Annotated in this window: 48 protein-coding genes (1 of these 48 only partly in view); 28 read left to right on the top strand and 20 right to left on the bottom strand. The window is 73.7% G+C overall.

Annotated features, from left to right (window positions below; genetic code table 11):
- Positions 1 to 67: 67 nt before the first annotated feature.
- A complete protein-coding gene (locus ACZ7BZ_RS01785) occupies positions 68 to 946 on the bottom strand; it encodes a geranyl diphosphate 2-C-methyltransferase (RefSeq protein WP_470356624.1) in 879 nt (292 codons plus the stop codon).
- A 63-nt stretch (positions 947 to 1,009) separates the two neighbouring features.
- Positions 1,010 to 2,392, bottom strand: coding sequence for a family 2 encapsulin nanocompartment cargo protein terpene cyclase (locus ACZ7BZ_RS01780; protein WP_470356623.1), 1,383 nt, complete (start codon positions 2,390 to 2,392; stop codon positions 1,010 to 1,012).
- A gap of 436 nt (positions 2,393 to 2,828) precedes the next feature.
- Here ACZ7BZ_RS01780 and ACZ7BZ_RS01775 point away from each other — a divergent pair, with 436 nt between their 5' ends.
- Positions 2,829 to 4,154 carry a radical SAM protein gene (locus ACZ7BZ_RS01775; protein WP_470356622.1) on the top strand — a complete coding sequence of 442 codons (1,326 nt, stop codon included), beginning with the start codon at positions 2,829 to 2,831 and terminating at the stop codon, positions 4,152 to 4,154.
- Positions 4,155 to 4,202: 48 nt separating this feature from the next.
- Here the strand turns inward: ACZ7BZ_RS01775 and ACZ7BZ_RS01770 are convergent, their stop codons facing one another.
- Together ACZ7BZ_RS01770 and sph are read right to left on the bottom strand one after the other, a co-directional pair.
- Entirely contained in the window at positions 4,203 to 5,006 is an 804-nt protein-coding gene (locus ACZ7BZ_RS01770) for a thioesterase family protein (RefSeq protein WP_470356621.1), read from the bottom strand.
- Between the two features lie 293 nt (positions 5,007 to 5,299).
- Complete coding sequence (gene sph / locus ACZ7BZ_RS01765; RefSeq protein ID WP_470356620.1) at positions 5,300 to 6,277, bottom strand: sphingomyelin phosphodiesterase; 978 nt, start codon at positions 6,275 to 6,277, stop codon at positions 5,300 to 5,302.
- A 319-nt stretch (positions 6,278 to 6,596) separates the two neighbouring features.
- Between sph and ACZ7BZ_RS01760 the strand changes: the two genes are divergently transcribed.
- Positions 6,597 to 8,144: a Na+/H+ antiporter gene (locus tag ACZ7BZ_RS01760; protein WP_470356619.1), complete on the top strand. Its 1,548-nt coding sequence runs from the start codon at positions 6,597 to 6,599 to the stop codon at positions 8,142 to 8,144.
- A gap of 40 nt (positions 8,145 to 8,184) precedes the next feature.
- Here the strand turns inward: ACZ7BZ_RS01760 and ACZ7BZ_RS01755 are convergent, their stop codons facing one another.
- Entirely contained in the window at positions 8,185 to 8,613 is a 429-nt protein-coding gene (locus ACZ7BZ_RS01755; protein ID WP_470356618.1) for a DUF3592 domain-containing protein, read from the bottom strand.
- A 142-nt stretch (positions 8,614 to 8,755) separates the two neighbouring features.
- On the opposite strand from ACZ7BZ_RS01755, the gene ACZ7BZ_RS01750 reads away from it, so the two are divergent.
- Both ACZ7BZ_RS01750 and ACZ7BZ_RS01745 read left to right on the top strand, forming a co-directional pair.
- Positions 8,756 to 9,442 carry a hypothetical protein gene (locus tag ACZ7BZ_RS01750; protein WP_470356617.1) on the top strand — a complete coding sequence of 229 codons (687 nt, stop codon included), beginning with the start codon at positions 8,756 to 8,758 and terminating at the stop codon, positions 9,440 to 9,442.
- Positions 9,443 to 9,553: 111 nt separating this feature from the next.
- Positions 9,554 to 10,138: a hypothetical protein gene (locus ACZ7BZ_RS01745; protein ID WP_470356616.1), complete on the top strand. Its 585-nt coding sequence runs from the start codon at positions 9,554 to 9,556 to the stop codon at positions 10,136 to 10,138.
- A 78-nt stretch (positions 10,139 to 10,216) separates the two neighbouring features.
- Here the strand turns inward: ACZ7BZ_RS01745 and ACZ7BZ_RS01740 are convergent, their stop codons facing one another.
- Positions 10,217 to 11,098 (bottom strand): winged helix-turn-helix transcriptional regulator, encoded by an 882-nt coding sequence (locus tag ACZ7BZ_RS01740; RefSeq protein ID WP_470356615.1) that lies wholly within the window; start codon positions 11,096 to 11,098, stop codon positions 10,217 to 10,219.
- A gap of 71 nt (positions 11,099 to 11,169) precedes the next feature.
- On the opposite strand from ACZ7BZ_RS01740, the gene ACZ7BZ_RS01735 reads away from it, so the two are divergent.
- Positions 11,170 to 12,459, top strand: a complete 1,290-nt coding sequence (locus ACZ7BZ_RS01735; protein ID WP_470356614.1) for an MFS transporter — start codon at positions 11,170 to 11,172, stop codon at positions 12,457 to 12,459.
- A 220-nt stretch (positions 12,460 to 12,679) separates the two neighbouring features.
- On the opposite strand, the gene ACZ7BZ_RS01730 is transcribed toward ACZ7BZ_RS01735, so the two are convergent.
- Positions 12,680 to 13,390, bottom strand: coding sequence for a YrzE family protein (locus ACZ7BZ_RS01730; protein WP_470356613.1), 711 nt, complete (start codon positions 13,388 to 13,390; stop codon positions 12,680 to 12,682).
- Between the two features lie 262 nt (positions 13,391 to 13,652).
- Positions 13,653 to 14,447 (bottom strand): hypothetical protein, encoded by a 795-nt coding sequence (locus tag ACZ7BZ_RS01725; protein WP_470356612.1) that lies wholly within the window; start codon positions 14,445 to 14,447, stop codon positions 13,653 to 13,655.
- 438 nt (positions 14,448 to 14,885) lie between these two features.
- On the opposite strand from ACZ7BZ_RS01725, the gene ACZ7BZ_RS01720 reads away from it, so the two are divergent.
- The gene (locus ACZ7BZ_RS01720) at positions 14,886 to 15,191 is read left to right on the top strand and encodes a hypothetical protein (protein ID WP_470356611.1); all 306 of its coding nucleotides are present in this window, start codon (positions 14,886 to 14,888) and stop codon (positions 15,189 to 15,191) included.
- A gap of 32 nt (positions 15,192 to 15,223) precedes the next feature.
- Here ACZ7BZ_RS01720 and ACZ7BZ_RS01715 read toward each other — a convergent pair whose 3' ends face one another.
- The 6 genes from ACZ7BZ_RS01715 to ACZ7BZ_RS01690 form a co-directional block, all read right to left on the bottom strand.
- The gene (locus ACZ7BZ_RS01715; RefSeq protein ID WP_470356610.1) at positions 15,224 to 15,937 is read right to left on the bottom strand and encodes a ribonuclease H family protein; all 714 of its coding nucleotides are present in this window, start codon (positions 15,935 to 15,937) and stop codon (positions 15,224 to 15,226) included.
- A gap of 74 nt (positions 15,938 to 16,011) precedes the next feature.
- Positions 16,012 to 18,225, bottom strand: a complete 2,214-nt coding sequence (locus ACZ7BZ_RS01710; RefSeq protein WP_470356609.1) for an MGH1-like glycoside hydrolase domain-containing protein — start codon at positions 18,223 to 18,225, stop codon at positions 16,012 to 16,014.
- A complete protein-coding gene (locus tag ACZ7BZ_RS01705) occupies positions 18,222 to 20,243 on the bottom strand; it encodes a beta-galactosidase (RefSeq protein WP_470356608.1) in 2,022 nt (673 codons plus the stop codon). The genes ACZ7BZ_RS01710 and ACZ7BZ_RS01705 overlap by 4 nt, the downstream gene beginning before the upstream one ends.
- 10 nt (positions 20,244 to 20,253) lie before the next feature.
- Entirely contained in the window at positions 20,254 to 21,078 is an 825-nt protein-coding gene (locus ACZ7BZ_RS01700) for a carbohydrate ABC transporter permease (RefSeq protein ID WP_470356607.1), read from the bottom strand.
- Positions 21,075 to 22,001, bottom strand: coding sequence for a carbohydrate ABC transporter permease (locus ACZ7BZ_RS01695; RefSeq protein ID WP_470356606.1), 927 nt, complete (start codon positions 21,999 to 22,001; stop codon positions 21,075 to 21,077). The genes ACZ7BZ_RS01700 and ACZ7BZ_RS01695 overlap by 4 nt, the downstream gene beginning before the upstream one ends.
- Positions 22,002 to 22,012: 11 nt before the next feature.
- Positions 22,013 to 23,404, bottom strand: coding sequence for an ABC transporter substrate-binding protein (locus ACZ7BZ_RS01690; RefSeq protein WP_470356605.1), 1,392 nt, complete (start codon positions 23,402 to 23,404; stop codon positions 22,013 to 22,015).
- Between the two features lie 96 nt (positions 23,405 to 23,500).
- On the opposite strand from ACZ7BZ_RS01690, the gene gcvPA reads away from it, so the two are divergent.
- The 8 genes from gcvPA (at position 23,501) to ACZ7BZ_RS01650 (ending at position 31,353) form a co-directional block, all read left to right on the top strand.
- Complete coding sequence (gene gcvPA, locus ACZ7BZ_RS01685) at positions 23,501 to 24,859, top strand: aminomethyl-transferring glycine dehydrogenase subunit GcvPA (protein WP_470356604.1); 1,359 nt, start codon at positions 23,501 to 23,503, stop codon at positions 24,857 to 24,859.
- Entirely contained in the window at positions 24,856 to 26,448 is a 1,593-nt protein-coding gene (gcvPB, locus tag ACZ7BZ_RS01680) for an aminomethyl-transferring glycine dehydrogenase subunit GcvPB (protein ID WP_470356603.1), read from the top strand. Before gcvPA ends, gcvPB begins: the two co-directional genes overlap by 4 nt.
- Positions 26,445 to 27,569, top strand: coding sequence for an ATP-NAD kinase family protein (locus tag ACZ7BZ_RS01675; RefSeq protein WP_470356602.1), 1,125 nt, complete (start codon positions 26,445 to 26,447; stop codon positions 27,567 to 27,569). The genes gcvPB and ACZ7BZ_RS01675 overlap by 4 nt, the downstream gene beginning before the upstream one ends.
- 114 nt (positions 27,570 to 27,683) lie before the next feature.
- Positions 27,684 to 28,430, top strand: a complete 747-nt coding sequence (locus tag ACZ7BZ_RS01670; RefSeq protein WP_470356601.1) for an SDR family NAD(P)-dependent oxidoreductase — start codon at positions 27,684 to 27,686, stop codon at positions 28,428 to 28,430.
- Between the two features lie 94 nt (positions 28,431 to 28,524).
- Positions 28,525 to 29,178, top strand: coding sequence for a GntR family transcriptional regulator (locus tag ACZ7BZ_RS01665; RefSeq protein ID WP_470356600.1), 654 nt, complete (start codon positions 28,525 to 28,527; stop codon positions 29,176 to 29,178).
- 106 nt (positions 29,179 to 29,284) lie between these two features.
- A complete protein-coding gene (locus ACZ7BZ_RS01660; protein WP_470356599.1) occupies positions 29,285 to 29,578 on the top strand; it encodes a DUF4937 domain-containing protein in 294 nt (97 codons plus the stop codon).
- Between the two features lie 42 nt (positions 29,579 to 29,620).
- Entirely contained in the window at positions 29,621 to 30,184 is a 564-nt protein-coding gene (locus ACZ7BZ_RS01655) for a class I SAM-dependent methyltransferase (RefSeq protein ID WP_470356598.1), read from the top strand.
- Positions 30,181 to 31,353: a macrolide family glycosyltransferase gene (locus tag ACZ7BZ_RS01650; protein WP_470356597.1), complete on the top strand. Its 1,173-nt coding sequence runs from the start codon at positions 30,181 to 30,183 to the stop codon at positions 31,351 to 31,353. The genes ACZ7BZ_RS01655 and ACZ7BZ_RS01650 overlap by 4 nt, the downstream gene beginning before the upstream one ends.
- A 184-nt stretch (positions 31,354 to 31,537) precedes the next feature.
- Here ACZ7BZ_RS01650 and ACZ7BZ_RS01645 read toward each other — a convergent pair whose 3' ends face one another.
- Positions 31,538 to 32,257, bottom strand: a complete 720-nt coding sequence (locus tag ACZ7BZ_RS01645; protein ID WP_470356596.1) for a dienelactone hydrolase family protein — start codon at positions 32,255 to 32,257, stop codon at positions 31,538 to 31,540.
- A 304-nt stretch (positions 32,258 to 32,561) separates the two neighbouring features.
- On the opposite strand from ACZ7BZ_RS01645, the gene ACZ7BZ_RS01640 reads away from it, so the two are divergent.
- Positions 32,562 to 32,834: a hypothetical protein gene (locus ACZ7BZ_RS01640; protein ID WP_470356595.1), complete on the top strand. Its 273-nt coding sequence runs from the start codon at positions 32,562 to 32,564 to the stop codon at positions 32,832 to 32,834.
- Between the two features lie 33 nt (positions 32,835 to 32,867).
- On the opposite strand, the gene ACZ7BZ_RS01635 is transcribed toward ACZ7BZ_RS01640, so the two are convergent.
- Complete coding sequence (locus ACZ7BZ_RS01635; RefSeq protein WP_470356594.1) at positions 32,868 to 33,512, bottom strand: TetR-like C-terminal domain-containing protein; 645 nt, start codon at positions 33,510 to 33,512, stop codon at positions 32,868 to 32,870.
- A 127-nt stretch (positions 33,513 to 33,639) separates the two neighbouring features.
- Between ACZ7BZ_RS01635 and ACZ7BZ_RS01630 the strand changes: the two genes are divergently transcribed.
- The gene (locus tag ACZ7BZ_RS01630; protein WP_470356593.1) at positions 33,640 to 34,857 is read left to right on the top strand and encodes an alpha/beta hydrolase; all 1,218 of its coding nucleotides are present in this window, start codon (positions 33,640 to 33,642) and stop codon (positions 34,855 to 34,857) included.
- A 117-nt stretch (positions 34,858 to 34,974) separates the two neighbouring features.
- Here the strand turns inward: ACZ7BZ_RS01630 and ACZ7BZ_RS01625 are convergent, their stop codons facing one another.
- Both ACZ7BZ_RS01625 and ACZ7BZ_RS01620 read right to left on the bottom strand, forming a co-directional pair.
- Positions 34,975 to 35,580: a helix-turn-helix transcriptional regulator gene (locus ACZ7BZ_RS01625; RefSeq protein ID WP_470356592.1), complete on the bottom strand. Its 606-nt coding sequence runs from the start codon at positions 35,578 to 35,580 to the stop codon at positions 34,975 to 34,977.
- A 382-nt stretch (positions 35,581 to 35,962) separates the two neighbouring features.
- Complete coding sequence (locus ACZ7BZ_RS01620) at positions 35,963 to 37,537, bottom strand: AAA family ATPase (RefSeq protein ID WP_470356591.1); 1,575 nt, start codon at positions 37,535 to 37,537, stop codon at positions 35,963 to 35,965.
- A 494-nt stretch (positions 37,538 to 38,031) separates the two neighbouring features.
- Here ACZ7BZ_RS01620 and ACZ7BZ_RS01615 point away from each other — a divergent pair, with 494 nt between their 5' ends.
- The 5 genes from ACZ7BZ_RS01615 to ACZ7BZ_RS01595 all read left to right on the top strand — a co-directional run bounded on the left by ACZ7BZ_RS01615 (position 38,032) and on the right by ACZ7BZ_RS01595 (position 43,762).
- Entirely contained in the window at positions 38,032 to 38,790 is a 759-nt protein-coding gene (locus ACZ7BZ_RS01615; RefSeq protein WP_470356590.1) for a hypothetical protein, read from the top strand.
- Positions 38,777 to 39,319 carry a GNAT family N-acetyltransferase gene (locus tag ACZ7BZ_RS01610; protein WP_470356589.1) on the top strand — a complete coding sequence of 181 codons (543 nt, stop codon included), beginning with the start codon at positions 38,777 to 38,779 and terminating at the stop codon, positions 39,317 to 39,319. Before ACZ7BZ_RS01615 ends, ACZ7BZ_RS01610 begins: the two co-directional genes overlap by 14 nt.
- Positions 39,320 to 39,733: 414 nt before the next feature.
- Positions 39,734 to 40,897: a damage-control phosphatase ARMT1 family protein gene (locus ACZ7BZ_RS01605; RefSeq protein ID WP_470356588.1), complete on the top strand. Its 1,164-nt coding sequence runs from the start codon at positions 39,734 to 39,736 to the stop codon at positions 40,895 to 40,897.
- A 247-nt stretch (positions 40,898 to 41,144) separates the two neighbouring features.
- On the top strand, positions 41,145 to 42,497 hold the full coding sequence (locus tag ACZ7BZ_RS01600; RefSeq protein WP_470356587.1) for an amidase family protein: 1,353 nt from the start codon (positions 41,145 to 41,147) through the stop codon (positions 42,495 to 42,497).
- Between the two features lie 344 nt (positions 42,498 to 42,841).
- The gene (locus tag ACZ7BZ_RS01595; protein ID WP_470356586.1) at positions 42,842 to 43,762 is read left to right on the top strand and encodes a S1 family peptidase; all 921 of its coding nucleotides are present in this window, start codon (positions 42,842 to 42,844) and stop codon (positions 43,760 to 43,762) included.
- Between the two features lie 107 nt (positions 43,763 to 43,869).
- Here ACZ7BZ_RS01595 and ACZ7BZ_RS01590 read toward each other — a convergent pair whose 3' ends face one another.
- Positions 43,870 to 47,163, bottom strand: coding sequence for a cytochrome P450 (locus tag ACZ7BZ_RS01590; protein ID WP_470356585.1), 3,294 nt, complete (start codon positions 47,161 to 47,163; stop codon positions 43,870 to 43,872).
- Positions 47,164 to 47,331: 168 nt separating this feature from the next.
- On the opposite strand from ACZ7BZ_RS01590, the gene ACZ7BZ_RS01585 reads away from it, so the two are divergent.
- From ACZ7BZ_RS01585 to ACZ7BZ_RS01575, 3 genes are all read left to right on the top strand, one after another.
- Complete coding sequence (locus ACZ7BZ_RS01585; RefSeq protein ID WP_470356584.1) at positions 47,332 to 48,012, top strand: PAS domain-containing protein; 681 nt, start codon at positions 47,332 to 47,334, stop codon at positions 48,010 to 48,012.
- A 75-nt stretch (positions 48,013 to 48,087) separates the two neighbouring features.
- Positions 48,088 to 48,312, top strand: a complete 225-nt coding sequence (locus tag ACZ7BZ_RS01580; RefSeq protein ID WP_465741376.1) for a hypothetical protein — start codon at positions 48,088 to 48,090, stop codon at positions 48,310 to 48,312.
- 214 nt (positions 48,313 to 48,526) lie between these two features.
- The gene (locus tag ACZ7BZ_RS01575; RefSeq protein ID WP_470356583.1) at positions 48,527 to 49,030 is read left to right on the top strand and encodes an LURP-one-related/scramblase family protein; all 504 of its coding nucleotides are present in this window, start codon (positions 48,527 to 48,529) and stop codon (positions 49,028 to 49,030) included.
- 6 nt (positions 49,031 to 49,036) lie between these two features.
- Here ACZ7BZ_RS01575 and ACZ7BZ_RS01570 read toward each other — a convergent pair whose 3' ends face one another.
- The gene (locus tag ACZ7BZ_RS01570) at positions 49,037 to 50,689 is read right to left on the bottom strand and encodes a PLP-dependent aminotransferase family protein (protein ID WP_470356582.1); all 1,653 of its coding nucleotides are present in this window, start codon (positions 50,687 to 50,689) and stop codon (positions 49,037 to 49,039) included.
- A 177-nt stretch (positions 50,690 to 50,866) separates the two neighbouring features.
- On the opposite strand from ACZ7BZ_RS01570, the gene ACZ7BZ_RS01565 reads away from it, so the two are divergent.
- The 4 genes from ACZ7BZ_RS01565 to ACZ7BZ_RS01550 form a co-directional block, all read left to right on the top strand.
- Positions 50,867 to 51,358, top strand: a complete 492-nt coding sequence (locus ACZ7BZ_RS01565) for an Lrp/AsnC family transcriptional regulator (protein ID WP_465741382.1) — start codon at positions 50,867 to 50,869, stop codon at positions 51,356 to 51,358.
- A gap of 460 nt (positions 51,359 to 51,818) precedes the next feature.
- Positions 51,819 to 51,986 (top strand): SflA family class IV lanthipeptide, encoded by a 168-nt coding sequence (locus ACZ7BZ_RS01560; RefSeq protein WP_470356581.1) that lies wholly within the window; start codon positions 51,819 to 51,821, stop codon positions 51,984 to 51,986.
- Between the two features lie 2 nt (positions 51,987 to 51,988).
- The gene (gene lanL / locus ACZ7BZ_RS01555; RefSeq protein WP_470356580.1) at positions 51,989 to 54,616 is read left to right on the top strand and encodes a class IV lanthionine synthetase LanL; all 2,628 of its coding nucleotides are present in this window, start codon (positions 51,989 to 51,991) and stop codon (positions 54,614 to 54,616) included.
- A gap of 177 nt (positions 54,617 to 54,793) precedes the next feature.
- Positions 54,794 to 56,114, top strand: the 5' portion of a protein-coding gene (locus ACZ7BZ_RS01550; protein ID WP_470356579.1) for a purine-cytosine permease family protein. It continues 179 nt past the right edge of the window; only the first 1,321 of its 1,500 coding nucleotides appear in the window; the start codon lies at positions 54,794 to 54,796; the stop codon falls past the right edge of the window.

The following is a 56,114-nucleotide window of genomic DNA, read 5'->3' as shown; positions in this document are numbered from 1 at the left end:
GGCCGACGGCCGACGGGCGGCCTCCCCGCAGCAGTTCGGGGAGGCCGCCCGTCGGTCCGGCGCCGGGTCAGACCCGGTCGGCCGCGATCAGCACGTACTGGAAGGAACCGTCCTTGTAGGACTCGATGAACGCCTCCTCGATGCCGGTGACCAGCGAGGTGGTGTTCCGCAGCTCCCAGTAGGGCAGGGTGTCCGGGGTGAGGTCGATGACGGCCTGGGGCACCAGGCGGTTGTCGGCCATCGCCCGCAGGTACTCGCGGCGGGAGTGGATGTTGCACTCGAAGTGGGCGTTGATCTGCGAGACCCACTTCGACGGCTGGCCGTACTTCGGGTTCCAGCAGCCGGTGATGGTGACGTAGCGGCCGCCGACCGCGAGCACCCGGGAGTGCTCGGCGAACAGGTCGTGCAGGTCGACGTACATGCTGGACTCGTTGTTCCAGGAGCCCATCACCGAGCCGTTCTCCAGCGGCATGTCCAGCATGTTGGCGACCCGGGAGCGGACGAAGTCCCCGATGCCCAGCTCGGCGGCGCGCTTGTTGCCGAAGTCGGCCTGCTGGGTGGAGAGGGTCAGGCCCTCGACCCGGCAGCCGAAGCGCTGGTGGGCCATGACCATCGAGCCGCCGCGGCCGCAGCCGGCGTCGAGCAGGGTGTGTCCGGCCTCGATGTCGCCGAGGTGGTCGAGCAGGACGTCGGCCTGGGCGGACTCCAGGCGGTGCAGCTCGGCGATGACCTTCTTCTCGCGCTCGCTGTCGGCCGCGTCGCCGATCGCCGCCTGGTCGATCTCGCCGATGCCGTAGTGGTGGTGGTACAGGCCGTCGACGTCGCCCAGGCGCAGGTTCACCGGGCGGGCCTCGTTGTTCCAGTAACGCGCGATGTCGCTCTGGTACGGAGTCGCCGGGCCGGGGATGGCGGTGCCGGGGGTGGTGAGGTCGTCGGTCAGGGACATGGGGTCAACTCCAGTGTTGTCAGCGTTGGTTATCGGAAAAAGGGGTGACTGCCGACCGGCGCGCTACCAGAAGTCAGGCAGGCTGTAGCGGTGGGTGTTGGTCTGGTGCCAGTAGTGGTTGCCGTCGAGCCAGGCGGCCACCCCGCGCAGGAACCTCACGAGCGTCGGCACCGGGCAGGCGACGGCCAGCGCGGCGGACTCGGCCTCGAAGGCGTGCATCAGCTCGTTGTGCACCTCGACGGCCTTCAGGTAGCCCTCCTGGCGCGAGACGCCCTCGCGTTCGGAGATCACCACCGGCAGGTTCAGGTGGAGCCCCGGGCCGGCCAGCTCCTTGGTGTACGAGTACAGGTCGTTGACGATCGTGGTGGCGTTGCCGGCCAGCGCGATGATCCGCTGCATGGCGGGCAGCGCGTGCAGTTCGACGGGCAGTTCGTAGCCGCCGACGGTGTCGGTGATCGTCGGGCAGGGGCGGAAGTTGTTGAACTGCCGCATCGCCAGGTACTCCCACACCTCCGGGACGGTCTCGGTCTCGGCCCACGCAGCCTCGGCCAGGTACCCCAGGTGCAGCCGCGCCATGTCGTGCCGGAAGCGGTCGGCCTGGGAGGGCGTGGAGGCACGGACGAAGTAGTCCATCGCCGAGCGGTACGAGCGCCGGGGCGCGTCCTCCGAGAGCGAGGCCTCCCAGGCCGGCTGGTACTCGGCGGTGGTGTGCAGCGGGTCCAGCGCGGTGTGCGCGAGCAGCAGGCGGCTGCCCAGGCCGACCGGCGAGCCGCCGAGGTCCTCGCAGTAGCAGTCGTCCACCGCGTTCTCGGCGACCATCAGCCGGGCCGCGAGCATCAAGTGGTCGACGCTCGGCGCGTCCGGGTGGCAGGCCACCATGTAGCGGCCGGTGGAGAAGCCGTCGAAGTCCTTCTCCCACTCCGGCGGGTAGAGCTCGATCTCGTCGATCGCCCAGGCCTTGATCTTGAGGCTGAGCGTCTCCACCCGGACGGGGTCGGGCTCGGCGATCGGGTGGTGGTACAGGCCGGGGATGGGGTCGCCGAGCTTCGGCTTCCCGCCGCTCGGCGCCGCGGCCGGTGCCCCGAAGGCCCGGCCGGGGCCGGACGGCAGGGTGGGGACGGACGGCAGGGTGGGGACGGACGGCAGGGTGGGGACGGACGGCAGGGTGGGGACGGACGGCAGGGTGGGGACGGACGGCAGGCGGACGTCGGGGAGCACGGCTTCGAGCGCCTCGGCCACGGCCTCCACCGCGACGGCCGACACCGCGCCGACCAGTGCCGCCTCGGCCGCCGGGGCTTCGGCGGCCGAGGCCTCGGCCGGAGCCGTGACCTCGGGGGCCGCGACCTCCGATGCCACGGCCTCCGTCGTCGGCGGCCTCAACTGCAGCCCGGCGGTGCCCAGTCCGGTGGGTCCGCCGAGGATCCGCTCGATCGCCGGGGAGCTCATGAGCCCACCGCCGGGGCGTGGACGGGCCCGGGTGGTGTGTCCATTCGGGTGCGCAGGGGCATGGAGCCTCCTCTGAGAGGGATCGCATGATGTGACGGGTCGTCATCCCGCCTGCCGCGAAGGGGAACTCCACGCCGCGGGCCCCGTCTCGCTCGCTGACCAACGGTAGGCGCGAAAGCCCGTTCCGGATCGCAACGGACGATCTTCTACACCCGATAGGGTGAACGTTCCGGCTGTCGGCGTTTGGCCGCGCCCCTGTCACGTATCGATCCGGCCCCCACCGGCGTCAACCTGTCGACCACCGCCCGTGTCCCGCTCCACCCGGCGGCCGGACCGCCCGGCCATCGAGCGGGCCGGTGTCCGGCCGTCCGCGTAAGAGGGAGAAGAATGGGCCGGGCGCCGTGAGAGGAACGCGGCCAGGAAGGAAGACCAGCGCATGGAGAGCCAGGCCCGCAGCCGTACCGCCCTCGTCGAGGACCTCATGGAGCGCTTCCCCGACGTGCCCCGGGAGGCGGTGATCAAGGAGGACCTGCTGCGCGGCGGCATGGCCTTCGACGATTCCGCCCTCAGTGGCAGCACCGGCGTCGACGGGGGCGGCGAGGTCAAGCCGAAGTCCTACTTCATCTTCTCCTTCGACCACCGCACCCTGCCCGAGCTGGGCGCGGCCGCACTGAACCGGCCGCCGGAGGAGGTGGTGCTGACCGGCGGGCCGTACGGGCTGCGCCGCACGGTGGTGTCGGTGCGGGTCAACCCGGACTCGCCGTACCGCGTCGGCGCGAGCGAGGACGGCGCGCTCGGGCTCTACCTGGACGGTGCGCGGATCGCCGACGTCGGCCTGCCGCCGATGCCGGACTACTACCGGCACACCCTGGCCAACGGGAAGTCGGTGATGGAGGTCGCCCCGACCATCCAGTGGGGTTACCTGATCTACCTCACGGTGTTCCGGGTCTGCCAGTACTTCGGCGCCAAGGAGGAGTGCCAGTACTGCGACATCAACCACAACTGGCGCCAGCACAAAGCCGCCGGCCGCCCGTACACCGGGGTCAAGCCGGTCGAGGAGGTGCTGGAGGCGCTGGAGATCATCGACCGCCACGACACCGCCCGCGCCTCCCGGGCGTACACCCTCACCGGTGGCGCGATCACCTCGCAGGTCGGCGGCCGGGACGAAGCCGACTTCTACGGCCAGTACGCCAAGGCCATCGAGGAGCGCTTCCCGGACCGCTGGATCGGCAAGGTGGTCGCCCAGGCGCTGCCGCGCGACGACGTACAGCGCTTCCGCGACTACGGCGTGAAGATCTACCACCCCAACTTCGAGGTGTGGGACAAGCGGCTGTTCGAGCTCTACTGCCCCGGCAAGGAGCGCTACGTCGGCCGGGACGAGTGGCACCGCCGGATCCTGGACTCCACCGAGGTGTTCGGCGCCGAGAACGTGATCCCCAACTTCGTCGCGGGCGTGGAGATGGCCGAGCCCTTCGGCTTCACCACCGTCGACGAGGCGATCGCCTCCACCCGGGAGGGACTGCGCTTCTTCATGTCCCACGGCGTCGTCCCGCGCTTCACCACCTGGTGCCCCGAGCCCACCACCCCGCTGGGCAAGGCCAACCCGCAGGGCGCGCCGCTGGAGTACCACATCCGGCTGCTGCAGACCTACCGGACCACCCTGGAGGAGTTCGGCCTCTCCTCCCCGCCCGGCTACGGGCCGGCCGGTCCCGGCAAGGCGGTGTTCTCGGTCAGCTCCTTCATGGACTCGCTGCCGGGCTGAGCCGTGCCCCGGCCGCTGCCGCCCGGGAAAGTGGCAGCGGCCGATTCGTCAACTCCCGGCCAACGGACGGACGGTGAGGATCTGCTCGGCCCGGCCCACCGGCCCGTGGACGTCGTGCAGCACCGTGCTGGTGACGCCGTGCCCGGCCGGGCCGAAGCTGACGCCGGTGTCCAGGCCGGTCCAGCCGCCGCCGGGGCGGCGGTGGAAGTGGATCGTCAGATCGGTGTTGGGGAACATCCAGGCGGTCGGCTGCTCCCGGACGGCGATGCCGTTGGCGGTGTCGACGAGCGCGATGAAGGCGGCGTGCGGGCCGCTGGGCTCCCCGGCGACCAGCTCCAGCGGAGTCGACAGCCAGGCGGCGGCCCGGCCGGGGGCGGTGGAGCGTCGGCGGACCTCGACCGAGGCGATGTAGCCGCCGGCCCACTGCTCGCTCATCGCCCAGGGCTCGAACTCCTCCGGCGCGGGCAGCCGTTGGTCGTGGGTGCCGGCCACGGCGGTGGTGTCCTGCTCGGCCAGGAACCAGGCCCGGGCCCGTACGACGGCGCGGCCGCCGATCGAGGCCACCGCCTCCACCAGCTCGATGGTGCGGCCGGGGCGGAGGGTCTCCACCGTGATCTCCAGCTCGTCCAGGGCGATCAGGCCGAGTATGTCGTAGCTGATCCGGGCCAGGGCCAGGCCGCCGGCGGGGCGGTCGGCCCGGTGGCGGTCGATCGCGTGGGCGATCAGCCCGCCCACCGGGCTGAAGTGCTGCTCGTCGGGGTGCCAGGCGCCCTGCGCGTGGGCGGTCGGCTTGTAGCGGTGCTCGCCGGTGCGCTGGTAGTAGCTGTCGGGCGCGGTGGTGGGGGTGGTCAAGGTGCGCTTCTCCTCGGGCCGGATCACTGGTGGTGCCGAAGGGGCGCCGGCCTCGGCGTGACCGGCGTCCGCGATCACGATCGTAGGAGCCCGAACCGCCCCGGTAGCTGTGATGCGCCCCACACCCGCCCCACATCCGCCCCGCACCCGCCCCGCACGCGCCTACCGCCGTCCGCGGCGGGCCGGCGGCTTGCCGACCGGCGGCGGCTGGTGTGTGACCTCCCGGTACCGACGTGGCGCGGCCCGTCCGGCGGGCCGGCCCCGGCGCACCGCCCGAGGTCAGGTCACTCGGCTCAGTGCGCGGTGAGCGGGTAGTGGTCGGAGAGGTCGGTGTAGGTATAGCGCTTGCCCCAGCTGCTGACCGTCCAGGGCGCGCTGTGCACCCGCAGCACCTCGTTGGTGTACTCCTGGGGGCGGGCGTGGTCGGCGCGGTAGAGCACGTGGTCGAGGTCCTCCTTCGGCTCGCCCGGGTAGCGGTAGGCGGCGACGGAGTTGTCGGCGGTGTCGAAGGAGTACGGCCAGCCGGTGCGGGCGGAGGCCGGGGCGAGGTTGCCGTTCTCCAGCAGGGCCTGGTACTCGGTCCCGTGGGAGTCGATGTTGAGGTCCCCGGCGAGGAGCACCGGCTCGTTCGCGGGGATCCGCTTGGCGTCCAGGAAGGCCCGCATGGCGCCGAGTTGCTTGGCCCGGACGGCGGCCGCCCGGCCCCCGGCGCAGCCGGAGTCGGTGGACTGCAGGTGGGTGCCGACCACGTGGGTGCGGCGGCCGTCGACGTCCAGGACGGCGTACGCGAAGCCCTTGTTGGACCAGGAGTCGGAGCCGCAGGAATCCTTGTAGACGTACTGCTCCCGGTGCAGGATCGGCCACTTGCTGAGTACGGTGACGCCGCCGTCCTCGGGGGTGGTGGAGCTGTAGCTGCCGGAGGTGGCGTCCCAGCCGCCGGTGGAGCGGCCGACCACGGGGGTGTGGTACGGGTAGGCGGCCGAGGCCCGGGCGGTCAGGGCGTCGGAGGCGGCGTTGTCGAAGGCCTCCTCCAGCACGACCACGTCGTGGCCCTGGAAGAAGTCCGCCGTGGCGATCGCCTGGGCACGGTGCTGCTGGCCCCAGTTGGGGTAGAGCGCGGTACTCATCAGGAAGGTGTTGTAGGTCAGGACGTCCAGCGGCGGCGCGGTGACCGGGGCGCTCTCGGCGGCGGCCGGGGTGGTGCCGAGGGCGGCGAGCACGGTGGCGGCTGCTCCGGCGGCGAGGGCGCGGCGCGGGGACGGCAGGGACATCGGGGCTCCGTAGCGGGTGTCGTGGGCCCGGCGGGTCGCGGGATGTCGTGTATCCAACTTCCGTGCGTGCACGGTCCGCAAGAGTTCCGGCGAGCATCCGGTGAATAAGTTCGGAACAGGACGACCCCTCGGTGGCGGGGGTCGCGGGCCGTCCCTGACCTGTGGTCAGCGGGGTCGGTGGCGGCCGATATTCTGCCGGACCCCGCAAAAGGACCGATAAGATGACCAGCGGTGTGCCGGGAAGTCTGGTCGGCTCGGGGGACGACTGCGGCGATCGGGCTTCGGCGACCTCGAAGGTTGCGATGGGTCGTTTCTGCAGATGCACACCGTGGGGATCGTTCTCGTCCTGGTCGTCCTGGCCACCAGCGTGGCCACCTTCGCCCGCCGATGGCGGGTACCCGCGCCCTCCTTGCTGGTGCTGGCCGGGCTCGGCGTCGCGCTCGTCCCCGGGGTGCCCGCGCTGCACGTGCCGCCGCAGATCATCGGCGCGGTGGTGCTGCCGCCGCTGCTCTACTCCTCCGCCGAGGAGCTGTCGCTGCGCGATCTGCGCACGGTGTGGCGGCCGGTCACCATCCTCTCCTTCGGCCTGGTCTTCGCCTCCGCCGCGGCCGTCGGCTTCGTGGCCGTCGCCGTCGCCGGGCTGCCGCCAGCGATGGCCTTCGTGCTCGGCGCGGTGCTCTCCAGCACCGACCCGGTCGCGGTCACCGCGCTCGGGCGCCGACTCGCGCTGCCCGGGCGGGTCCAGGTGCTGGTCCAGGCCGAGAGCCTGTTCAACGACGCCACCTCGCTGGTGCTGTTCAAGGTCGCCGTCGGCGTCGCCGTGGCGGCCGGCGGCACGGTCGACCTGCCGGCCGCGGGCGGCGAACTGGTGCTGCTCGGCGGGGGCGGCAGCCTGGTCGGCGCGGCCGTCGCCGGTCTGGTCTGGCTGCTGCGCCGCCGCACCACCGACCCGGTGCTGGAGACGGTGATAGCCCTGGTCACCCCGTACGCGGCCTATGTGCTGGCGGAGTCCGCGCACACCTCGGGCGTCACCTCGGTGGTGGTCGCCGGGGTACTGCTCGGCCGCTCCGGCCACCGGCTGACCGACGCCCGGATCCGGCTCCAGTTGCACGCCGTGTACGCGGTGGTGGTGTTCCTGCTGGAGAGCGTCGTCTTCTCGATCGTCGGCCTGGAACTGCCCGCCCTGGTCCGGGAGCTGCCGGCCGCCACCGGCTGGTGGCCGTTGCAGTCGGCGGCGATCGCCGCGGTACTGATCGCCGTCCGGGTGCTGTGGACGCTGCCGCTCACCCGGGCCTTCAAACCCAGCCGGGGGCGGCTGTCCTGGCGGGTCGCCGGGGTGGTCACCTGGGCCGGCACCCGGGGCGTGATGCCGCTGGCCGCCGCGCTGTCCATCCCACTCGCCACCGAGGCCGGCGGCGGGCTCGACGGGCGGCCGCTGGTCCTGGTGCTCACCGTCTCCAACGTCGTGCTCACCCTGGTCGTCCAGGGGCTGACGCTCGCCGCCGTGGTCAACCGCTCCGGGCTCGCCCTCGAACCCGAGCACACCGCGCGCGAGGAGGCGGACGCCCGTGACGCGCTCAACCGCGCCGCCCTGGAGCACGTGGACGGGCTGGCCGAGCTGGAGGCCGTCCCCGAGACCGCCGTCGACCGGGTGCGCCGCGCCCTCACCGCCCGGCTCGACCGCACCCCGGAGGCGCCCGACGGCACCACCGCCGACGGCGCCTACCGCCAGCTTCGGCACGAGGTCATCGCCGTCCAGAACGACCGGCTGCGCCGGCTCTACGAGGAGCACCTGATCAGCGACACCACGCTGCGGCTGCTCCAGCGCGACCTCGACCTGGAGCAGGCGGCGCTGGGACGGCCATGACCTCACCGGGCCGGACAGGGCCCGGCTGTCCGGCGGACGGTCAGAACATCAGCACCAGCAGGCCCGCCGCGCCCAGCGCACAGGCCAGCGAGAGCAGCGCCAGCCCGAACTCCCGCGGGGGCGGCGGGAACCGGCGCACCGTATGGACGGCCAGGCCCCGACCGGGGCGGGACGGGTGGTACAGCACCGTCACCTCGTCCCCCACCTGGTAGCGGCCGCCCTGCGGGCCGTCGTCGCGCCGCAGCAGTTCGACGGTGCGGCCGTCCGGCAGGCCGAACTCGATCGTCACCCGCCGGCGCTCGTAGCCCTCGGCGGTGGTCTGCCACCGGACCTTCCGCACCCGGCCGACCGTGCGGACCCCGTCCCGGCGCAGCACCCTGGCCGCCAGGCCCGCCGAGGCGAACGCCGCGGCGAACCCGGCCAGGACGGCCGCCCCGACCAGCAGGAAGAGATCGAATACCACTCCCACACCGGTCAATGTAGCCACCATGCAACGAAGTTGGGAAGACGGCCGCTCGGTGCCGCAGATCGGGCGGTACCCCGGTCTTCCGGCCGGCCGGGTCCGCCGTCACACTGTCGCGAGCACGAAGGAACCACCGAACGGGGACAGCATGGCCAAGCGTCCGAACAAGAAGCAGAAGAGACCACTCGCCACGGGGGTCAGCAGGCCGACCGGGGCCGCCCGGCGGCGCCCCCGCCAGGACGTGGCGTTCTCCCCGCGCACGGTGCGCCGCACCGCGCTCCTGGCGGGGCTGCTCGCCCCGCTGCTGATCCTCGGGCTGCTCGCGGTTGCCACCAACCCGGACTACCAGGCGCCCTGCACGATCGTCGCCGTCGTGGTGCTGATGGCGGCCGTGATCGGGGTGATGCTGATCCGCACCAGCGGCTGGGTGCTGTGGCCCGCCGTCCTGCTCGGTGTGCTGCTCCTGTCGCTCCCCACCCCCGCCCTGCGCGCCCAGCTGATCGCCCACCGCGGGGTGGACACCCGGGTGGTGATCACCTCGGCCCACAGCAGCAAGGACAAGACCGGCAAGGTCAGCTGGAGCTGCGGCATCCGGCGCGAGGACGGGCAGCCGCTGCCGCACGGCACCATCGAGGGCATCGGCTGCTCCCGCGACTCCGTCGGCCGGACCACCACCGTGCTGGCCGACCCGGACGGCTGGGCCCCGCCGGTCACCCTGGACGACGACCTCTCCTTCAGCGCCGCCGGCGTCTGGGTCGCGGGCGTGGTGGCCGTCCTCTGGACGGGCCTCACCTTCGGCGCGGCCCGTCGGACCCTCCGCGGCCGGAAGGCCTGACCCATGACGGCACGGGAACCCCGACCGGCGGAGCCCGCCGGCGCGCCGGGGGCGTCAAGAACGCGCGAAACTGCCTGGTGCCCCCGTGGCCTGCGGGGATAGCGTGACGCCGTGAACGAACTGGTGTTCCGGGGCAAGGACCTGTTCCGCCCCTCCAAGTCGCACCTCATCGGCGCGATCTGCTTCGCGGTCATCATGATGACGGTCGGCGTCCTGCGCTCCGGCCCGGTGTTCATGGCCTGGTCGCTGGCCTCCGTCGTGGTGCTGTTCACGCCGGTCTACTACAGCTCGTGGCGGGGGTGGAGCCGGGTCGGGCCCGACGGGGTCACGATCTGCTGGGGCTTCGGGGCCGGCCGGACGTACTCCTGGCAGGAGATCCGCTGGGTCGACGTCCGCGAGACCCCGCTCAACAGCGTGGCCGGCAGCGGGGGGACGGCCCGGGCGGCGCGGATCTTCACCACGAGCGGGCGCCGGCGCTCGCTGCCGGGCCTGGCCTGGAGCCCGCTGTACCCGGCCGAGGACTTCGACGTGAACGTCGAGCGGGTGCGCAACTGGTGGGAGTCGTGCACCGAGGAGGCGCAGCGCGTCCGGCCGGCCCGGCAGCTCCGGGACCGGCTCACGCCGACGACGGCGGCGATCATCGCCGTCGTCCTGATCATGGTGGTCGGCTGGTTCGTGATCGCCTCGCGGTACTGACCGCCTTTCGGCCCGGGGCAGTTGAACGGGTGCGCCACGGTCCGACCGGTGGCGCACCCGTCGTCGTCCATGCCGCCGTCAGCCCCGCAGGCCGTCCAGCAGTGCGAGGGCGTCCTCGACCGAACCCGCCGGGTCTGCGACGGGGTAGAGCACACCCCGGACGGTACGGCCGGCGTCGAGGACCAGGGTGAGCCGCTTGAGGCGCTCGACGCCGGCGGCGCGGAAGGTGGGCAGCCGCAGCCCGGCGGCCAGTTCGAGTCCGGCGTCGGAGAGCAGCGGGAACGGGATCCGGGCGTGCTCGGCGAACGCGGCCAGCTGGTCCGGGCGTTGGGTGCTGACGCCGTAGACGGCGGTGTCGCGGGCGGCGAACTCGCCCATCCGGTCGCGGTAGGTGCAGGACTCCAGGGTGCAGCCGGGCGCGCCGGGGATGTCGCCCCAGCCGGGCGGGTGGTCGGCCCCGCCGGGCGCGTAGGCGCCGGGGTAGCAGTACAGCACCGTCCAGGCGTGGTCGGCGGCGACCGGGTCGACCGCGGCGCCGGTGGCGGCGGTCAGTTCCAGAACGGGCAGCCGGTGGCCGGTGAGTGCCGTGACCCGGCGGGTCTCGGCGGAGTCGGGGGTGCTGGTGGCGGAGAGCGTGCCGTCGCCCAGGACGTAGCGCCCGCCCCAGTCCTGGAGGGCGACCAGCACCGGCAGCAGTCCGCGGCCGCGCTCGGTCAGGTGGTACTCGTAGCGCGGCGGGTGCGGGTGGTAGAGCCGCTTCTCCAGGACGCCGTCGGCGACCAGCGCCTTGAGGCGCTCGGTGAGCACCTTGCGGCTGATGCCGAGCGCGTTCTGCAGGGCGTCGAACTGGTGGATGCCGCCGGCGACGTCCCTGATCAGGAGCAGGGTCCAGGTGTCCCCGACCACGGTCAGGGCCTGGGAGATCGCGCAGTCGGGGTCAGCCGCTTCCGTGTGCCGCATGATCACCCATTATAGTGAGTTCCCAAAAGGAACTCACTCGGTCTCGCGACCGGTGACGCGAAGGGGTGGACGTGACGACGCAGACGGTGGGCGGCGCGAGAACGACGGACCCGGACGGCGGTCGGGGACGCGGCGGCGGGGCGGGCAGCGGCAGCGGGGCGGCGGCGTTCTGGCGCTACTGGAGCGCCTCCACGGTCAGCCGACTCGGCGACCAGGTGACCACGGTGGCCCTGCCGCTGATAGCGGTCGTCACCCTGCACGCCTCGGCCTTCCAGGTCGGCCTGATCACCGGCGCCGCCTACGTCGCCTGGCTGCTGATCGGCCTCCCCGCCGGCGTGCTCGTCCAGCGGCTCCCGCTGCGCGGCACCCAGGTCGCGATGGACCTGATCCGCGCCGCCGCCGTCGCCTCGGTGCCACTGGCGGCCGCGCTCGGTGTCCTGGGGATGCCCCAACTGGTCGTGGTGGCACTGCTGGTGGGCTTCGCCAGTGTCCTGTTCGACGTGGGCAACTCCACCTTCCTGCCCGCCGTCGTCCCCAAGGAGCAGCTGACCGCCCGCAACAGCCTGCTCTCCGGCAGCATCGCCGCCACCGACCTGGCCGGGCCCTCGCTCGGCGGCGTGCTGGTGCAACTGGTCGGCGGCGCGGCCTCGATGCTGCTGGACGCCGTCAGCTACCTGACCTCGGCCACCCTGCTCGGCAGCCTGCCGCCGGTCGGCCCGCCCGCCGCCCGGCCGACCGGTGGCACCGGGATGCGCGAGCAGATCCGCGAGGGCTGGCGGTTCGTCGCCCGGCACCCGGTGATCCGGCCCTGCGTCGCCGACGCCACCGCGGTGAACTTCGTCTGCGGCGGGCTGATGACGCTCACCCCGGTCTTCCTGATCCGCACCCTCGACGCCCCGGCCGCCGCCGTCGGCGCCCTGATGGCCACCGGCGGGCTCGGCAGCCTGCTCGGTGCCGCCGCCACGCCCCGACTGGTGGCCCGGTTCGGCAGTGCCCGGGCCCTGCGCTGGGCGGCGGCGGTCGCCACCGGCTTCGCCCTGCTGCTCCCGCTCGCCGGGTCCGGCTGGGCCACCCTGGTCTTCGCCCTCGGCAACGCCGGGTTCTCGGCCGGGGTCGTGGTCACCAGCATCGTCACCCGCACCCACCGGCAGACCGAGACGCCCCCGGAGCTACTGTCCCGGGTGATGGCCACGGTCCGCTTCGTCTCCTGGGGCGCCATCCCGGTCGGCGCCCTGGCCGCCGGCGCCGCCGCGGCCGCCTGGGGGCCGCGCACCGCGCTGCTACTGGTCGCGGTCGTCAGCGTGGCGAGCCCGCTGATCCTGCTGGCCGGCCCGATCCGCCGGATGCGCGAGCTGGCCTGAGGCCGGGCCGGGGCGCCTGCCGGTCCGGCGTCCCGTCCCGGTGGGCACCGTACGGCCGGTACGGTGCCCACCGGCCGGCAGCTACTGCTCGGCGGCGGTCAGGGCGCCCTGCTCGGGCAGGGCGGAAGGCCGACATCGGCCACCGCAACTGGGAACGGCTCACCGCCCGAGGCGTCCGAGCCGCCCGCCCCGCCGGAGCTGTCCGGGTCGACCGCCCCGCTCAGAGCCCGCTCGGCCAGGCGTAGTTACTCGGTACGGTGACCGAGGCGTTCTCCGCCGCCGTGCCGTACACCAGGGCGATCTCGTCGTGGGCGTTCAGCCGGATCGCCGCCGGGTCGCCGGCCACCGGCTTGCCGTCGACGTACGCGGTCAGGGTGTGGGTGGCGTCGGTGCGCAGCCCGCCGAGGTGGTCGGCGGAGGCGGAGACCTGCCACTCGGTCAGGAACTGGCCCAGGGTGAAGTCGGCGCTCACCGGCGACTCGACGTGGATGACGCCGCTGGCGTCATGGGTGTGCAGAGGACTGATCCGCTGGGCGCCCTCGTCGATGCCGACCAGTGCGGGCACCGTCACCGGCTGCCCGTCGGCGTAGACGTCGAGGTGGGCGTGGATGTGCAGGGCGGCGCCCTCGGCGCCGAGCATCGGCAGCCCGGCCGCCTTGACGGCCGCCGCGACATCGGCGGGCGCGTCCCAGGGCGGCGGGGTGGTGCGGCCCTCGGCGGTCGTCCGGGGGTGGGCCGGGACGCCGCTGGGGCTGGAGGCGCTCTGGTTGGTGGCGATCACGACGGCGATCCCGCCGATCACGACGAGCACCAGCAGGCCGATCAGCCCGCCGACCAGCCATCGCCGGTCCCGGGCGTGCCGGGCCTCCGCGGCCCGGAGTGCCGCGACACGGGCCTTCCGGTCTGAGGGTCCCGGTTTCTGCGCTGACATGGCTGCCGGCCTCCTCGTCCGAGGCGGTTCCTCCCTTCAGCCTTGCAGAGTCGGCCCGACCGGGCGCGCCGAGCCGGGGCCGGCCGCAGCCGGTGACCGGACGGCCACCGCCGGTGGCCGGGACGGGCGTTCGGCGCCACCGAAACGGCCTCGGCCCCCACGAAGGGGGCCGAGGCCGGTGGGGCCTGTCGTCGAACTCCCGACTGCGGCAGTTCGACGACAGGCCCCAGGGAAGACGACAGGCCCCAGGGAAGGAGCGCGGTCAGCGCTGGCCCGGGTAGCCCTGCTGTCCCGGCTGGCCCGGGTAGGGCACGTTCGGGACCTGCGGCGGGTACGGCTGGGCCGGCGGAGGCACCTGGGCACCCGGCTGCGGCGGGTACGGCTGGGCCGGCGGGTAGGCCTGCGGCGCCTGCTGCGGCGGGTAGGGCTGACCCTGCTGCGGCGGGTAGGGCTGCGGCGCCGCCGCCTGCGGGTACGGCTGCGCCGCCGGCTGTGCACCGAAGCCCGGCTGCTGCTGGATCATCTGCTGGCCGGGCATCGGCTGCCCCATCGGCTGACCGGGCGTCTGGTAGCCGGGCATCGGGTAGCCCTGGTTCTGCGGCGTGTCGAAGGGCTGCGAGCTCTCGTCGATCGACCCGGGCGGGAAGGCGGCGCTCAGCTGGTCCATCTCGGCCCGCCAGATGCGGTGGATGTTCAGGCGCACCGGCTTGCTCTCACCCGGCATCTGGAGGTACATCGAGCTCCAGATGCTCGCCCGCTTGACCCGGCTGACCGGGAAGGCGTGCCGCGGGTAGGCCGCGACCACGTCGCCGGGGCGGTTGTTCCAGCGGTTGGCCGAGTTGACCACCACGTGGCTGTTGGTGAGCGTCAGGAAGTAGTACCTGCGGGTCAGCACGATGATCAGGCCGACGAGCGGTATCTCACCGAGTGCGGCGGCGAGCCACGGGCTGGGCCCGCTCTCCGCGTGCACGCAGGCGATGAAGGTCTCCCCGGGAGGCGCGACCTGCGCGAGCTTCTCGATGACCTGGGCCTTCTGCTTGGCCCGGAGGAATGCCATGTCTTCTGTACCTCTTACCCCGTCTTGTCCGCCGGCTCGGTGCGGCGGGAAATCGGCTGAGGTTAGCAGGTGGTGATGACACTTCGAACACCAGCGCCACCGGGGCCGACGACGCCCCGCCGGGCGGAGGGCCGGCGGGGCCGAGTCGGCATACGGAGCATCCGCCGGACAGGCCCTCGCGTTCGCCCCGGGCTCGGCGGCCGGGCGGTCCGGCGCACCGCGACGCGCGGTTCAGTGCACGGTGGTGACGGTGAAGCCCTCCGGTGCGCGCAGCCGGACGGCTCCGGTGTGGTCGGTCTCCACCTCGACCGGCAGCCCGGTCACCGTCAGCCCGCGGATCCGCAGCGACTCGGACCCGGCCGGGAGCCGGTCCCGGACCGGCAGCCGGCAATGGGGGCGTCCGCGTCCTGGCCGAGCAGCGCCTGCCCGGTCGGGGTCTTGACGATCGCTTCCACCCGGCGCGACCTTTCTGCCGTTGGAGCGTTCCGAGACATTGACTCCCCTGGTGGAATTGATGGAACCCCCGTTTGGAACGCTCCAAGCCGAGCCCTTCGAAGCCCAGCCCCGGGGCTGTCCGGCCTCTCCATATCCGTCGCGGTCTCCGCCGACAAGCCGCTGAAGGACGTCGAGGCCTTCAAGAACGCGGGCGCGACGGACCAGAAGGACGTCACGCCCGACAAGTCGGTGCGGATCTCCTACGTCATCGCGGACAAGAAGGGCACCAAGCTCCTGGCCGCCGCCTGAGTACCCGCACTCAGGCGGCGGCCCGGCGGTGCTCAGGCGTGGGCGGCGGCGCACTCCGGGTGGCCCCAGCTGGCGCCCACCTTGGTGATCTTGTCGCCCTTGGCGTACGGGCGGCTGCACGGGCAGGTGCCCGGGAAGCGGGCGTTCAGGGTGCGCGAGGTGCCGCTGCGCTTGGCGCCGCCGGAGCCGACGCCGCTGCCGCTTCCGGCGGCGGTGGAGCGGGCGGGGCGGGCCTTGGGCGCCTTGGTGGCCGCGGCCGGGTCGGGCACCGGGAGGTCGGCGGCCGTCCCGGCGGCGGCCCGCTGGGTGCGGGCGGCGTCACTGGCGGCCTGGTCGGCGATGGCGTTCAGCGGGTCGCCGTCCACCTGGTGGGCGGGGACGTACACGAAGGTGACGTCCCGGCCCTCCAGGAGTTCGTCGATCCGCTGGATCAGCTCCCGGTTGGCCACCGGCTTGCCCGCGGCCGTCTTCCAGCCGTTGCGCTTCCAGCCCTTGAGCCACTTGGTGACCGAGTCGCGGGTGTAGGTGCTGTCCAGCCGGACCTCCAGCGGCACGGCCGGGTCGGTGGCGGACAGCAGCTGCTGAAGCGCCGTCAGCTCGCCGATGTTGTTGGTGCTGTGACCGAGCGGCCCGGCCTCCCAGCGCTGGGGCGCCCCGGCGCTGTCCGCGACCACGTAGGCCCACGCCGCCGGGCCCGGGTTGCCCTTGGCCGCTCCGTCACACGCTGCAATGAGTCGTTCCACCATGCCCCCGATCATGCCTGGTCAGGCGACCCGGAGCCAAAGCGGGTCAGGGCTGAAGCGGGTCAGGGCCGGAGCCGTCAGAGCCGCAGGAGCGGGAGCAGCAGCGCGGCGGACCAGCTGAAGTTGGTGGAGTTGCGGCCCGCGCCGGTCAGCGGATCGTAGTTCTCCCGCACCGGCCCGTCGCTGCTCAGGCCCTCGGCGGCGGCGAGCAGGCGTTCCACCGCCCGGCGGGCGTCCTGGTCCCAGCCGTACCGGCGCAGTCCCTCGATCGCGAAGTAGGTCTGGTCGAGCCAGGCCAGGCCGCGCCAGTAGCCGGCCGGGTCGAAGGACGGCGAGCTGCGGGCCACGGTCGGGAAGGGCATCGGGGTGCCGAACTCCTTCGGGTCGAGCAGCAGGCTGCGCACCCTACGGGCCTGGGCGGGGGCGGCGCTGCCGGACCACAGCGGGACGGCGCCCTCGATGCCCCGGCCGCGGGCGGTCAGCCGGGCGCCGGTGGCGAGGTCGGTGTCATGGAACCAGCCGGTGGCCGGGTCGTACATGGTGGCGCGGATCGCGGCGTCGATCCGCTCGGCCCCGGTGCGCAGCCGCTGCGCGCCGGGGCGGTCGCCGAGTTCGGCGGCGATCAGGGCCAGGTGGCGGTGGTCGGCGGCGAGGTAGGCGTTGAGGTCGACGGAACGCTGGGTGAGCGACCAGCCGAGCAGGGTGCCCCCGGCGTCCCGGTTGGGGACGACGGTGGCGGCGTCGAAGCGCGGGGCGTTGTCCATGCCGGACTCCCAGGCCGCCGCCTGCCGGCAGTCCTCGGGGGCGGCGTTGGCCGGGTCGACGGTGGCGCCGTACTCGCACAGGCCCTCGCCGAGGTGGTCCCGGGTGCGGTACCACCAGTCCTGGTAGGCGGTGAGCTTGGGCAGCAGTTCGCGCAGGAAGGCCCGGTCGCCACTGCGCCGGTACACCTCCCAGACCGCCCAGGCGGCCAGCGGGGGCTTGGAGTTGCGTTCGTTCCAGTTGCCGCCGCCGGTGGACGGGTCGTTGTAGAAGACGCAGTCCGGGACCATGCCGGCGTCCTGGGGGCGGTCGGGCGAGTCCGGTCCGATCTGGTGGTCGAAGACGGCCCGGATCTGGTCGGCGGCCAGGCCGGGGGCGAACAGCGCGGTGCCGACGGCCTGTTTCCAGGTGTCCCAGGCCCAGACGCCGCTGAACCACTTGTCGGACAGCGAGGGGGTGACGGCGTCGTGCCGGATCCGCCCGGCCGGGCTGCGCCAGTTGGTGACCAGGGTCTGCACGCACTTGACGGCGGTGCGGCGCCGGGCGGCCGGGACGCCCTCGGTGGCGCGGGCCAGGTAGCCGGCCCAGCGGGCCCGCCCGGCCGCGGCGGTCCGCTCGGGGGCGCGCAGCGCCGCCTCGGCCTCCCGGGCGGCGCGGTCGTACTCCTCGGCGGTGAAGGTGTAGCTCTCGGTCCAGTCCAGGGTGCGGCTCGCGCCGGGCGACAGTCGTACGGGGTCGGTGAGTTCGGTGCGGTGACCATCGCCACTGAGCGTGATGCGGACCGGCTGGGCGTGCCGGACGGCGAAGCGCTCGGTGCCGTCGGTCAGGTAGTCCCAGGTCCGGCGGACCTTGGCGAAGCCCACCTCGATGCCGCGTTCGCCGGCCCGCAGGTTCGGTGCGTCGCGCTGGGGGCCGTCGGCGGGGCGCAACAGGGTGCCGGTCCAAGCGACGGCCAGGGTGCGGGCGGCTCGGCCGGTGTTGGCCAGGCGGGCGCGGAGCAGGGCGGTGCGGTTGCCGGCGAAGCGCAGTTCGAGGGTGAGGGTGAGGCCGTCGCCGAGCGCGTAGGACTGGCGGAGCAGTCCGGGCAGGGCGGTGAGGGCGGGGGCGCCGCCGGCGCTGAGGTCCAGCGGTTCGCCCTGTTCGGTGAGCTGGAGGCGGGTGAGGCCGTCGCTGAGCCACCAGGGGTACTCCTGGGCGAGGTACAGCGGGCCGGTGAAGCCGCCTGACTGGTCGCCCGGGTGGGGCAGGGCGTAGGCGTGCCAGGCGCCGAGGTCGGCGAAGACGGTGATCGGGTTGTTGTCGCCGGGGTAGGCCTGGGTGGGGGTGCCGTGCAGGTCGAGGACGTCGGCGTAGCGTTCGGCGTCCAGGTTCTCGGCGTCCAGGTTCTCGGCGTCCAGGTTCTCGTCCTCCGGCTTCTGGGCGTCCGGCTTCTCCTCGGGCTGGGCGGCGTGGGCGGGCGGTGCGGCGAGGGTGCCGGTGGCCGTCAGGGCGGAAGCTGCCAGGAAGCGGCGGCGGGTCAGCGGGTTCATGCGCGCTCCTCGGGGGCGGGCAGGCGGAGGACGGCGGCGCCGAGCGGGGCGAGGGTGAGGGCGGCACCGGTGGCTGCGCCGGTGAGCAGGTCGGTGCCGGGGCGCTCCAGCGCCACCCGGCGGTCGGCGGGGCCGTGGTTGAGCAGGAAGAGGTACTCGGTGCCGTCGGCGGCGCGGCGGCGGGTGGCCTCGACGCCCTCGGGCAGTCCGGGCAGTTCTGGGCCGGCGCCGGCCTCGGCGAGCGGCAGGTCGAGCACCCGGGCGACGTCCGGGCCGAGGTGGCAGCCGAGGTACCAGGCGCTGCCGGCGCCGTGCCGGTGGCGGGTGACGGCGGGGCGGCCGGTGAGTTCGCCGGAGGTGTAGCGGGCGAGGGTCTCGGCGCCCTCGGGTTCGATCCACTCGCTCCAGTGCACGGCGTGCAGGTCCTGGTCGTCGAGCCGTACGGAGGTGGTCCCGCCGTCCGGGATCGGCCAGTGCTCGTCCACGACCAGGCCGAGCAGTCCGCGCAGCGGGCCGGGGTGGCCACCGGGGTGGATGTGGTCGTGCCGGTCGGTGATGCCGCTGAAGGGGCCGCAGACCAGTCGGCCGCCGTCGTGGACGTAGGCGGTGAGGCGGTCGGCGGTGGCGGTGTCGAGCAGGTAGAGGTTGGGGGCGAGCAGCACCCGGTAACCGTCGTACGGCGCGCCGGGCGGGAGGAAGTCGACGGTGGTGCCGCGCCGGTGCAGGGCGGCGTACCAGGGGCGGAGCAGGTCGAGCCAGCGCATCCGGGCTGAGGGGTGGTCGTCCAGTTCCAGCGCCCACCAGCTGTCCCAGTCGAGCAGGATCCCGACCTGGCCGCGGAGCCGGCTGCCCGCGACCTCGCCGAGGCGGCGCAGTTCGGCGCCGAGGGCGACGGTCCGCTGCCAGCCGTGCGCGGCGGTGCCCCGGTGCGGCAGCATCGCGCTGTGGAACTTCTCGGCGCCGGCCACCGAGGCGCGCCACTGGAAGTGCAGCACGCCGTCGGCGCCGCGGGCCAGCGCCTGGAGCGACCAGAGGCGGTACAGGCCGGGGCGTTTGGGGACGTTCACCGGGCGCCAGCTGACCGCGGAGGGGGCCTGTTCCATCAGCAGCCAGGGCCGGCCGGCCTTGAGGGAGCGCATCAGGTCGTAGTTCATGGCGGCGTTGACGTGGGCGTGCGAGTCGGCCGGGTCGGGGTAGGCGTCGTCGGAGACGAAGTCCTCGTGCCGGCTCCACTCCCAGTAGTCGAGGGCCTTGAGCATCGACATGAAGTTGGTGGTGACCGGCACCCCGGGCGAGAGTTCGTCGAGGACGGCCTTCTCGGCGCGGTGCAGGGCGAGCAGGGCGTCCGAGCAGAACCGCCGCCAGTCCAGCAGCTGGGTGGGGTTGACCGGGCCGGGTGCGGCGCGCGGCGGCTCGACCTGCTCGAAGGAGTCGTACCGCTGGGACCAGCAAGCCGTCCCCCAGGAGCGGTTCAACTCCTCGACGGTGCCGTGGCGTTCACGCAGCCAGCGGCGGAAGTCGGCGGCCGACCGGGCGCAGAAGCACTCCTGGACGTGGTCGCCGTACTCGTTGTGGATGTGCCACAGGGCGAGCGCGGGGTGGTCGTGGTAGCGCTCGGCGAGCCTGCGGGTGAGCCGGACGGCGGCGGCCCGGTAGACCGGGGAGGAGGGGCAGTAGTGCTGGCGGGAGCCGAACTCCAGCCGGACGCCGTCGGCGGTGACGGGCAGCAGCTCGGGGTGGGCGCGGACCAGCCAGGCGGGCGGGGAGGCGGTGGCGGTGGCCAGGTCGACGGCCAGGCCGTGCCGGTGGGCGAGGTCGAGCAGCCGGTCCAGCCAGCCGAAGTCCCAGCTGTGGGCGTCGGGTTGGAGCCGGGCCCAGGAGAACACGCCGACGGTGACCAGGTTGACCCCGGCCTCGGCCATCAGCTTGACGTCCTCGGCCCACACCTCCTCGGGCCACTGCTCGGGGTTCCAGTCCCCGCCGTACAGCAGGCCGGGCACGCGGGTGAGTCGGTCCATGCGGGTGTCATCATCCCTTCAGGGCGCCGCCGAGCAGGCCGGCCACGAACTGCCGCTGGAAGAGCAGGAAGAGCACCATCAGCGGGAGGGTGGCCAGGAAGGAGCCCAGCATCAGGCCGGAGTAGTCGACGTGGGTGAGCCCGGTCAGCGTGTTGAGCGCGACCGGGACGGTGTACCTGTCCTGGGTGTTGAGCATCAGCAGCGGCCAGATGAAGCTGTTCCACTGGCCCATGAAGGTGAAGATGACGAGAGCCCCCAACTGCGGCCGTACGCACGGCAGGACGATCCGGTAGAAGGTGCGCAGCTCGCCGGCGCCGTCGATCCGGGCGGACTCCAGCAGTTCGTCGGGGAAGTCCAGGAAGCTCTGGCGCATCAGCAGGATGCCGAAGGAGTTGGCGAGGAAGGGCAGGATGACGGCCTGGTAGCTGTCGATCCAGCCGAGGCTGGCCATCATCTGGAACAGCGGGACCAGCAGCACCTGGAGCGGGATCATCATGGTGGCCAGCACCAGGCCGAGCAGCAGGCCGCGGCCGCGGAAGCGGTACTTGGCCAGCCCGTAGCCGCACATGGCGGACAGCAGCGAGCTGAGCAGGGTGTGCACGACGGCGACGCCGAGACTGTTGAGCATCACCCGGCCGAAGCCGATGCTCTGCTGGAGGTGCGCCAGGTTGCGCAGCAGTTCGCCGCCGGGCAGGAACGGCGGTGGGGAGTGGAAGAGTTCGGAGCTGCTGTGGGTGGCGGCGATCAGCATCCAGGCGAAGGGCAGCAGGCTGACGGCGGCGCCGAGGGCGAGCAGGGTGAGCACAGCGGCGCGGCCCAGGAGTCTTCCGCTCATCGGCGGCGTTCCCTTCCGTAGAGCCGGAACTGCAGCAGCGAGACCGCGGCGATGATCAGCACCACCGCCCAGGCGATGGCGGCCGCGTAGCCGAAGTCCAGTTGCTGGAAGCCGACCTTGTACAGGTAGACCACCGGGGTGAGGGTGGCGTCGCCGGGGCCGCCGCGGGTCAGCACGTAGTTCTCGTCGAAGAGTTGGAGGGTGCCGATGGTGGAGGTGATGACGCAGAACAGCACCACCGGCCGCAACTGCGGCAGCACCACCCCGGTGTAGGTGCGGACGGTGCCGGCACCGTCGAGGGCGGCGGCCTCGTACTGGTCACGGCCGATCGCCTGGAGCCCGGCCAACAGGATCACGGCGTTGTAGCCGGTCCACCGCCAGGTGACCGAGCCGATCAGTGAAATCCTTGCCCAGGCGGCCGAGTTGAGCCAGTCGACCGGGCCGAGGCCGAGCGCCTGGAGGGCCTGGTTGGCGAGGCCGCCGTCGGTGCGCAGCAGCACCTGGAAGACGACGGCGTAGGCGACCAGGGTGGTGATCGCGGGCAGGAAGAAGACCGCCCGCCAGCCCGAACGGAAGCGCAGCCAGGACTGGTTGAGCAGCACGGCGAGCACCAGGGCGAGACCGATCATCACCGGCACCTGGACGGCGAGGATGAGCCCGGTGTTGGCCAGGGAGTGCAGGAAGGCCGGGTCGTCCAGCAGCCGGCGGTACTGGTCGAGGCCGACGAAGACGTCCACGCCGTCGCGGCGGGCGGTGAGGCTCTGGTAGAGGCTGGCACCCAGGGGGTAGGCGAAGAACAGGGTGAACAGGGCGGCGGTGGGGCCCGCGAACAGCCAGGCGGCGGTGCGCGGGCGGCGGTGCCCGCGGGCCCGGGTGGTGCGGGCGGCGGGCTTGCCCAGGGTGGCCGGGGCGCTGCTGGTCATGGCGCCCACCCCTAGGTGATCGTGGGGCGGCCGGTCGCGGTGGCGATCTGTCGGGCGGCGGAGCGCAGCACGGTGCCCGGGTCGGCGCCGTTGTGGAGCACCTGGTTGACGGCGGTGGTGACGATGTCGCCGGCCTTGGAGTCGTCGGAGGTGCGCTCGACGCCGGGGATGGTGCGGGCGAGGTCGGCGAACAGCTTCATCGCGGGCTGGCCGCCGTAGTAGGGCGAGGGCTGCTGGAAGTACGGGTCGTCCAGGGCGGGGAGGTAGGCCGGGAAGAGGCCTTCGTGCTGCATCATCGAGGCCTGGTTGGCCTTGTCGGCGAGCAGGTGGGAGAGGAAGGCCCAGGCCGTCTCCGGGTTCCCGCTCTGGGTGGTGACGCACAGGGCGGAGCCGCCGCTGTTGGAGGTGCGGCTGCCGCCGGGGGTGAAGGCGGGGAGCGGGACGACGCCGAACTTGCCGGAGAGGTCGGCCATGTCTCCGGTGAGGGTGCCGTCCCACCAGGCGGCGGTGGGGGTGGTGGCGGCCTTGCCGTCGTGGGTGGCGGAGACCAGGCCGTCCCAGCCGTCCTCGAAGTCGACCAGGCCGCGGTCGACGAGCTGTTTCAGCAGGGTGAGCGCGCGCTCGGCGGCGGGGGTGGCGACGGCCACCTTGCCGTCGGTGAACCAGGACTGGCCCTGCTGCTGGAGGAGTTGGGCGAACAGGCTGTCCTTCTTGGCGTCCAGGATGAGCAGCTTCCTGCCGGTGGCGTTCTTCAGGGTCGTGCCGGCGGTGAGGTAGTCGTCCCAGGTGGCGAGGCCGGCGGGGTCGATGCCGGCCTGCTGGAAGTGGTCCCGGCGGTAGAACAGGGCGCACGGCCCGCTGTCCCAGGGCAGCGCGAAGACCCGGCCCTTGGCATCGGTGACGGCGCGCCAAGTGGAGTCGGCGAAACGGGGCTTGAGGTCGGCGGCCCGGCTGCTGAGGTCGACCAGGGCGTTCGGGAAGTTGCCGAGGTAGCTGGGGAGCCGGCTGCCCTCGACGGTGAGGATGTCGGGCAGTCCGCTGCCGGCACCGAGGCCGACGGTGATCTTGTCGTAGGCGTTGTCGTAGCCGATGTCGACGACGTCGACCGTGGCGCCCGGGTGGGCCTGTTCGAAGGTCTTGCCGAGGCGCTGCATGGCTTTGGCCGCGACGTCCCAGGACCAGACGGTGATCTTCCCGCCGACGGTGGCGCCCGGGCTGCCGCCGAGCTGCCTGGCACTCGGCCCGCCGGCCCCGCCGGTGGCGCAGCCGGTGACCCCGGTCAGCAGCAGTGCGCCGCCCGCGAGTCCGGCGCCGAGGAGCCGGCGGCGGTCCAGTTCCGGGCCGGATCCGCGGCGTCCGTAGGTGAGTTGGGGCTGTTTTCCGGGCCGGGTTGGTGCGGACATCTTGCCTCCCGACTGGTGAATGCCGAATGCTGTATACAGAACTCAGCATGCACAGTGCCGTCAAGGCTTCCGACCGAAATCGCGGAAGGTGACAGGATGCCCGCACGCGTTCCCCGGACCCACCCGTACATCCCCAACTCGGCCCCGGACGTACGAGATTCGATGCTGGCGGCGATCGGCGCCAAGGACGTCGAGGAGTTCTACGCCGACATCCCCGCCGCGCTCCGGCTCGACCGCCCGCTGCGGCTGCCCGCCCCCTTCGAGTCCGAGGCCCGGCTGGTGGCCCACCTGGAGGAACTGCTCTCCCGCAACTCCGCCGTACCGCCCGGCCTTTCTTTCCTCGGCGCGGGCTGCTACCGGCACCACGTGCCCGCCGTGGTCGACGAGATCGTCAACCGCAGCGAGTTCCTCACCGCCTACGCCGGGGAGCCGTACGAGGACCACGGACGCTTCCAGGCACTGTGGGAGTACCAGTCGCTGATGGCCGAACTGCTGGCCGTCGACGTCGTCAACGTGCCGACCTACGACGGCTTCCAGGCCGCCGCCACCGCACTGCGGATGGCCGGCCGGGCCACCGGGCGACGCCGGCTGCTGCTGGTCGGCGAGATCGACCCGGACCGGGTGTCCCGGATCCACGACTACGTCCGGGGCGCGCACCCGGTGCAGCCCGTCCCCGCCCGGCCGGAGGCCGTCCGGACCGCACTCGCCGACGGCGACGTGGCCGCCGTCTACGCCCAACTGACCGACTTCAACGGCCGGATCGACCCCGAGCTGCCGGAGTACGTCGAACTCGCCCACGCGGCAGGCGCATTGGCCGTGGTCCACGCCAACCCGATCAGCCTCGGCGTGCTCACCCCGCCCGCCCAGCACGGCGCCGACCTCACCTGCGGCGACCTCCAGCCGCTCGGCATCCACCCGAGCTACGGCGGCGGCAACGCGGGCTTCATCGGCTCGGCGGACGACCCGCGCCTGGTCGCCGAGTACCCGAGCCGACTGTTCGGCCTCACCCCGACCGAGGTGCCCGGCGAGTACGGCTTCGGCGACGTCGCGTACGAGCGCACCTCCTTCGCGCTGCGCGAGGAGGGCAAGGAGTGGGTCGGCACCGCCGCCGCCCTGCACGGCATCGCCGCCGGGGCCTACCTCGCCCTGATGGGCCCGCACGGCATGCGCGAGGTCGGCGAGACCGTCCTCGCCAACACCGCCTACGCCCGGCAGCGACTCGCCCGGGTGCCCGGGGTGGACCTCGCCGACCCGCAGGCTGTGCACTTCGCCGACTTCACCGTGCGCTACCCCGGCGGCCCCGGCGCCACCGAGGTCGCCGCCGCCCTGCTCGCCCGCGGCCTGCACGGCGGCACCCCGGCCGGACCGCACGAGGGCCGCTACTGCGTCACCGAGCTGCATACCCAGGCCGACATCGACCAGCTCGCCGACGCGCTTGAGGAGATCATGAAGTGACGGAGCGTCAGAACACCACCAGCGCGCGGATCTCCCCCAAGCCCGCCCTGCGCCGCTTCCACCAAGCCCGCTGGGACGAGAAGCTGGTCTTCGAACTCGGCGCCCCCGGCGAGCGCGGCGTGCTGCCGCCGCTGCCCGAGCCGGGTGTCACCGCCGCTGTCGGCGACCCGGCCGAGCGGCTGCCCGCCGCGCTGCGCCGCACCACCCCGGCCGCACTGCCCGAACTCGGCCAGCAGCAGGTGCTCCGGCACTACCTGCGGCTTTCCCAGGAGAACCTTGGCGCCGACCTCAACGTGGACGTCGGCCAGGGCACCTGCACCATGAAGTACAGCCCCAAGGTCAACGACACCTTCGCCCGGGACCACCGGATCGCCGCCCTGCACCCCGCCCAAGACCCCTCCACCGTCCAGGGGGTGCTCGAACTCGCCCACCGCCTGGAGCAGTTGCTCAAGGAGATCTCCGGCATGGACCGGGTCAGCCTGCAGCCCGGGGCCGGCAGCGCCGCGATCTGGACCAACGTCTCGGTGATCCGCGCGCACCACGCCGCCCGCGGCGAGGCCGCCCAGCGCGACGAGGTCATCACCACCGCCTTCTCCCACCCCTCCAACGCCGCCTGCGCCAAGACCGCCGGGTTCAAGGTGATCACGCTCCATCCGGACGCCGACGGCTATCCCGACATCGAGGCGCTGCGCGCCGCCGTCGGCCCCCGCACGGCCGCCCTGCTGATCACCAACCCCGAGGACACCGGCATCTACAACCCGCGGATCGCCGAGTTCGTCCGGATCGTGCACGAGGCCGGCGGCCTGTGCGCCTACGACCAGGCCAACGCCAACGGCATCCTGGGCATCACCCGGGCCCGCGAGGCGGGCTTCGACCTGTGCCACTTCAACCTGCACAAGACCTTCTCCACCCCGCACGCCTGCGGCGGCCCGGCGGCCGGCGCCTGCGGGGTCACCGCCGAGCTGGCCGGCCACCTCCCGGGCCCCACCGTCGAGTTCGACGGCGAGCGGTACCGGCTGGACGACGACCGGCCGGAGTCGATCGGCAAGATCCGCCCCTACCTCGGCGTCGTCCCCAACCTGGTGCGCGCCTACGCCTGGATCATGTCGCTCGGCGCCGAGGGCCTGCGCACCGCCGCCGAGACCGCCGTGCTCAACAACAACTACCTGATGCACCGGGTGAAGCAGATACGCGGCGTCAGCGTCCCGTACGCCGAGGGGCGGCCGCGGGTCGAGCAGGTCCGCTACAGCTGGCAGCGGCTCAACCAGGACACCGGCGTGCACAGCGAGGAACTCGGCTACCGCGCCGCCGACTTCGGCACCCACTACTGGACCAGCCACCACCCGTACCTCGTCCCCGAGCCGATGACCCTGGAGCCCACCGAGTCCTACTCCCGCGCCGACCTGGACGAGTACGCGGCGATCCTCGCCGAGGTCGCCCGCGAGGCCTACGAGGAGCCGGAGACCGTCCGCACCGCACCGCACCGCTCCACCGTGCACCGGATCCGGCACGAGCCGCTGGACGACCCGGAGGTCTGGGCCGTCAGCTGGCGCGCCTACCGCCGCAAGGTCCTCGGCGAGCAGCCGTGACCGCACCACTGGTCGGGCTGGTGGTCAACCCGGTCGCCGGACTCGGCGGCCGGGTCGGCCTCAAGGGCAGCGACGGCGCCGACGTCCAGCGGCGGGCGCTCGCCCTCGGGGCCCGCCCCGAAGCCCTGCACCGGGCAGAGTTGACGCTCCATCAGCTCCAGGGTGTCGAACTGCTCACCGTGGCGGGCTCGATGGGCGCGGCGGCGGCCGCCGCGGCCGGCCGTACCGCGCGGGTGGTGCACCGACCGTCCGGTACGTCCACCACCGCCGCCGACACCCGGGCCGCGGTGCGCGCCCTGGTCGCGGCCGGCGCCGGACTGTTGCTGTTCTGCGGCGGCGACGGCACCGCCCGGGACGTCCTGGACGCCCTCGGCCCTGACCCCCGGGTGCCCGTGCTCGGCATCCCGGCCGGGGTCAAGATGCACTCCGGCGTCTTCGCCGTCCACCCCCGCGCCGCCGCCGAGGTGGCGACCGCCTGGGCGCGCGGCGCCGCCCGGCTGGAAGCCGCCGAGGTGGTGGACCGGGACGAGGCGGCGCTGCGGGCGGGCCGGATCCACACCCGGCTGTACGGCCGGCTGACCGTCCCGGTCCTGCCCGCCCGCGTCCAGCAGCGCAAGACCGGCAGCGGCGGCCCCGACCCGTCCACGATCGGCGGGATCGCCGCCGAGGTCGCCGACCGGGTCGGGCCCGACGGGCTGCTGCTGCTCGGTCCCGGCAGCACCACCCACGCCGTCGCCACCGCGCTCGGCGCCCCCGGCGTCAGCCTCACCGGCGTCGACCTGCTCCGACTGCGGCCCGACCGGCCACCCCTGGTCCTGCTCCGGGACGCCCGCGCCGACCAGCTGCGCGAACTGCCCGCCACCCCCTGGACGGCCCTCTCCCCCATCGGCGGCCAGGGCTTCCTGCTGGGCCGCGGCAATCAGCAGCTCACCCCCGAACTGCTGCGCGCCACCGGCCGGGAACGCCTGCTGGTCCTCGCCACCGAGGCCAAGCTCGCCGCCCTCGCGGGGCACCCGCTGCTGCTGGACACCGGCGACCCCCGACTGGACGATGCCCTCTCCGGGCACGTCCGGGTGATCACCGGCCGGCACTCCAGCGCCGTCTACCGCCTCACTCCCTGACCGCCTGGCCTCCGCACTCCCTGACCGCCTCACTCCTGACCTTCCGAATCGCCGACCGGCCGCCCTCCGACCGTCCGAACCGCTGACCGCCCGACCCCCTGCAGAGGAGCTCCCATGATCGACCTCCACGGCAAGCGCGCCCTCGTCACCGGCGCCGCCTCCGGCATCGGCCGGGCCACCGCCGCCCTGCTCGCCGAACTCGGCGCCACCGTCGTCCTCGTCGACCGGGACGCCGACCGCGGCGAGCAGGCCGCCAAGGAGACCGGCGGCACCTTCGTCCACTGCGACGTCTCCCGGCGCGCCGACTGCGAGCAGGCCGTGCGCACCGCCGTCGCCCGGTACGGCGGCGTGGACGTTCTGTTCAACAACGCGGGCATCATCCGCCGCTCCACCGTCACCGAGATCACCGACGAGGACTGGGACTTGGTGATGGCCGTCAACGTCCGCTCGATCATGCTGCTCAGCGGCCTGGTCGTCCCTCTGATGGCCGCCAACGGTGGCGGCAGCATCATCAACACCGGCTCCGGCTGGGGCATCAAGGGCGGCGGCCGGGCCATCTCCTACTGCGCCTCCAAGGGCGCCGTGGTCAACATGACCCGGGCGATGGCCATCGACCACGGCCCGGACAACATCCGGGTCAACTGCGTCTGCCCCGGCGACACCGACACCGGCATGCTCGCCGAGGAGGCTCGCCAACTCGGCGAGAGCGCCGAGGCGTTCTACGCGGAAGCCGCCGACCGCCCGCTCGGCCGGATCGGCCGGCCCGGGGACATCGCCCGCACCGTCGCCTTCCTGGCCAGCGACGCCGCCGCCTTCATCAGCGGCGCCGTCATCCCCGTCGACGGAGCCGGAACCGCCTGACCGGCCGCGCCGTCCGGCCTGACGAGGCGTCCGGCCTGACGAGGGGTCGGACGGCGGCCGGTACTCTACGGGACGAACGAGGAAGGGAAGCCCGATGGCGATCGAGCGGCGCCCGCTGCGCGAGCAGGTGAAGGACGAACTGCTGGAGCAGCTCGGCCGCGGCCGGTTCACCCCCGGCGAGTCGATCAACGAGGTCCAGCTCGCCGACGAACTGGGCGTCAGCCGGACCCCCCTGCGCGAGGCGCTGATCAGCCTGGAACGCGAGGGCATCATCACCAGCGAGCGCGGCAAGGGCTTCCGCTTCGCCCCCACCGGCAGACAGGAGTTCCTCGACCTCACGGCCATCGTGATCGCCCTGGAGTCGCTCGCCCTGCGCACCTCCGACCCCGCCCACCTGTCCGCGATCGCCCCCCGGCTGCTCGCCGAGGCCCACGCCTTCTCCGCGCCCCAGGCCCCGCACGGCACCATCGAGCGCTACGACGACGCCTGGCACGCCCTGCTGCTCTCCGGCTGCGCCAACACCCGGCTGCGCGAGATGATCGACTCGCTGAAGCTCACCCTGCACCGCTACGAGCGGGTGGTGGTCGGCGACCACGAGATCCTGGAGCGCGCCGCCGAGGAGCACGAACGGATCGCCCAGTGCCTCCTGGACGGCGACATCGAGCAGGCGGTCGTCGCGCTGGAGGCCAACTGGACCAGCGGGATGGAGCGCATCCTGGAACGCCTGGTGGGCACGCGTTACGCGTGAGGCGCACGGCGTTCGGCGTCAGGCGGCCCTGGGTCCGAGGTGCGAGCGCGCCCGAGACCCACGGCCGATTGCTCCTCGGCCCGCCCGGCGCAGCATGACGGCCCGTATGTGGGCGAAGTGGATCGACTGCCGGGTTCGGCCCGGCGCACGGGCGGCGTTCGACGCCGGGCAGCGCCGCTGGTCGGCGATCGCGGACCAGCCGGGGCTGGTCGGGCAGGCGGGCGGCTGGTCGCGGACGGGCGGGCGGGCGCTGCTGCTCGGCCTGTGGGCGGATCAGGAGGGATACACCCGCTTCATGCGCGAGCGCCATGACGGCATCGCCACCGAGGCTGCCCAGCAAGGAAGTTGGGAGTCGACCCAAGTCGCCTCCGGCCCCGACCGTCAATGGCCCGGCGCCTGATCGAGCACGTCAGGGCGGCCGGCGCCTCCGGGCCCGGCACAAGTGGCCTGCGCCGTCGACGACGGCTGCGTGCTCGGCGCCGTCGCCGTCCACTCGGTCGGCCGGGTGACCGCCGGGCTCTCCCTGAACCACGTGCCCGATCTCGACGCCGCGCTCCGGGCCGTACGGCGGGTCCTGCGACCCGGAGGCGTACACCGGCGTTCAGCCTCACCCACCCCTGCTTCGAGGCGCCCCACGCCTCCTGGACCCACCTCGCCGACGGCGCCCCCGCCGGGTGGTCGGCGACTACCTCGCCGAGGGTGCCTGGCGCTCCACCGACCCGCAGGCCGTCCGCCGAGCGGGCAACCGGCACCGGACGCTCTCCGGCTACCTCACCGCACTGCTCGGCGCCGGCTTCGCCCTGGAGGCCGTCGCCGAGCCCGCGCCGACCGCGGAGATGACGGTCCGCCAGCCCTTAACGTGCCGGGCTGCCACCGTTCCTGGTGGTCAGCGCCCGCGCGCTCGCCTTCCCGCCACCCCGCCTGCGGACCCGGTTGTCAAGTTGACGTAACGTCAGACCCTGATGGCAGCACGCGTGACGACGTACGAGGAGAGGTACCGACATGACCAACCCAGCACACATCGCCATGGTGAACATCCCGGCCCACGGCCACGTCAACCCCAGCCTGGACGTGATCCGCGAGCTGGTCGCCCGCGGCCACCGGGTCAGTTACGTGAACGACCCGTCGTTCGCCGAGCAGATCGAGGCCACCGGCGCCCGGTTCGTGCCGCATGAAACGGGTCTGACGGTCCTCCAGGGGGCGGCGGTCGCGCCCGGGACCAATGTGCACGGCATGATCTTCGACGAGGCGCAGGCGATGCTGCCGCGACTGCGGGAGGTGTTCGAGGACGACCGGCCCGACCTCGTGCTGTACGACTTCATGGCGTACGCGGGGCGGGTGCTGGCCGACGACTGGGGCGTGCCGTCCCTGCTGGTCTCGCCGTCCAGGGTCGCCCGGGGGGACTTCGACGCGGAGCCGTTCCGGACGATCATGAAGGCCCTGGAGGCGGACGGTGTCACGGAGCGCTTCACGCGGTGGCTGGCCGACAACGGGGTGGCGCCCCGCGACATCTTCACCTACATGATGCGGCCGGACCGCGGGATCTCGCTGATCCCGCGGGCGCTCCAGTCCGGGATCGAGGAGGTCGACCCCGAGGTCTTCTCCTTCGCCGGGCCCTGCCTGGACAACCGGGAGCACCAGGGGAGTTGGACCCGGCCGCAGGGCGCGGAGAAGGTGCTGCTGGTCTCGCTCGGCTCCGCGTTCACCCACCAGCCCGCCTTCTACCGCGCCTGCCTGGAGGCCTTCGGCGACCTGCCCGGCTGGCACGTCGTGCTCCAGGTCGGCAAGGCGACCGACCAGGCCGAGCTGGGCCCGATCCCGGCCAACGTCGAAGTGCACCCGTGGGTGCCGCAGCTCGCGGTGCTGCAGCAGGCCGACGCGTTCATCACCCACGCCGGGATGGGCGGGTGCAGCGAGGGCCTGTACTGCGGGCTGCCGATGGTCGCGGTGCCGCAGGCCGCCGACCAGTTCGAGAACGCGGACCGGCTGGTCGAACTCGGCGTCGCCCGCCGCTTGGACACCGACCAGGCCAGCGCCACCGCGTTGCGCTCCGCCGTACTGGAGCTGACCTCCGACCCGGCGGTGGCGGCCCGGCTGGCCGAGCTCCGCACGAAGGTCCGGGCGGACGCCGGTGCGTCCAGGGCCGCTGACCTGGTCGAGGCCGCGCTGGTCTGACCGGGCTGACGGCCCGGCCCGGCTGACGGCCAAACCCGGCTGAGGGCCAAACCCGGCTGAGGGCCCGACCGCGTCCACGGCTTGACCGGGCCGACGGCCTGATCACACGTCCGCCACCGCCCGCCGTGCCGGGCGGTGGCGGACGTCACCGGTTACCGTCGGCCGCCGGTGCGGCGGCCCGGCGTCACTTCAGGTGCCGGTCGTAGAACCGGCCGCTGTCCTCCAGCTCGAACCACGGGGTGCCGACGTGCCCGCCCAGGTTGGCGTGCATCGTCTTCTCCTTGCTGCCGAAGGCGTCGAAGAGGTCCAGGGCCCGCTGCCGGGGGTTCCCCTCGTCGTCCCACTGGAGCAGGAACAGCAGCGGGATGGTGACCTGCCGCGCCTCCTCGCGCTGGGCGCGGGGCACGTATCCCCCGGCGAAGAGGCCGGCGGCCGCGATGCGCGGATCGGCTACCGCCAGCCGGATGCCGAGGGCGGTCCAGCCCGAGTAGCCGACCGGGCCGGCGAGTTCGGGCAGTTCGAGCAGGGCGTCCAGGGTGGTGCGCCATTCCGGGACGGCGCCTTCGACCAGTGGGGCGACGAGGGATTCGAAGATCTCGTCGACCGGTTCGCCGGCCTGCATCGCCTTGCGGAGGTCGGCGCGGGCCTGGTCGGCCGCGGCGGAACGGGGCCGGTCGCCGCACCCGGCGGCATCGATGGTGGCCACGGCGTAGCCCTGCGCGGCGATGTGCCGGGCCCGGGCGACCAGCCGTGGCTCGCGCCGGGGCAGGCCGTTGTTGTGGGCCATGAGGATCAGCGGGGCGGGTGCGGATCCGGTCGTCCACAGGGTGCCGGGGGTCTCGCCGAGGGTGAATTCGCGTTCGAGGACGCCGTCGTCATGGCGCTGCTCGGAAGTGAACTGCATGGTCGTGCCTTTCGGGAGTGCACTGGAACGGCGCTCCCGGACGACCTACCGCCCGACCGTGACCCCGGAGGGGAGCACCCATGTCGTTACTGCGTTCACGGGTACCACCTCCTTGTTCTCTCGCACGGCCTCCGGAAAGGTAGCACCAGTCGTCCGGGGCCGCCAAAGGGTTTTCCGCGTGGCCGACCGGGGCACGCTCGCCTCGACCTCCACCTGACGACAGCCAGGTAAGGCTTACCTTGCTTTCCGCTCACGGCCACCCCTAGGGTGAGATTCCTCAGACAACCTGCCGTTCGCCCCGCAGGTGACGCTCGCCCAGGACTACCTGCCCGGCCGGCCCGGCACCGCCAGCGGACTGACCCTCGGACTCGCCATGTCCGTCGGCGACCTCGCCGCGCCCGCGCTCGGCGGACTGGCCGACGCCCACGGCCTGCGGACCGTCCTCGTCCTGGCCCTCGGCGTCCTGGCGGTCGCCCTCGCCTGCGCGCCGCGCCTGCGCGACCGGGTGCTGCCGCCGCCGGTCCCGGAGCAGCTGCCCGAGCCGGTGACCGGGGCTGCGGCGGCCGGCGGGCGTTAGGGCCGGCCCGGCGGATCGAGCCCGCCGCGCGCGTCAGGCCCGGAAGGCGGCGAGCAACTTGTCGGTGAGGCGGTCCAGGTAGTCGGGGGCGGTCGGGGTGTGGACGACCGCGAGACGCCAGTAGAGCGGGCCGGCGAGCAGGTCGAGGGCGAGCTCGCGGTCGACGTCGGCAGGGAGTTCGCCGCGGCCGACCGCCCGCTCCAGGAGTTCGGTGGCCTTGCCTCGGCGGGTGTCGCGGACGGCGGCGAACAGCGCCTCGGCCAGTTCGGGCGTGCGCCCGCCTTCGGCGATCAGGTCGGGGATGATCCGGGCGGGCAGCGGCTGGGTCAGCGCACCGGCGACGTCGGCGAGGAAGGCCAGGACGTCACCGCGCAGGGTTCCGGTGTCGGTGGTACCGGAGGCGTCGACGGCGACGGCGGAGACCAGGTCGACGGTCATCTCCAGCTTGGACGCCCAGCGGCGGTAGATGGCGGCCTTGCCCGCGCCGGCCCGTTTGGCGACCGCCTCCAGGGACAGCCGGGCGTAGCCGACCGCCGCGAGTTCCTCGAAGAAGGCGGCGGCGATCGCCTCGGTGACCGAGTCCTGGAGGACCGGCCCGCCGGGCAGCCTGCGGGCGGCAGACCGGCCGGGCGCGGAGGCGGGGGTCGGCGGCTGGGGCGCTGCGGAAGAGCTGGGCATGCCGCCGAACCTACACGAGGCGGAACGGTTGCGTCTCGACTGGACGGGGTCTATCGTCGATCCCGAAGACGAGACGGACCCGTTCCGTCTCGACTAATGGTTCCGTCTCAACCACCCGGGGTGCACCATGCGATTCCTGTACGAGGACGAGTCCTTCTCCTTCGAGGCGCTGCGCGCGGTCGGCTTCGCCAACGACGGCGGCGCCGACCTGGGCGAGGTCCTGACCACCCTCCGCAAGGTCGGCGAGGGCGACGAGGAGGCCTGGCTGCGCGAATGGAAGGACACCGCGCAGCGCGTCCACACCGTCGGTACCAGCGCCCTCGCCGCCGGCCACCGGGTCAGCGCCCGCGAGGCCCTGCTGCGCGCCTCGAACTACTACCGCACCGCCGAGTTCTACCGCCGCGACGACCCCGCCCACGACCCCGAGGTCAAGACCCTCTCCGCGCTCTCCCGCGAGACCTTCGCGACCGCCGCGGGGCTCCTGGACACCCCGGTCGAGGCCGTCCGCATCCCCTACCAGGACACCACCCTGCCCGGGTACCTCTTCCTCGTCGACGACTCCGGCCTACCCCGCCCGACCGTCGTCTTCACCAGCGGCTTCGACTCCACCCTGGAAGAGGCCTACTTCGTCATCGGCGCGGCCGCGCTGCGCCGCGGCTACAACGTGCTGGCGTACGACGGACCCGGCCAGGGCTCCGTCCTGCGCGAACAGGGGCTGGTCTTCCGCCCGGACTGGGAGGCCGTGGTCACCCCGGTGGTCGACTACGCGCTCACCCGCCCCGAGATCGCCCCCGACCGGATCGCGCTGTTCGGCTACAGCCTCGGCGGCTACCTCGCCGCCCACGCCGCCGCCCACGAACACCGGCTGGCCGCCCTGGTCCTGGACGACGGCCTCTACGACTACCACGAGGCCCACGCCCGGCTGATGCCGCCGTTCCTGAGCGAGTGGGTCGAGACCGGGCGCGACGACCTGGCCGAGCCCGTCCTGGCCCTGCTCATGCAGGCCGGCACCAAGCTCCGCTGGGCCCTGCGCAACGGCGTGTGGACCTTCGGCGCCGACTCCGTCGCGGACTACCTCCGCAAGACCGCCGACTACACCCTCGACGGCGTCGCCCAGCTCATCGACTGCCCCACCCTCGTCCTGGACGCCGAGGACGACCAGTTCTTCCGCGGCCAGCCCCAGAGCGTCGCCGCCGCGCTGACCTGCCCCCACACCCTGGTCACCCTCCCCGAGGCCGAGGGCGCGGGCGAGCACTGCCACATGGGCGCCATGGCACGGTTCCAGCAGGTCACCTTCGACTGGCTCGACACCACCCTCGCCCCGGCCGCCGGGCCCTCGGCCTGATCCGGCGGGGCCGGGCTCCGGTCATCCCCGCCCCCGGTCGAGGGCGACCGGCCGACGGCGACCGGCGGCCCTCGATCAGCGGCCCTCGATCAGCCGCCCTCGATCAGCCGCCCTCGATCAGCCGCCCTCGGCCAACGCGCCGAGGGCGGCGCCGAGTTCGGTGCGGCGGGTGATCCCCAGCGCCGCGTAGGCCTGGTACAAGTGCGCGCCGACGGTCCGGTGCGAGATGAACAGGCGCTCGGCGATCTGCTTGTTGGTGAGACCGGAGGCGGCGAGCCGGGCGATCTCCAACTTCTGCGCGCTCAGGCCGTGCTGACCCGACCGGTCGGGTTCGGCCACGGCGAAGCCGGCCGCCCGCAGTTCCGTCTTCGCGCGGTCTGCCCAGGGGCGGGCGCCCAGTTCCTCGAAGGTCGCCAGCGCGGCGCGCAGCCGCGTCCTGGACTCGGTCGTCGCGCGGGCCCGGCGCAGCCGTTCGCCGTGGGCGAGCTGCACCCGGGCGTGGTCGAAGCGCCAGCGCTCGCCGCCGGGGGTCTCCAGGGCCAGGGCGAAGAGGCGCAGCGCCTCCTCGTCGTCCTCGGCGCACAATGCGGCCGAGGCCTCCACCAGCATGGCGTGCCGGGAGGAGACGGCGGCGATGCCGGTCTCCCGCATAGCGCGGACGTGCGCGGCGGCCTCCTGCCGCCGGTCGCTGCGCACGCCGGCCTCCACCAGGTGCGCGGCCACCCAGAGCGCGTGCGGGACGTGCGAGCGGAGAGTCCCGGCCGGGCTGACCGCCTCGGCGTGCTGGTAGGCGAGCGCGAAGTCCGCGCTGCCCAGGGCCGCGACGGCCGCGGCGTGGTGCGCGTAGTGCCCGGCGCAGGGCGCACCGTGGCGGTCGGCCCAGCCGATGACCGCACCGGCCGTCGCGAGGCTCTCGTCGGTGTGGCCCCGGGCGCCCAGGACGATGGCCTCGATGTACCGGAAGTACCAGGCGAAGGCGCTGTACCCGTGGTCCTCGCAGGTCCGCAGGCCCTCCCCGGCGAGGTCGAGCGCCTCGTCCCAGGCGCCGGTGAGGTAGTCGTCCAGGCAGAGCTGGATGACGGCGGAGATGTAGCGCTCCCGTCGGTCAGCGAGGCCGTGAGGGCGTCCAGTTGCCGGGGTGCGCGTCCGCGCCGGTGCGGGCGGGGTCGGAGAACGTCCGCCCCAGGACGGTGAGGATGGCCGGGGGCTCGGGGGTGAGGTGTTCCAGGGCCCGGTGGTAGGAGCGCCAGAGGTCCTCGTGGGCGCCGAAGAAGCAGATCACGGCGAGGACGTGCAGCGCGTCGACGAGCGCCTTGTCGTCGGCCCGGTACCGGTGGGTGTCGGCCGAGGTCTCGACGGCGGAGGTCAGCAGCCGGTGGGCGGCGACCACGTCGCCGTCGCCGTTGAGCAGCAGCAGGGCCGAGGCCGTGGCGGAGTGCAGGGAGTCCTCGCCGGCCGGGGCGGCCTGCCGGGCGTCGTCCAGCAGGCGGCGGGCGCTGCCGAGGGCTCCGGTGGACTCCGCCCCCAGGTAGTCGGCCTCCCCGAGGCGGCGGCCCCGGTCCGGGCCCTCCGGGGTGAGCTCGGCCGCGCGGACCAGGGTGCGCATCGCCCCGGCGGCGTCACCCCGGCGCAGGGCGAGGCCGGCGGCGTGCTCCAGCACCGCCGCGACCTCCTCGTCCGGTTCCAGGGCGGCCTCACCCAGGTGCCAGGCGTGGCGCTCGGGCCGGTCGGCCAGGGCGGCGGCCAGCGCCGCGTGGGCGGCCCGCCGTTCGTGGCTAGGGGCCCGCCCCACCACGGCGGAGCGGATGAGTGGGTGACGGAAGGCCAGCCTCTGCTCCCCCTCCTCGATCCGGACCAGGCGCTCGCGCTCCACCGGCGCGAGGTCGTCCAGGCCGGGGCCGCCCCCGGGGTGGCGGGCGGCGGGCAGGCCGGTGACCCGGGAGCCGAACAGCGCCTCCAGCCGGGTGCTCAGGGACGGCACCGCAGGAGACTCCGCGGTGCCGGACCGCAGGTGGGTGGGCAGTTCCAGGAGGGCCAGCGGGTTGCCGCCCGCCTCGGTCAGCAGCCGCTGGTGCGCGGCCCGGGAGAGCCCGGGGAACCGGCTCCGGAGCAGGCGGCCGGCCGACTCCTGGTCCAACGGGGGCAGGTCGTACGGCGGCAGAGTGCGGCCGTCGTCCGCCCCCGGCTCGCCGGGGCGCGCCGCCGCGACCAGGCTGATGCCCAGGCCGGGCACCCGCCGGGCGACCGAGCCGAGCACCGCGGCGCTAGCCCGGTCGACCCAGTGCAGGTCGTCGACGACGAACAGCAGCGGTCCGCCGTCGGCGATCGTCTGGAGCAGCCGCACCACGGCGTTGGCCACCAGCAGGTGTTCCGGCGCCGGCCCGGGCGCGAAGCCGAGCGCCACCCGCAGGGCGTCCCGCAACCCGTCGTCAAGCTGCTCCAGCGCGCCCAGGAACGGGAAGAAGGCCTGGTTGAGGCCCGAGTAGCCGCAGTGGGCCTCGAACTCCACGCCGGAGGCCCGGAGCACCCGGGCGCCGTCCGCGAGCGCGGTGGCCGCCAGCGCGTCCAGCACGGCGCTCTTGCCGACCCCGGCCTCCCCGGACAGCAGCAGCGCCCCGCCGCCCTCGCCCAGCCGCAGCCGATCGCCGAGCCGCCGCAGATCGTCGTCCCGTCCGACCAACGAGCCCCCGGGTCCCGGAACGCCTTTGTCCGCCACCGCCGTCTCCCCTCCCCGAGGACCGCTCACCCACCCACCCACACCCAGCAGCCGGACCCACCGAGGCCCCCCACACCGGCCTGAACGCCCTGGTCAGGCCCAGTATGACCGACCCGGACGGGCTCGCTGCGCACTGGACCGCACGGCGCCCGGGCCGCCATGCGACCGGACCGGGCAGGCCCTCGACCTGGCGTCCGACCGACTCTGGCAGCACAGCGGCTGGACCCACGAGTCCACCGACCTCGCCCTGCCCTACGGCCCCGCGTCGTCCCGCCCCAGACCGTCGGCCGGCTGCGGGCTCCGCTCGCCGGCTGCGGGCGCCACGTGCCGCTCCCGGTCCTCTCGGTGTGACGGGCTTCCACCGGTTCCACCGGTGACCTCCACAAGCCGCCCGCTCCGGCAAAGGAACGTCCCCCGGCTCCGGCCGTTCCCGGGTTGACCTGGCAGGATCTGCCGCCATGACGCACTACGGGACGCCCGGAACACCCGGGACGCCGGTTGCCGGGCAGTCGCACCGCCGGAACGGCCGGGCCGGTGCCCGGCCGGAGAAGCGGGGGAAGAACGACACGCCGTGGCCACGGCGGCCGTTGCTGACGGCGTTGTGGATCCCGGCGGCGGCCGTGCTGATGCCGTTGGGTGGGGCGCTGGGGGCGTTCGGGGCGTGGTTCTTCGTCCCGTCGCTGGCGTTGGTCTTCGCCGGGGGGATCGGCCTGATCTACGCCGTGTTGTGCCTCTGCCAGTCCACGGTGATGCGGTGTCTGGCGCTGGCGCTGCTGCTGGCGCCGCTGCTCGCGGTGCCGCTGATGAGCATGAACGCCGTCCAGTCCACCGTGCTGTCGATGCGCGGCACCACCCACCCGGGCACGGTCGCCGCCGTCCGGGTGAGCCACGGCAAGACCACCAGCTACTCGTGCGCCGTGCGCTACGACGGCGCCCCGGGGCGCACCGAGTCCGTCAAGTGCGGGTCGGGCGACACGGTGGGCGAGCGGGTCTCCGTCACCGAGGATCCGGGCGGCCTGGTGGAGCCGGAGTTCACCGACCTCGCGGAGAACCCGCGGTTCGACCTCGCCATGGTGGGCACCGCCGACGCCTCACTGGTGGTGATCGCCGGTGCCGCGTCCGGCGTCGGTGCCCTGCTGTACCTGCTGCGCCGGCACCGGAATTCCGTTGCTGGGGCACCGGGCCGGCGGACATCATCCCCGGATGGCACTGGCTGAGCAGGAAATCGTCCTGGGTGAGGTGACAATGCGCCGTTTTCGCGGCGAGGCGGACCTCCCCGAGTTCTTCCGGGTCATCGAGGAGTCGCTGGAGCACCTGCGGCCCTGGATGCCGTGGGTCGCCGAGCACAGTCTGGCGAAGACCACCGAGTTCCTGGCCGAGCGGTCGGCGCTGTGGGAGAGCGGCACGGACTTCACCTACGCGATCCTGCTGGACGGAGCGATCGTCGGCACCTGCGGACTGTTCCGGCGGGCGGACACCCCCGGGGACGGCCGGGAGATCGGCTACTGGCTGCATCCGGCCGCCACCGGCCGCGGCGTCGCCACCCGGACCGCCCGGGCGCTCACCGAGCAGGCCTTCCGGCTCCCCGGCGTGGCCTTCGTCGAGATCGTCCACGATCCGGCCAACCGGGCCAGCGGCGCCGTCCCGGCCCGGCTCGGCTTCACCCGGCACCTGCGCCGCCCGTCCGAGGCCGTCGCCCCGGCGGAGACCGGCGAGGAGCTGATCTGGCGGCTCCACCGCGCCTGACGAGCCCGAAGGGGGCCCGACGGTCCGCTTCCGTGGGGGTGGCGTGCGGACCGCCGGGCGGCGCCGGACGGACGGGACGATCCGGTCGGGCGCCGTGGGAACGAACGCGGCCGGAGACTCCCGTCCTCCGCGCGGAGCGCCCCATCTCGAACCCCGCGTGCCGGCCGCACACCCTCTGCCGCGGCCTTGCGCGTTCGTTCCCACGCCCAGGAGAGCGCTCGACGGGCGGTCGGATAACACTTTTCTGCTCCGACTGCTCCTCCGACCTCGGCCGCCGACTTCCTCCCCCGGCCTTCCCCTGCGACTCGCCCCCGCCCGTCCCCTCCCCGTGATCGTCTACGCTCGGCTGGATGCGCGCGGCCGGACCGGGCCGCCGCCGAGCCCCGCCACCCGTACGACCAGGAGAACGAGCCCGTGTCGCACGCCCCCGTGATCCGCAGTGACGTCCCCGGGTCCTTCGCCCGGGCCGTCTTCCACGAGCGCCACCCCCAACTCGTACGGCAGGTCCTCGACGCCCTGCCGTACGGCCCGGTCGAGCGGGCGGCGGTCGAACGGCTGCTGGCGGAGAGCACCGGCGGCGTCCTGGAGCCGCTGGGCGAGGACGCGGCGGACGCCGCCGAGTGGCGGCGGTGGGGTGCGGACCTGTGGGGCAGGCCGTGGGGCGAGGCGCCGTTCCTGTGGGCGGAGAGCTACTTCTACCGTCGGTTGCTGGAGGCCACCGGGTACTTCCGGCCCGGCGCCTGGCAGGGCATCGACCCGTTCGCACCGTTCAAGGACGCCGAGCTGGCAGGGGCCGCGGTGGACGGCGAACTGGCCGCGCTGAACGAGCTCGACGCCCTCCCGCCGGCCCGCCGGGCGGACGCGCTGCTGACCTCCGCGCTGTGGGGCAACCGCGCCGACCTCAGCTTCCAGCTCACGGCCCGGCCCGGCGCCGCGGCCGCCACCGAACTCCTCGCCGACGACCGCGCGCGGATCCGGGCCGGGCTACGGCGAGGCGAAGGCGGCGGGCGGGTCTGCCTCATCGCGGACAACGCCGGCCGGGAGCTGCTGCCGGACCTCGTGCTGATCGACCACCTGCTGACCGCTGGACTGGCCGCCGAGGTGGTCCTCTACGTGAAGCCGCAGCCGTACTTCGTGTCCGACGCGACCACGGCGGACGTCCTGGCCTCGCTCGCCCGGCTGCGCTCCGCGCCGTCACCGTCGGCAGCGGCCGTCGGCAGCCGGCTCTGGCGGGCGATGGGCGGCGGCTCGCTCGTGGTCCGCACCCACCCGTTCTTCTGCGCGCCACTCCCCTACCACGACCTGCCCGCCGACCTCCGGGCCGAACTCGCGGGCGCGGCAATGACGATCCTCAAGGGCGACCTCAACTACCGCCGCCTGGTGGGCGACCGGCTCTGGCCCCCGACCACCCCGTTCCGGGACACCGCGGGCCACTTCCCCACCCCCGTGGCGGCCCTGCGCACCCTGAAGTCCGATGTGATCGTCGGCCTGGACGCCGACACCGTCACCCGCCTCGACGCGACCGCCACCCCGTGGCGCACCGACGGCCGCCACGCCGTCATCCAGTTCTGCCCGTAGCCGTAGCCGGAACGCAAGGGCTGGCACCACGCCGACCAGGACACCGCCGCCCGGCCCGTCCGGGACGCGGCCTCCCAGGCCCAGCAGGCCCAGGCCGCACAGTCGCGCGGCTCAGCCGCCCGCCCGACGCCCCCGCCCCCGGCAGCTCCCGGCCGGGGCGGCCCGGTACGGTATGACCACCCGTCACCCGGTCACGCCCGCGCCGCGGGTGGGCGGTCCGGGGCGAGCACGGAGGAGCCGACCCGCCATGGGCCAGACCGAGACCACGGACCGGGGCCCCGCGCGGGCGCTCGTGTCGACCGCGCTCGATCGGGCCGCCGCCGTCGAGCAGCTCAACGCGTTCATCACGCTCGACGCCGAGCGGGCGCTCGCGGCGGCGGACCGCCGGGACGAGCGGGGCGGGGCGGCGCCGTGGTGCCTGGTCGTCAAGGACAACATCCATGTCGCGGGCCTGCCCAACACCGCGGGGACGCCCGGGCTCACCGGCTTCGTCCCGGACGCCGACGCGCCCGTGGTCGCGGCGCTGCGGTCGGCCGGGGCGATCGTGCTGGGCAAGACCAACATGCACGAGCTGTCCCTGGGAGCCACCTCGTACAACCACACCTTCGGGGCCGTCGGGAACGCCACCGACCCGGCCCTGTTCGCGGGCGGGAGCAGCGGCGGCACGGCGGCCGCGGTGGCGGCGGGCGTGGCGGAGGCGGGGCTGGGCACCGACACCGGCGGTTCGGTCACCATCCCGGCCGCGCTCAACGGGATCTACGGGCTGCGCCCCAGCGCCGGGCGCTACTCCTCGACGGGGGTCACCCCGCTGTCGACCACCCGGGACACCCCCGGGCTGATGGCCCGCTCGCTGGAGCGGCTCAGCGCGCTGGACGCCCTGGTCGCCGGGGAGCCCTGGGAGCCCCTGGGCCCCCGGTCCGACGGGCGGCCGCTGCGGCTGGGGCTGCCCCGGCAGGTGTTCGCCGAGGACTTGGAGGGCCCGGTCCAGGCCGGCTGGGAGGCCGCCGTCGAGCGGCTCAGCGCGGCGGGGGCGCAGTGGGTGCCGGTGGACACGGCGCAGCTGGCCGAGGCCGACGCCCGGATCGGATTCCCGCTGGTGTTCGGCGAGTTCGCCGCCGCCCTGGGCCGCTACCTCGACGAGCACCGCGCCGGGATCGGCTCCGCCGAGGTGATCGCCGCGGTGGCCGACCCGGACATCGCGGCGCTGCTCGGGGCGACCGCACTGCCCATCGCCCCCGGGCACCCGGGGCCCGAGGGCCTGCGCCGGGCGCTGGACGCGCGCCGCGCGCTCCAGGGGGCCTACGCCGAGCTGTTCGGCGCGCACGGGCTGGACGCCGTCCTGAGCCCCACCGTCCCGGTGTGCGCCCGGCCGCTGCGCCGGTACGAGGACAGCCTGCCGCTCAACGGCCGGGCGGTGCCCACCTTCCACACCCTGATCCGCAACACCTCCCCGGCGGCCACCGCGGGCCTGCCCTCCGTGACGCTCCCGCTCCCGATCGACGGCTCCGCCCCGGTCGGTGTCCAGCTGATCGGGCCCCGGCTGGCCGACCGGGCGCTGCTGGCGGTGGCGGCGCGGGTCGACGCCCTGCTGCGCGCCTGACGGCCGCGCGCCCCCGGCTCCCCCGCACGCCCGGCCCGTGCCCCCGTACTCCGCCGGCCGGGCCCGCGGCCCCGGGGCGGGCCCCACCTCGGGGTACGAGTCCGTACGGGCGGCACGAACCACCCGTGATCCCCCCGGACCGTTCGTGGGCCGGCCGACACCACGTCAGGAAGCTTGTACCGAACCGTCCCTTTCCTCATACTTCCGGACAGCGCCTGTCAGGGGCAGATCATCCCGTCCTGCTTCCGGAGAGCACCGGCCGGAGTCCGCCCACCGCCTGACCGCGCCTCACGGCCCCGAACCCGCCGGGGCCCCGCACTCCCAGGAGGAGCCCGGTGAGGACCATGCGCAGGACCACCCGCAGCGCCCACACCCCCCGCAGCGCCCACACCCCCCGGACCGCCCGCGCCGGTGCCGGGCGCCCCGGCCGGCTGCTCGCCGTGGCCCTCGGCCTGCTGACCGCCACCGCGGTCGCCGTGCCGGGCGCGGCCGCCGCGCCCGCCCGTGCCGCCGCGGCCGAGCAGCTCGCCTCGGTGAGCGACGCGGTCGAGAACGCCGGGGTCGACGGCACCGCCTGGTACGTCGACGAGGACGCCGGCCGGGTCGTGGTGACGGCCGACAGCACCGTCCCCCCGGCCGGGCTGGCCAGGATCGCACGCGCTGTCGGCACTGACGCGCCCGCCCTCACCATCCAGCGCGTCCCCGGGCGGTTCACCCCGCTGCTGGCCGCCGGGGACGCCGTCTACGGCGGCCGGTACCGCTGCTCGCTCGGCTTCAACGTGGTCAGCGGCAGCACCCACTACTTCCTGACCGCCGGGCACTGCGGGAACGTCGCCTCCACCTGGTACGCGGACGGCGCCCACAGCACCCTGATCGGGCCGACCGTCGCCTCGACCTTCCCGGGCCACGACTACGCCCTGGTCCGCTACGACAACGGCGCGCTCGACCACCCCGGTGGCTTCACCTCCGCCCCCAACGCGTACGTCGGCGAGTCCGTCACCCGTACCGGGTCGACCTCCGGCACCCACAGCGGCCGCGTCACCGGGCTCAACGCCACGGTGCGCTACACCGGCGGCGGCGTCGTCCGCGGCCTGATCCAGACCGATGTCTGCGCCGAGCCGGGCGACTCCGGCGGCCCGCTGTACGAGGGCACCAAGGCACTCGGTCTGACCTCGGGCGGCAGCGGCGACTGCACCTCCGGCGGGACGACGTTCTTCCAGCCGGTGAACGCGGCGCTCACCAAGTACGACGTCCACGTCTACTGACACCCGAACAGCCACCCCCCGGACAGACCTGAACGGCCGTCCGCCCGGTGCACCCCAGGGATGCGGCGGGCGGACGGCCGTGCGGTGCGGTCACCGCGGGCGGGCGCTCAGCCCGCGTAGACGTCCTCGACGTAGCGGCCGGCCTCGACCAGGCCCTGCAGCCAGTCCTGGGCCTGCTGCTCGTCCGCGCCCGGCGTGTGCTCCCGGTAGAGCGTCCGGAAGGCCTCCCGGACGCCCGGCGCCATCCGGGCGCCGTCGCCGCAGACGTACACCTCGGCCCCGGCGGCGAGTAGCTCCCAGACCTCCGCCGCCTCCGCCGCGATGCGGTCCTGGACGAAGCGCCGCCCGTCCTGCGGCCGCTCACTGAACGCGGGCCGCATCGAGACCGCGCCGGCCAGCTCGGCCGCCTCCAGCTCGGCCCGGTGCAGGTAGTCGGCGTCCGGGGCGTCGCAGCCGAAGTACAGCAGGGCCGGGGCGAGGTCGGCGCCCTGGGCCCGCAGCGCCCGGCGGTCGGCGACGGCGCCGCGGAACGGCGCCAGTCCGGTGCCCGCCGCGATCATCAGCACGGGGCTGCGGTGGCCGATCCGGAACGCCTCCCGGCAGGGCTGCACCCTGGCCAGCACGGTGTCCCCGACGGCCAGCCGGTCCAGGTAGCCGGAGCCGGTGCCCCGGTAGGTGCCCCGGCCGGAGCGGGCCGGCGCGCTGAGCACCGAGACCATCAGCTCGACCTCGCGCCCGTCGCCCTCCTGCCCGGCAGGCGAGGAGGCGGGCGAGGAGGAGATCGAGTAGTGCCGGGGCCGGATCGGCGGCAGCAGCTCCAGCAGCACCGGCCAGCTCAGCGCCTCCCGCAGCGCCGGGTGGTCCTCGATCAGGTCGAGCAGGGTGCGCGGGTCGTCGGCGGGCAGCGCGCGCAGTGCGGCCTGCTCGGGCGGGCAGGGGTTGAGCGCCGCCAGCGTGGCGCGCTGCTCGGCGGTCGGACGGTCCTGCAGCTCGACCTGGTGGGTGAGCAACTCCCTTACGGTGAGCGGGCGGTCGACGGCCAGGCCGGTGCGCCGGTGGGCGACGATGCCGAGCACCGTGTCCGGGTCGGCGCCGAACAGCCTGACGGCGCGCTCGACCAGGGCGGGGTCGTTGGCCGGCAGCACGGTGAGGTGGTCGGCGGTCCGGTACTCGGTGCCCTCGGGCAGCGCCAGCCGGACGAGCCGCTTGACCCGGTGGTAGCCGGGGTCGGTCAGGCTGCCGACCGCGGTGACGGTCAGCTCGCTCATGCCGTGCCGGGTGGCCAGCGCGTGCAGCGGGCCGCCGACCAGCTCGGTCACCGTGTACCCGGCCTCCTCCCGGGGCCTGGTCACGGCGTCGGCGTCGCCGTACCGGGCCAGCAGCAGCCCGGCCAGCGCCTCGGTGAACTCCCTTACGGTGCCCGCGAGATCGCCGGAGGCGTCGGCCTCGGCGCGGTCGAGCAGCCGGGTGCCGCCGAGGGCGGTGAGCCGCTCGTCGATCAGGGTGGGGATGCGCTGGTAGGTGGCGGCGTAGGTGCGGTCGCCGATGCCGAGCACGGCGTACTCGACGCGGTCGGCCGCGCCCTCCGGGGCCTCGCGCAGTCGGCGGACGAACTCGGCTGCGTCGTCGGTGGGTTGGCCGTTGTACGAGGCGGCCGTGATCACCACCAGCCGGTCGGTCGGCAGCCCGTCGGCGTACGCGTCCAGCGCGGCGGTCTCCGTGTCGCAGCCCAGTTCGGCGGCGGCGTCCGCGAGTTGGCGGCTGAAGTCGCGGCAGGCGCCGTAGTTGGAACCGTGCAGGAGCAGCAGTCCGGTGCCCTGGCGGACCCGCCCGGCGCGCTCTGCCGACTCGGTGGTCCCGACCGTCAGGGCCGGCTGCGGGTGCCGGGCCGGCGGCGCCGGGGTGCGCGGGGCGAGGGCCAGGGTGAACCCGTCGGGCTTGATGGTGAGCGTCTGCTTGAGGGTCAGCCGGTAGCCGGCGTGGTCGATCAGCCGGTAGCGGTGGACCAGCATGCCCAGCAGCATGGTCGCCTCGTGCAGCGCGAACTGGCGCCCGATGCAGGCGCGTTCGCCGGTGCCGAAGGGCTTGAACGCGTGCGGCGAGCGGGCCGCCTCGCGCTCCGGATCGAACCGGGAGGGGTCGAACAGCTCCGGGTTGTCGCCCCATGCCGGGTCGCGGTGCAGCATCGGGGTGAGCACGAAGATCGGTGTCCCCGGGCGGACCGGGATCCGGCCGCCGAGCAGGGTCTCCTCGCGCGCCTCCCGGCTGAACTGGGGCGCCGTCGGCCACAGTCGCAGTGCCTCGTTGAGCACCTGCCGGGTGTACCGCAGCCGGCCGACGTCCTCGTAGGAGGGCTCGGGGTCGGTCTGGTCGCCCCAGAGCGCGTCCACCTCCTGCTGGACCAGCCGGAGTTCGGACGGGTTCTTGGCCAGGTAGTGCAGCGCGAAGGACAGCGCGCCCGAGGTGGTCTCGTGGCCGGCGATCAGGAAGGTGATCACCTGGTTGCGGATGTTCTCCATGTCCAGCCGGCTGCCGTCGGCGGGGTGCACCGCGCCGAGCATCAGGCCGAGCAGGTCCTCGGCCGGGCCGGCCTCGTCACCGCTCCCGGCCCGGGCGGCGATCACCTCGTCCACCACGCCGGCCAGGTAGTCGGCGTCCCGGCGGAACGCGGCGTCGCGCTCTCCGTGGTCCAGCTCGGGGTCGCGGGTGAGCTTGGTCATCGCCCACTCCAGGCAGCGCACCATCGCCTCCACGAACGGGTGCGGTTCGTCCCGGTCGAAGGAGCCGAAGTCGAAGCCGAACCCGGCCAGCCCGATGGTGTCCAGGGTCATCCGGGTCATGTCGCCGGGCACGTCCACGGTCAGCCCGGCGGCCGCGCGGCGGTCCCAGGACTCGATCACCCGGCGGGCCACCTTCAGCATCACCGGGTGGTAGGTGCGCATCGAGCCGAGCGCGAAGGCGGGCATCAGGATGTCGTGCGCCCTGGCCCAGTTCGGCTCGTCGTTGTAGGCGGTGAACAGGCCGTCCCCGGTGAACTCGCGGACGTTCTCCAGGGCCGGGCCGACGGCCTTGGTGAAGCGCTCCTCGTCGGCCAGCTCCTCCACCAGCTCCAGGCTGCTGACCATCAGGACCTCGCGGCCGTGCAGGCGCTGGAGGAAGGCCGAGCCGTGTGCTCTCGCCAGTTCCATGGTGCGCAGCACCGGAACGCTGACCGGCGGCAGGTCGGAGATGTCCACCAGCGGGACGCCCAGGGCCCGGGGTGCGGTCTGACTCCCGGCCGTCCCGGTCACGTTCGCGGCGTTCACGTTCACGGCGGTGTCGTTCACGTTCGCGGCGGTGTCGCTCACGCTCACGGCCCCGCTCGGTGTCGCCGGCACGGCCTCGGTCGTGGTTTCGGTCATCGGTAGGTCCCTCCCACGGCGAAAGTTCTCGGTATCTCCACTCTCTGCCCTCGCCGGACGCGCCGGGCGGCGATCACTACATGATTGTGTAGTCCCAGCGGCATCCGGAGACTTGCCCACGACCCGTCGGATCTGCCGGGGGCGGTTGCCGCGGGAGGAGGACGAGGGATGCGACCGACCGACGGCTGCGGTCCGGCACCGGACACCCGCCTGGACGCCGCCGTGACCTGGCGCAACCGGGCGCTGCGCCTGTTGGACCACAACCCGCTGCCCATCGCGGTGTGCGAGTGGGGCGGCCGGATCCTGATCGTCAACCGGGCGATGGCCGCCGAGTTCGGCGGACTGCCGGGGCAGTTGCGCAACCGCCGGATCCTGGAGTACTTCACCCTGCGGGACGGCACGTCCCTCCAGACGCTCGCCGAGGCGATCCGGCTGCACCGGCGCTCGCAGTACTCGGTCGGGGTCTCCTGGACGCCCGCGAGCGGCACCGAGCGGCAGGGCGAGATGACGGTCGACCTGGTCAGCGACACCCCGGAGCAGACCCCGAACCTGCTGCTCTCCCTGCGCACCCTGGACGAACCCGCCACCCGACCCGCGCCGGCCCTCCCGACCCCGCGCCCCGAGGCCAGCCCGATCGAGGCCCGCATCCTGGCCGCCGCCGCCCGGGGTGCCACCACCGCCCGGATCGCCAAGGAGGTCGGCCTCACTCCGGACGGCGTCAACTACCACCTCACCCGCCTCTCCCGCCGCTGGCACCTCCCCAACCGGACCGCCCTGGTCGCCCACGCCTACGCCCTCGGCGTCCTCGCCCCCGGCACCTGGCCCCCGCGGCCGGCCCCTCCGCACTGATCGGTACGCCCCGGGGGTCCGCGAATGGACGCACCTGACTCGCCGTCACCCCCGGCGCGTGGTCTCGTAAGGCGCATGATCACTGCATCCCCGGCCCGCCTGACCCGCCTGGCCGTCCCGCTCGCCGCCACCGCCGTCCTCCTCCTCGCCGGCTCCGCCCCCGCCTGGGCGCTCCCGGCCGACGTCACCGCCGAGCAGTGCCAGGAGGCCGGTGGCACGGTGCAGGGCGGCGGCTACTGCGTGGGTGCCGTCGGCGAGGACCAGTGGGGGGCGGACATCGACGGGCAGGGCATCGCCTGACCGACCTCCCGACCCTCCCCCGGCCCCGGAAGCGGGCCCAGGGCCTGCCCGGCGGACCTTGCCGGACAGACCCTCGACGTCACCGTCGTGTCGGCGGAATGTCGCGGACCGGTAAAAGCACCACCCCCTGCCCCACCCCCGCGCTGACCAGCCGCTACGCTCTGGGCCGCGCCGCGCCACGGGGGCCGGCGGATCCACCACGGGGGGACCCACAGTGCGCTACCTGGTCCGCGACCGCATGTTCGCCTTCCACGAGGAGGCCTGGATAGAGACCGAGCACCGGGAGAAGCTCTACCGCGTGAACCGGAAGTTCTTCCGGCTGCACCGCACCTTCGCCCTGGAGGACACCCGCGGCGAGCACGTCGCGAGCATCGTCCGCAAGGCCTTCACCTTCCACCACACCCTGCTGATCAAGCAGGAGGGGCAGCCGACCGCGAAGGTCAGCAAGAAGCTGTTCAAGCTCTTCGGCGACCGCTTCAAGGTCCGCCTCGGCGACGGCCGCAAGCTGCGGATCAACGGCAACCTGTGGGACCGCGAGTTCGACATACGCCACGAGGGCACCACCCTGGCGCACGTGTCCCGCCGCTGGTTCACCGTCCGCGACGCCTACGCCGTCGACGTGCTGAGCCAGCAGGACGCCCTGCTCCTGGTCATCCTCGCGGTCTGCGTCGACCACGTCCTCCAGGACGCCAAGGGCGACCAGCTGACCAACCTCTGACGGGGACTACCGCGCGCCCAGGACCGCCGGGTCCTCGGCGAGTTCGGCGAGCAGGGCGTCCAGCTTGGCCCGGTCGACCGAGGGCATCACGAAGACGTGCACGTAGCTGCGCCGGGTGGCCTCGTCGCCCGGCACCATCACCACGTCCTGGGAGGACAGCGACCACTTGGCCACCAGCTCCGGGCTCGGCTTGCGGAACCGCACGGTGACCGCGCCCGGGGTGCGGGCGGGCCAGAGCTCGACGCCCAGCTCCCCCTCCATGGCGACCAGCCGCCGCTCCAGGTAGGCGGCGAGCTCCTGGGCCTCGCGGATCCGCGCCACCTGGTCGCGGTAGGAGTGGCGGGACAGGTGGTCCCAGAGGATCAGCGGCGAGAAGCCGTTGCGGGAGCCCGCGAAGGTGGTGTCCGGCGCGCCGATGTAGTCCGGCTGGGACGGCGGGGAGATCTGGTACTTGACCTTGGTCATGTAGATGCCGCAGGGCCAGGGCGCGCCCGCCCACTTGTGGCCGCTCATCGCGATCGAGGAGACCATGTCCACCTCGCCGTGCGCCGCGGTGGGCAGCCGCAGCCCGAAGTCGAACTCGGGCAGCCGGGCCTCCGGCGTCCAGCCGTACGCCGGGTCCTCGGCGGCCAGCCGCAGGAACGGCGCGTAGCCGGCGCCGAGCGCGCCGTCCACGTGGATCCAGAAGCCGCGGCGCACGTCCACCAGCGGCCTGCCCGTCTGCGGGCAGCTGCCGTAGACCACCTCGCGCTGCACCAGCCCGTACCGCTCGAAGATCGGCAGCAGGCGCTCGCAGACCGCGCGGACGTCGTCGTGGGCGCCCTTGAAGGTGCTGCCGAGGTTGAGGTTGACGAAGACCGGGTGGCCCTTGGCGGCGAAGAACTCGACCAGCACGGCCAGGGCGTCCACGTCTATCTCGCCGGGGCCGTCCCAGGACAGGCCGGACGGGCCCGGGCGGGAGGGCACCTCGGTGGGCCAGGTGCGCAGGCCCGTCGCCGGGTCGACCAGCGGGCACTCGTCGGCGTACTTCTCCAGGCCGACGGCGTGGAAGGTCTCCACGCCCAGCACGGCGACGGCCTTGGCGAAGGAGTAGTGGGTGTCCTCGGAGTAGAACGCCACCGGATGGTGGGCGTTCGGGTTCCGCCGGTCGGGGTCGGCCTTGACGTAGCGAACGGCGTCGAAGGGCGCGGCCGGCGGCTGGATCAGCGCCTTGCCGCTCAGGTAGTCCCGGGCGTTCCACAGGGCGTACATGTTGCCCTCGGTGGAGCCCATGGACAGCATGTAGCCCCAGTAGGACTCCGGGTCGGCCGGGTCGTGCGGGCGCTCGGCGCGCCAGAGCTTCGCGTAGTAGTCGAGCACTGCCCGCTCGACGACCTTGGTGTTGGGCTTGTAGCCGCCACTCTGGAACGGGTCGCCGAGGTTGTTGATGTTGTTCGGCAGGAAGCGGGCGAGGTCCAGCGCGGTGCCCTGCATGTCCTGGGTGGCCTGGTAGCCGACCAGGTGCTTGCGCTTGCGGGTCAGGTACTCGTCCACGGCGTCCAGGGCGCGCAGCCGGTGGTCGTCGTCCAGGCCGCCCTCGGGGAGGGCGAAGTCGCCGCCGTCCAGCTCCGGACCGGGGTCGACGGCGGTCGCGGCGGTGGGGAAGGCGGTCGGACTCATGGGCGGAACGCTCCGGGGGGTGCGGGGACTGCGGGACGGCCGTCACCCTCGGTGCCGGTGACGACCGTCGGCAAGGATGGAACTTTCGAGCGCCCCGGGGAAGACCCTCCGAAGAACATTCGGGCATGGCTCGATCAGAGTTGCGAATCTTCGGAACGGACTGGGATCCTGGCGGGCATGCCGAACAATCCGCAGGCCCGCCGGGCACCCCTCGACGACGTCGACCGGGCGATCATCCGGGCCCTGGCCGACAACGCCCGCCTCCCGAACAACGCCCTCGCGGCCGCCGTCGGCATCGCCCCCTCCACCTGCCTGGCCCGGGTCCGCACCCTCCAGGACCGCGGCGCCATCCGCGGCTTCCGCGCCGAGCTGGATCCGGCCGCGATCGGGCTGCCGCTCCAGGCGATGATCTCGGTCCGGCTTCGCGCCCACACCCGGGAGCAGAACGAGAGCTTCCGCGGCACCGCCCCCGATCTGCCCGGCGTGCTGGCCGTCTTCCACATGGCCGGCTCCGACGACTACCTGCTGCACGTCGGCGTCGCGAGCCCCGAGGCCCTGCGCGACTTCGTCGTGGACCACCTCACCACCCACCCGGCGGTGGCCCAGACCCGCACCAACCTGATCTTCGAACAGATACCGGGGCGCCGCTACCTCTCCCCCGGCCCGTAGCACCGACCGGCCGTCAGGACCATGTCGCCCCGGTGGCACATCAGGTCAGTCGACTGCGGGCACCTCGCCCCGGTGCCCGCAACCGTCCGCTCGCCGCGGCTGACCGGCCGGCCCGGCCGGGGCCGCTACCGGCACGCCGTCGAGTCCGGTCCGGCCGACCCCACCGCCCCGCGCGCCGACGTCGCCCGGGCCGTGCTGGACCTGGTCACCGACCCGACGAGCTGCCGGCACGCGGTCGGCCTCAGCCCCCGAACCGCGCGGCCGCGAGGACCGGCGGCATGTCCACGACTCCTCCACGAATGTGTGCGGGAAGTGGAGTTGATGCGTCCTGGCCCCTTGTCAGGCGGAACGTTCCTCCCTACCTTCGTGGTTCGGGATCCCGGCCCGTTCGGGCCTGAGCGGCCGAACCGGCCGCGTCCCGCACCATCACCGGAGGCACGACCAGAGCTGGAGGCGACACATGCCCGGAACCATGACCGAGGAGATCCGCGACGCGGGTCCGCTGGTGATAGACGACGAGACGATCGTGTTCGAGGACGACGACCACACCGACCGCGAGGCCACCGCGTGTCTCGCCGACCCGTGGGTGACCGCCACCACCCGCCTCGCCTGCGACTTCAACTCCTGACGGTGACCGGTTCCATCGCCGGCCGCCGCAGCTGGTCCGACGACACCTGGTCGTACCTGACCGACCCGCGGATGCCGGCGGTGGAACACGGTTGGAAACTGCACGTCTCGGCCCGCCCCGGCGAACTCGAAACCGTGCTCGCCCTCGCCCTGCCGGTGCTGGCGCGGTACGTCTGCCACGCCAAGTGGGCACTCGGCCCAGAGGTCCTGCGGGAGCTCAACTCAGGGGTGCGCAGCGCAGGTTCGGTCGGCAAGGCGATCACCGTCTACCCGGCACCGGGCACAGCGGTCGCGCTCGCCGAGGAACTCGTCACGGTGCTACGCGGGCAGCAGGGGCCGCAGGTCGTCAGCGATCGGCGGGTCGCTCCCGACGCACCCGTCTACTACCGGTACGGGCCGTTCACCGGTGACTACCGGACCGGGCGCGCCGGGCGGCTGGAGTCCGTCATGGTCGCCCCGGACGGCCGGCTCTTCGACGGGCTGGCCGCCGCGACCTACCGCTGCCCGCCCTGGGCCGAGGACCCTTTCGAGCACCGGGCGGCCCGAGTGCCGTCCCCCGCCGGCCACGCCCTGGGCGGACGCTACCGGGTCACCGGTGGCATCGCGCGCAAGCCCCAGGGCAACGTCTACCGGGCGGTCGACCTCCGCACCGGGCTGCCGGTGGTGATCAAGCAGGCCCGGGCCTTCGTCGCCGAGGACGAGACCGGGGCGGACGCCCGGGCCCGGCTGCGTCACGAGCGGGCCGTTCTCGTCGCGCTCGACGGCCTGCCCGGAGTGCCCCGGGCCCTCGACACCTTCCGGCACCGCTCCGACGAGTACCTGGTGATGACCAGCTGCGGCGACCGGGACCTGCGGCGCGACGTCCAGGAGCACGGCCCCTACCGACCCGACCGGCTCGCCGCGCTGGCCACCCGGCTGCTCCGGCTGCTGGACGGCATCCACCGGCGGGGCGTGGTCGTCCGCGACCTCAAACCCGACAACATCGCGCTGGACGCCGAAGGCCGATGCCGTCTGGTCGACTTCGGGATCAGCGCGCTCGACGGCGCCGACCCGGACGGCTCCACCCCCGGCTACAGCGACCCGGTCCGACGCCCGGTCGGCGAACCCGCCGAGCCCGTCGACGACTACCACGCGCTGGGCGCGACCCTCGGCTTCGCCGCCACCGGCCTGGACCCGGTGATCGTCGACGGCGACCCCGCCGTCAACCGGGACAGCACCCTGGCCGGCCTGGACCGGGCACTGCCCGGCGCGGAACACCGACACCTCCTCTCCCTGATCGCCGAGTTGACCAGCCTCGACCCGGCGGAACGCGCCGTCGGCGCCGAACGGCTCCGGACCGGACGGACGGCCGCCGGACCGCGCCGGACCACGCCTCCCCGGACCACGCCTCCCCGGACCACGCCTCGCCGGATCGATGACGGCCTGCTCGCGGAGATCATCGAGCACACCACCGCGTACTGCGTGGCCGAGGCTCAGCGGATCGCCGACCCGGTGCTCGCCGCCCGCGCCGCCGTCCCGACGCCGGTCGACGTCTACGGCGGGAGCGCGGGCCTCGGCCTGGAGCTGCTGCACCACCTCCACCGGCCCGGGGTGCCCGCGGCCGTCGACGCCCTGGCGCGGTGGACGGCGGGGCAGTCCCGGCGCCTGTCACCGGGCTTCTACTCGGGGCGCACCGGCGTCGAGCTGTTCCTCACGGCGGCCGGAACCGGACCCGGCCCCGACGACGGCGACGACCTGCCGTCCCGGGGGCCGGACGGCGGGCCGGCGGAGGCCGACCTGATCGAGGGGGTCGCCGGGATCGGCGTCGGCCGCCTCCTACTGGCCCGGCTCGACCCCGCTCGGCTCGACCCCGCCCGGCTCGACTCCCCCCGGCTCGGCGTCGGCGGCGGCCGGGAGCGGCACCTCGCCGTCGCCGCCGAGTGCGCCCGGGTGCTCGCCTCCGGCGGGGCCCGGCTGTCCCCCGCGGGCCCGGCCACCCCCGGCCGCGCCGCCCTGGCCGAAGGGCTGGCCCACGGCGAGGCGGGTGTCACCTACTTCCTGCTCGAGTACGCGAGTTCCAGCGGTGACCCGGCCGCCCTGCGCCGGGCCGAACGGGCCTGCGCCCGGCTCGCCGCCGTCGCCCCGGAACTCCTCGCCCGGGCCACCGCCCCGGGGGCCACCCGCCGCTACGGCTCCTGGTGCCGGGGCCTGGCCGGGGTCGGCTCGGTGCTGGTCCGGGCCGCCGACCGGCTGGGCGAACCCGGGTACCTGGCCCTCGCCCGGCGGACCGCCCGCACCTGCGCCGCACTCGCGCCGCGGATGCCGCTGGTCACCCAGTGCTGCGGGCTGGCCGGCGTCGGCGAGCTGCTGGTGGACGTCGCGGCGGCATGCGGCACGTACGGCTCCGGCTGCGAGTCCGCCTCCGACTCCGAGCCGGATTCCGGCGGCGGCTCCGAGGAGTTCTGGGCGGCAGCCCGGACGGTCGCCGCGATCATCCTGAGCCGCAGCGGCGGCACCCCGTCCCGTCCGGTGTTCCCGGACACCGGGCTCGCCCGGCCGAGCGCCACCTGGGCCGGCGGCTCCGCCGGGGTGCTCGGCTTCCTCCGGCGGCTGCACGAGCGGGGCGGCCCGCGCCTCGGCCTCATCGGCTGACCGAGCGGCCCCGCCCTCCGACCCCGCCCGCCCCCGCCCCCTCCGCCTCCGGCAACCGCAGCAATCGGGCGCATCTGGAACAAAGTAGGATGGCCGAACTCCCGCGCTACGCGCGAAGAGTTCCATAAATGTTCCATTTGACCGATTCTCCCGCTTCACACGCACGGAGCCACCCTCATGGGCAACCTGTCCACCGCCGCCACCGACGACGGCGCGATAGAGACACGCGGTATCGAACCCGTCCCCGACCACGAGCGACGGGGCAGAGTCCGCGAGCTCTTCCCCACCTGGGTCGCGGCGAACATCAGCGTCCTGCTGCTCACCATGGGTGCGGCTCTGGTCGTGTTCAACCAGCTGAACTTCTGGCAGGTGCTGATCGTCGCCGCGTGCGCCGCACTCGCGTCGTTCGGGATGGTCGGCGTGCTGTCGGTCTCCGGCAAGTGGGGCGGGGCGCCCGGCGCGACCCTCTCCCGGGCCACCTTCGGTGTGCGCGGCAACCTCTTCCCCGGCGCGATCCTCTGGATCGCCCGGTTCGGCTGGGAGACGATCAACGCCGTCACCGGCGCCTACGCCGTGCTGACCGTCCTGGACCTGATGTTCGGCGTGAAGAGCAACACCGCGCTGATCGTGATCACGCTGTTCGCCTTCGTCGCCTGCACCTTCCTGGTCTCCGGCATGGGCCGCAAGGCGCTGAACGTCTGCAACACCTGGTCGACGTACCTGTTCGGAGTCTTCAGCATCCTGGTGCTGGGCTACCTGATCGCGACCATGCACTGGAGCGAGGTCTTCTCCAAGCCCGCGGGCACCACCGCGATGATGATCGCCGGCATCGGCACCATCGCCGCCGGCGGCATCAGCTGGGTCCCCACCGGCCCGGACTTCGCCCGCTACCTGCCGCACGCCGCTTCCGGCAAGAAGATCGTCGGCGTGACGGTCTCCGGCGCCGGCCTGGTCATGGTGCCGATGGTGCTGATGGGCGCCGTCATGGCGGTCGCCTCCCCCGGCCTGGCGCAGGCCGCGGACCCGGTTTCCTTCCTCGGTGACCTGCTGCCGACCTGGCTGGCCGTGCCCTACCTGCTCACCGCGATCGTGGGCATGCTGCTGATCAACAGCCTCTCCATGTACTCGGCCGGCTTCACCGCGCAGACCATGGGCGTCAAGCTGCCGCGCGCCATGGCCGTCAGCATCAACGCCGTGATCTCGCTGGTCGGCGGCCTGCTGCTGATGCTGGTCGCGAAGAGCTTCCTGGGCTCCTTCATCACCTTCCTGATCCTGCTCGCGGTCTCCTTCTCGGCCTGGATCGGCGTCTACGCGGTGGACATGTACCGCCGCCGCTCGCGCGCCGTGCGCTACGACGCCGACGCGCTGATGGACACCAGCCGCAACAGCCGCTACTGGTACACGGGCGGCTTCTGCTGGCAGGCCATGGTCGCCTGGGTCCTCGCCCTGCTGTTCGGCCTCGCCTTCACCAAGTGCGACTGGTTCGCCGGCCCGCTCT

Source organism: Kitasatospora sp. NPDC036934, from assembly GCF_055608425.1.
Note: the sequence above shows the minus strand (reverse complement) of the source record. Positions and strands in the feature narration are given on the sequence as shown.

What these genes read in the sequence shown, in the direction of transcription:
- ACZ7BZ_RS01785 (WP_470356624.1), bottom strand. Translation starts at nt 946, where the DNA reads ATGTCCCTGACCGACGACCTCACCACCCCCGGCACCGCCATCCCCGGC.
- ACZ7BZ_RS01780 (WP_470356623.1), bottom strand. Translation starts at nt 2,392, where the DNA reads ATGAGCTCCCCGGCGATCGAGCGGATCCTCGGCGGACCCACCGGACTG.
- ACZ7BZ_RS01775 (WP_470356622.1), top strand. Translation starts at nt 2,829, where the DNA reads ATGGAGAGCCAGGCCCGCAGCCGTACCGCCCTCGTCGAGGACCTCATG.
- sph (WP_470356620.1), bottom strand. Translation starts at nt 6,277, where the DNA reads ATGTCCCTGCCGTCCCCGCGCCGCGCCCTCGCCGCCGGAGCAGCCGCC.
- ACZ7BZ_RS01760 (WP_470356619.1), top strand. Translation starts at nt 6,597, where the DNA reads ATGCACACCGTGGGGATCGTTCTCGTCCTGGTCGTCCTGGCCACCAGC.
- ACZ7BZ_RS01750 (WP_470356617.1), top strand. Translation starts at nt 8,756, where the DNA reads ATGGCCAAGCGTCCGAACAAGAAGCAGAAGAGACCACTCGCCACGGGG.
- ACZ7BZ_RS01740 (WP_470356615.1), bottom strand. Translation starts at nt 11,098, where the DNA reads ATGCGGCACACGGAAGCGGCTGACCCCGACTGCGCGATCTCCCAGGCC.
- ACZ7BZ_RS01730 (WP_470356613.1), bottom strand. Translation starts at nt 13,390, where the DNA reads ATGTCAGCGCAGAAACCGGGACCCTCAGACCGGAAGGCCCGTGTCGCG.
- ACZ7BZ_RS01725 (WP_470356612.1), bottom strand. Translation starts at nt 14,447, where the DNA reads ATGGCATTCCTCCGGGCCAAGCAGAAGGCCCAGGTCATCGAGAAGCTC.
- ACZ7BZ_RS01715 (WP_470356610.1), bottom strand. Translation starts at nt 15,937, where the DNA reads ATGGTGGAACGACTCATTGCAGCGTGTGACGGAGCGGCCAAGGGCAAC.
- ACZ7BZ_RS01710 (WP_470356609.1), bottom strand. Translation starts at nt 18,225, where the DNA reads ATGAACCCGCTGACCCGCCGCCGCTTCCTGGCAGCTTCCGCCCTGACG.
- ACZ7BZ_RS01705 (WP_470356608.1), bottom strand. Translation starts at nt 20,243, where the DNA reads ATGGACCGACTCACCCGCGTGCCCGGCCTGCTGTACGGCGGGGACTGG.
- ACZ7BZ_RS01700 (WP_470356607.1), bottom strand. Translation starts at nt 21,078, where the DNA reads ATGAGCGGAAGACTCCTGGGCCGCGCCGCTGTGCTCACCCTGCTCGCC.
- ACZ7BZ_RS01695 (WP_470356606.1), bottom strand. Translation starts at nt 22,001, where the DNA reads ATGACCAGCAGCGCCCCGGCCACCCTGGGCAAGCCCGCCGCCCGCACC.
- ACZ7BZ_RS01690 (WP_470356605.1), bottom strand. Translation starts at nt 23,404, where the DNA reads ATGTCCGCACCAACCCGGCCCGGAAAACAGCCCCAACTCACCTACGGA.
- gcvPA (WP_470356604.1), top strand. Translation starts at nt 23,501, where the DNA reads ATGCCCGCACGCGTTCCCCGGACCCACCCGTACATCCCCAACTCGGCC.
- ACZ7BZ_RS01670 (WP_470356601.1), top strand. Translation starts at nt 27,684, where the DNA reads ATGATCGACCTCCACGGCAAGCGCGCCCTCGTCACCGGCGCCGCCTCC.
- ACZ7BZ_RS01665 (WP_470356600.1), top strand. Translation starts at nt 28,525, where the DNA reads ATGGCGATCGAGCGGCGCCCGCTGCGCGAGCAGGTGAAGGACGAACTG.
- ACZ7BZ_RS01660 (WP_470356599.1), top strand. Translation starts at nt 29,285, where the DNA reads ATGTGGGCGAAGTGGATCGACTGCCGGGTTCGGCCCGGCGCACGGGCG.
- ACZ7BZ_RS01650 (WP_470356597.1), top strand. Translation starts at nt 30,181, where the DNA reads ATGACCAACCCAGCACACATCGCCATGGTGAACATCCCGGCCCACGGC.
- ACZ7BZ_RS01645 (WP_470356596.1), bottom strand. Translation starts at nt 32,257, where the DNA reads ATGCAGTTCACTTCCGAGCAGCGCCATGACGACGGCGTCCTCGAACGC.
- ACZ7BZ_RS01635 (WP_470356594.1), bottom strand. Translation starts at nt 33,512, where the DNA reads ATGCCCAGCTCTTCCGCAGCGCCCCAGCCGCCGACCCCCGCCTCCGCG.
- ACZ7BZ_RS01630 (WP_470356593.1), top strand. Translation starts at nt 33,640, where the DNA reads ATGCGATTCCTGTACGAGGACGAGTCCTTCTCCTTCGAGGCGCTGCGC.
- ACZ7BZ_RS01615 (WP_470356590.1), top strand. Translation starts at nt 38,032, where the DNA reads ATGACGCACTACGGGACGCCCGGAACACCCGGGACGCCGGTTGCCGGG.
- ACZ7BZ_RS01610 (WP_470356589.1), top strand. Translation starts at nt 38,777, where the DNA reads ATGGCACTGGCTGAGCAGGAAATCGTCCTGGGTGAGGTGACAATGCGC.
- ACZ7BZ_RS01600 (WP_470356587.1), top strand. Translation starts at nt 41,145, where the DNA reads ATGGGCCAGACCGAGACCACGGACCGGGGCCCCGCGCGGGCGCTCGTG.
- ACZ7BZ_RS01595 (WP_470356586.1), top strand. Translation starts at nt 42,842, where the DNA reads ATGCGCAGGACCACCCGCAGCGCCCACACCCCCCGCAGCGCCCACACC.
- ACZ7BZ_RS01590 (WP_470356585.1), bottom strand. Translation starts at nt 47,163, where the DNA reads ATGACCGAAACCACGACCGAGGCCGTGCCGGCGACACCGAGCGGGGCC.
- ACZ7BZ_RS01585 (WP_470356584.1), top strand. Translation starts at nt 47,332, where the DNA reads ATGCGACCGACCGACGGCTGCGGTCCGGCACCGGACACCCGCCTGGAC.
- ACZ7BZ_RS01580 (WP_465741376.1), top strand. Translation starts at nt 48,088, where the DNA reads ATGATCACTGCATCCCCGGCCCGCCTGACCCGCCTGGCCGTCCCGCTC.
- ACZ7BZ_RS01570 (WP_470356582.1), bottom strand. Translation starts at nt 50,689, where the DNA reads ATGAGTCCGACCGCCTTCCCCACCGCCGCGACCGCCGTCGACCCCGGT.
- ACZ7BZ_RS01565 (WP_465741382.1), top strand. Translation starts at nt 50,867, where the DNA reads ATGCCGAACAATCCGCAGGCCCGCCGGGCACCCCTCGACGACGTCGAC.
- ACZ7BZ_RS01560 (WP_470356581.1), top strand. Translation starts at nt 51,819, where the DNA reads ATGCCCGGAACCATGACCGAGGAGATCCGCGACGCGGGTCCGCTGGTG.